Genomic DNA, 57,671 nt, shown 5'->3' on the forward strand with positions numbered 1-57,671 from the left:
GATCTTGGTGTAGAACGCCTCGCCGACGCCGGTGCCGATCAGCAGCAGCTTGCCATGGGCGACCTCGCGCAGCGGCAGCGTCAGCCAGGCGAAGAGTTGATCGGCAAAGACGTACGCCAGTGCGCATCCGACCGCGATCGCAAGCGCGGCGCGCACGAGCCGTATGCGTAGCTCGCGCAGATGCTCGAGCAACGGCATCCGGGTCTCGTCGATGCTGCCGGCTGGGCGGGCGGGCGGCTCGTGGCTGGCCACGGGGAACGGCGCGGGCTATGGTTTAGTAGCGGCCGCGTGCGTGGACGGTTCGGCAGACGCCGCATGCGGCTGCGCGGAGACGTTTGCCGCGGGCACGGAGTTGGACGCAATGGCGTCCGGCTCCGGCGAGGTTACGATTGAATCGGACGTCGGCACCTGGGGCGCGGCAGTGTGCGACGAGGCGGGCGCCAGATCGATGGCCGACGCGGGAGAGCCGGCCGGGCTCGGCGGAGCCGGCGGGATCTCGTCGTCAAAGCGCGGCGGCAAGAGGTTAAAGGGCTGTTCATCGCCGATGGCGCTCGACAGCTCGCGCATCACAGTGTTGCTGGCAAGGCGCAGCTCGCGCATCACCCTGCCCGCGGCACGCAGCACCTGCGGCAGATCGTCGGGTGGAATCACGATCAGGGCGATTGCGAGGAGCAGCAGTATTTCGAAAATGCCCAAGGATTCCCGGTCCGCTGAATCGATTCGGATGGCGCGTGCACGATGGGGGCGCCAGTCCAATGATGGTTATCCAAGTTCGGGGTGTCAACGATGCTCAGGACCGCGCTGGTAAGCGACCGCCGCTATCTCAGGCATTTCGCCGGCCGCAGCCATCCCGAGCGCCCGCAGCGCGTCGAGGCGATGATCGAAATGATCGAGCATCTCGGCCGCTCCGCGCTGCTGTCGCTTGCCCCGCGCGAAGCAACTCCTGAGGAGCTCGCACTCTGTCACGACCCCGCCTACATCGCCGCCGTCGAGCGCACCGCGGCGGTCGCGCGCTACGACTTCGACCCCGACACCCATACCTGTCCCGATTCCTACCGCACCGCCGTGCTCGCCGCAGGCGGCGTTTTGACCGCGGTCGAGGCGGTGATGGACGGTGCGGCGGATAACGCCTTCGCGATTGTGCGTCCGCCGGGCCATCACGCGCTCGCCCGGCGCGCGATGGGCTTTTGCCTGTTCAACAACGTCGCGATCGCGGCACGCTGGCTCCTCCAGCGACGCGGTCTTGGGCGCGTGGCCGTGGTCGATTGGGACGTCCATCACGGCAACGGCATCCAGGACATTTTCTACGATTCGCGAGCGGTCCTCTATTTCTCGACCCATCAATTTCCCTTCTATCCGGGCACCGGGTCGCTCGACGAGGTAGGCGTGGGCGAAGGGGCAGGCTTCACGGTCAACGTGCCGATGCCCGCGACGTTTGGCGACGAAGAATACCTGCGCATCTTTGATGCGGTACTCGCGCCGATCCTGCGCCAGTACCGCCCCGAGTTCATCCTGATCTCATCGGGCTTCGATGCGCACCATCGCGATCCGCTGGGCGGGATGCGGGTGACGGAGGCGGGGTTTGCCGCGATGGCGCGACGGGTCAAACGCTTGGCGGCCGAGTGCTGTAAGGGCCGGATGGTCGCGGCGCTGGAGGGCGGCTACGATCTCCAGGCGCTCGCGGATTCGGGACGCATGGTGATCGAGGAGCTGGGCCGTGAAGCCGACGAGCCAGACAAGCCCACAGCCGACGGCGAGCGCGTGATCCCGATAGTCGAACGCTCGCACTATTTCCTGGCGCCGTACTGGAAGTTCTGACCGGCGCTTCCGGTCGCATAGGGTCGCTTGTCGCAATCTCGCGGGAGGGGCAAAACTCACCAGCGTGTCGGGTGGGAATTCCGAGGAGTCAAGTAGCGGGCTGCGCCTGGTCGCGCTGGGCGTGTCCAAACCGCAGGCATTTGCGCTGCGTGCGCGGCGAATCGCGATCGGCACCGCGCCGGAGAACGACCTGCGGCCCGACGATGCCACAGTGTCGCGCCGCCACGCCGTGCTGAAGCGCCGATGGGGCCGATGGCGCGTCGTCGATCTTGGCTCAAGCAACGGAACCTGGATCAACGGACGGCGCACCGATGCGTCGTCGCCGACGCCTGTAAAGCGCGGCGACGAGCTGCGCTTTGGCAACGCGCGCTTCGGGTTTGTCGCGGCAGGCGACGACCCGGCAAAGGTGGGCGTAAGCGCAGGGCGGCGCGCCGCGGCGCCCCCGCGCCGGCCGTCGCGGCGAGCGATCGCTGTCGGCGTAGTGATGCTGTTTGCCACCGGCTTTGGCGTAACCCAGTACCTTGTGAACTTCGACCGCCTCGAGCAGGCGGCTGGGGTGGGCGCGCCGGGCTCGCCCGTCGCGCCCGCCGCACCTACCAGTGCGCGCGCGACTCCGGCGGTGGCCGCCGCCGGCCCCGCGCTGGGCCCAGCGGCTGGCGACGGACGAGCCACGGGGGCGGCACACGGCCGCGCAACGCCTGCGCCGACCAGCGGCGCGCACAGCGCGCCCGCAGCCGCCGCGGACGGCGTCGAAGGTGCGGGCCTCGCATGGCTTGCGCGCATCAACCAGTACCGCGCGATGGTGAAGCTCGGCCCGGTCCGCGACGATCCCGCGCTCAGCGAGGGCGAACGCAACCATACGCGCTACCTGGTCGAGAATTACGGCGCGCTTATCCGAAAGGGTGTCGGCATGGGCGCCGCGATGCATAGCGAGGATGCCTTCAAGCCTGGCTATACGCCTGTGGGGATGCGTGCCGCGCAGGACAGCGATATCGACGAATGGGCGGGACCGCAGCCGCCGCCCTCGACGTACTGGGCGATCGACGATTGGATGACCGGTGCATTTCACCGCCTGAACATCCTCAACCCCAGGCTGCGCCAAGTGGCCTACGGCCAGTCATGCGAAGGCGGTACGTGTGCGGCCGCGCTCAATGTCATCAGCGGCGCGGAGATGCCGACCCTTGCAGGCCTGCCGCTGGCGACGCCGATCATGTTTCCGCCGCCCCACTCGACGGTCGGTCTCGGCCCGTTATGGGGCGAATGGCCCGACCCGAAGGGTCCGTGCAGCGGCTACCGAGCGCCCGTCGGGTTGCCGATAACCCTTTCCCTGGGACTGATGGTCGATGCGCATCTGACCGAGTACAAACTCACCCGCGCGGGCGAGGCCCCAATCGACCTCGAAGCGTGCGGCTTCGATGCAGCTAGCTACGCGAATTCCGATCCATCGGCTCAGGAGCGCGGGCGCGGTGTGCTGCACGATTTCGGCGCCGTCGCCGTCATTCCGCGCGTGCCGCTAGAGAAGCGCTCCAGCTACACGGTTTCTATGACAGTCAACGGACGCAATTACACCTGGACGTTCTCAACCGCGCCCTAACGACGCCGTTCAAGACGGCTGACGGCACGCCGCGTTGATAAAACCGTCGGCAGACGACGCGCTCGTGTCCGCAAGGGGCGGACAGGGCTTCAGCCGGCTTGCCTTGCCAACCCCAAGCGACTAAAGGAAGGCGACGCCGGCGCGGTTGCGTCCGGCGCATAGACCAACTAGAAGTCAGGATGCAGGCTAACGGCGGAGAGCCACGGGGAGACTTCGGCGTTCCCGCCGCCCAAGGAGGCCAACATTAGATGAAGATCTCGATGTTCCACCTGATGCCGTATCGCGATCTGCCGGCGGATTTCGAGAAGCGCTATCACTCGGTCTGGGTTGACCCTCCGTACTCCGAGCTCGCCGACACCGAGAAGATCGCGCGCTACTACAACTGGACTCTCGACGAGCTGATCCACGGCGCGAAGGTCGGGATGGACGGTATCTGCGTCAACGAACACCATCAGAACGCCTACGGCTTCATGCCGTCGCCCAACCTGATGGGCTCGGCGCTGGCTCGCGCGACCAACGGGATGAACGTTGCGGTGGTGCAGATGGGTGCGACGCTGCCGACCACGATTCCGCCGATTCGAGTGGCCGAGGAGTACGGCATGCTCGACTGTATCAGCGGTGGCAGACTGGTCGCCGGGATGCCGCTGGGCACCCCGATGGACGCCAACCTCTGCTACGGCATCACCCCGGTCGAGCATCGCGAGCGCTACTATGAGGCTCACGACCTGATCATGAAGGCGTGGCAGTCCAAGGAGATCTTCGCCTGGAACGGCAAGTATTTCAAATTGCCGATGGTCAACCTGTGGCCGCGTCCGCTCCAGAAACCGTATCCGCCGGTGTGGATCCCGGGCAGCGGGAGCCTCAGCACCTGGGACTTCACTGCCAAGCACAACCACTGCTACTGCTTCCTGAGCTACTTCGGCAACAAGCTCGGCAAGAAGGTGATGGATGGCTTTTGGGAGTTCGTCGGCAAGACCGGGCTCGACGCCAATCCATACCGTGCCGGTTTCCTTCAGTTGGTCGTGGTTTCCGAGACCGATGCCAAGGCGGAGCAGGAGTATTACCAGCACATCCGTTATTTCTACGACAAATGCTTGCACATCCTGTGGGAGTATCAGCTCATCCCGGGCAACCAGGACTACCGCAGCCTCGCCAACAGCGTCAGGAACCTCAATCCGCTGCAGCTAGAGTTGATGGCGCAGGTGCCGAACTGGAAATACAAAGACTTCCTCGACAACGGCTTCGTGATCGGGGGCAGCCCCAAGACGGTTGCTGACCAGTTGCGCGAGGCGGTCAAGAAGCTGCGCGTGGGCAACCTGATGGTGCTGCTCCACATCGGCTCGATGCCGCATGAGCTGACCCTGAAAAACATCGAGATGTTCGCGCGCGAGGTCAAGCCGCACCTGAGCGATATGTGGGATGACCAGTGGGAGAACCACTGGTGGCCGGAGCGGCTGAAGGAAAAGGAACCGGCGGGCGCGCGCCGCGGCGTCGCGCAGCCGGTGATGGAACGGGCGGCCAAGTAGCCCCGCGCCACGGTCACAGTTCGCATCCCAAGCCCGGCGTCGGCCGCAAGGTCGGCGCCGGACTTTAAATTGCACCCAAGAGAGGGCAGACGCACGAAAATGGCTGCAGTTCAGGAACGTACCGTCAACGTCTGGGACGACAAGATAAAAGTGCGGGTCAAGGTTGCCGGCTCCGGCCCCGCGCTCGTCTTCTTCCATAGCGGCTACGGCCTGCAATGGGGCGAGTTTCTCGACGCGCTGGCGCGCGAGTTCACGGTCTACGCCCCCGAGCATCCGGGAACCAGCGAGGGCGACCCCGAAGCGCATCGCGCGCTCGAGGAGCTCTGGGACCTCGTGCTCTGCTACGACGAGCTGTTCGATAAGCTCGGACTGTCCGCGCCGGCCGTGGTCGGCCATTCCTTCGGCGGAATGATCGCGGGCGAGCTCGCGGCCAATTTCCCGAAGCGGCCAGGCAAGCTGGTTCTGATCGATTCCCTGGGGCTGTGGCGCGACGACACGCCGGTGCGCAACTACATGGTCACCCCGGCGGCCGAGTTGCTCCCGTTGTACTTCGCCAATCCGAGCCACCCGGCGGTCGCGAGTCTCGTGCCTGACCCCACCGACGCCGACGCGTTGATTCGGGTCACGTGGGCACTCGGATGTACGGGCAAATTCTGCTGGCCGTTGCCCGACAAGGGCCTCAAAAAGCGCATCCATCGGATCGCTGCGCCGACGCTCATTGTGTGGGGCAAGCAGGACGGGCTGACTCCGCCAGTTTACGCGCAGGAGTTCGCCAAGCTCATCAAGGGCGCGAAGGTTGAACTGGTCGATAACGCGGCGCATATGCTGCCGGTCGAGCAGCCGCAGACGGCGGCGAAACTGATCGCTGATTTCGTCAAGCGCTGAGGCTGGGCGCGCTCGCCGAAGCGCGGCGCGCTCGTCAAGCGACTTGCAGCAACGGTGAGGCGAGGGGCGGGATGGCAGGACGGCTGATTAAATCAACGGGCCTCGTGCTCGCGGCGGTGCTTGTGGCCGGCGCGACATGCCTGGCTGCAAAACTGGACGGAGTACCCGTGCGCAACACTGGCCACTACGCGATCCTCGATACCGACCGCGGAAACATCGTGATCGAGCTCTATCCCGCCGTCGCGCCCAAGACGGTGGAGAATTTCGAAACGCTGATCAGGAAGGGCTTTTACAACGGCTTGACCTTCCATCGGGTGGTCCCCGACTTCGTCGTCCAGGGCGGCGATCCCAAGGGCAACGGCAGCGGCGGTCCGGGCTACGACCTGCCGGCCGAAATCAGCCCGGTCGAGAAGCATCTACGCGGCACGGTCGCGACGGCGCGGCTGGGCGACGAGGTCAATCCGCAGCGCAAATCGAGCGGCAGCCAGTTCTACATCTGCCTTGAGCCGCAGCCGTTCCTCGACGGCCAGTACACCATCTTCGGCGGCGTGGTCGAGGGGATGGACGTGGTGGACAAGATCCAGAAGGGCGACCACATCAAGAAAGCCACGCTCGCCGCGGAGCCGCCAAAATAGGTTCATGAGCGCGGGCGCAAGCGGGCACCCCGGCGGGCCCTACTTCACCGTCGATATCCATCTCCATACCAACCGCGGCAGCGCCGATTCCAACCTTGCGCCGCGCGACCTGATCGAGCGCGCCCGCGCCATCGGGATCGGTGCCGTCTGTATCACAGAGCACGACACGATGTGGGATCTTGCCGAGGTGGGCGAGATGGCGCGGGCGGCGGGCGTGCTATGCCTGCGCGGAATGGAAGTGACGACCGATATGGGGCACATCGGCGTCTTCGGCTTCGACGGCTACCAGGGTGGAATCTACAAGTTGAGCGAGCTGCGCCGGGTGGCCGACGAAAAGGGCGCCATCCTGATTGCCAACCATCCCTTTCGCTACAAGCTCGACGCGCGTTTTTCCTTCATCAACAACGACCATGAGCCGATCGACCCGGCCCATCCCGACCGCGCCGCCAGACTCGGTTTGTTCAAGATGGTTGACGCGATCGAGGCGCTCAACGGCGCCTGCTCGGAAGAGGAAAACCTGTTTGCGCTCGAGGTCGCCGAGCTGCTGGGCCTGGCGGTGGTGGCCGGCAGCGACTCCCACTCCGCAAGCTCGGTCGGATGCGTGACCACGCTGCTGCCGGCGCCGGTCCGCAGCGAGCGCGAGCTTATCGAGGCGATTCGCGCGCGGCGCACCCGCGCCGGCCGCGGGCTGCTCAAGCACGCGGTCGAGCCGTTCGAGTTGCGCGGGCAGCACTCACGGGCGCCGCATCCTCAACCCCGCTAATCCCCGGGCAACGCGCCCCTACCCTCGGATCCAACATCGCCGCGGCGCGCGCCGCCTTCACCCACGGTGGTTGTGGATCAAACGGGCCGTGGGATAAAATTTTTACGCTTCCCATTATCATGGCAGTTAATCGCGACCGTCTCGCGCTCATCGAGCACATCTCCGCCATCGGCGGCGAGCCCGCAGGCAGCTTGCGCGAGACCCTCGACCGGATCGTCGGCACCATCGCTGCCGGCATGGAAGTCGAGGTCTGCTCGCTCTACCTCTTCGACCCGCAGCGCGAGCGGCTGGTGTTGCGCGCGACCGTGGGCCTGGAGCCGGAGTCGGTGGGCAAGGTCTCGATGCGGGTCAACGAGGGATTGGTTGGGCTCGTAGTCGAAAGCGGCCAGCCGGTGACGGTGGCCGACGCGATCAGCCATCCGCGCTACAAGTACTTTCCCGAAACCGGCGAGGAGCGCTACCACGCCTTTCTGGGCGTGCCGGTGCAGGAGGGGCGGCAGAAGCCGATCGGCGTGATGGTGGTGCAGACCCTGCGCAGCCGCAAGTTCGGTCCGGGCGAGGTGCGCCTGCTGCGCACGGCCGCCAACCAGGTCGCGCAGATCCTCAGCCATTTTCGCCTGCGCGAGACGCTTGCGACCAAGGAGAAGGAGCGCGACGAATACCGCCGGCGGATGATCGAGGCCAACCGCCAGCTCAAGGGCTACGAAAAGGTCGGCGGCGAGACCCGCGTGGCGTCCCCGGTCAAAATGCGCCGCCCGCGGCTGGTCGGGCTGGCGGCCGCCCCGGGCTTCGCCCACGGCGTCGCCCACGTGGTCGGCACCTTTCTGAGCACAATCGACCGCAACCTGCGCGCGCGCGACACCCGCGCCGAACTCAAGCGGCTGGAAGAGGCGCTCACCCGCTCGCGCGCCGAGCTCGACGCCGTGCGCCATCGGATGGCGCCGCTGATGCCGGAGGCCGACCTCCAGATCTTTGATGCGCACAAAATGATCCTGGAGGACGACGAGTTCGTCGGTCGCATCCGCGACACCATCGTCGCCGGCTACGCTGCCGAGAGCGCGCTGTTCCGCGTGATCGACGAGCTGTGCGCGCAGATGCTGGCGGTCGCCGATGGCTACCTGCGCGAGCGCGCCACCGACTTCCGCGACGTCGGGCATCGTCTGCTCCGCCATCTGCGCCAGGACGACCGCCACGCGCACTTCCCCAAGTCCACCATCCTGGTCGCCGAGGAGCTGACGCTGTCACAGCTCGCCGTGGTCTCTCACGACAACCTGGCGGGCATCGCGTTGGAGTCGGGCGGCGTGACCTCGCACGCTGCGATCCTCGCGCGCGCCTTCGAAATCCCCACCGTGGTCGGCGTCGAGCACCTGATGGAGTCGGTGGTGGAGGGCGATAACCTGGTCCTCGACGGTAACTCGGGTATCGTGTACGTCAATCCAGCGCCCGAGGTCGAGCGCGAATACCAGGTCCTGCTGCGGCGCTACGACGCCTTCAGGCGCGAGCTGCTGTCGGACGACGGCAAGCCCGCCGCCACCCACGATGGCAACCGGGTCGAGCTCCTGGCCAACATCGCGCTCTACCACGACATCCCGCTTGCGCTGAAATACGGCGCCGAGGGGATCGGGCTGCTGCGCTCGGAATTTTCGTTTCTGACCTACGAGGATTTCCCCGACGAGAACCAGCAGATTGCGCTGTACACGCGGATGCTGGAGGCGGTCGGGCGCCGCCCGGTGACCATCCGCACCCTGGACATCGGTGCCGACAAGTATCCGCCCTATTTGCGGGTGCCGCGCGAGGACAACCCGTTTCTGGGCTGGCGCTCGATCCGGATTTCGCTTGAGATGGCGGGGCTGTTCAAGGTCCAGCTGCGGGCGATCCTGCGAGCGGCCGCGCGCCACGACCTCAAGCTGCTCTTCCCGATGATCTCGAGCCTCGAGGAGCTGCGCCGCGCGCGCGAGCTACTCGCCGAAGCGCAGGCCGAGCTTTATCGCGAGGGACTCGAACATAATCCCAACATCAAGGTCGGGATCATGGTCGAGGTTCCGTCGGCGGTGTGGCTGGGGCCGCGGCTGGTGCGCGAGGTGGACTTCTTTTCCATCGGAACCAACGACCTCATCCAGTACCTGCTCGCCGCCGACCGCAACAATCCCAAGGTCGCCCACCTGTACGAGCCGCTCCATCCGGCGGTGCTCTCGGCGATCTCCGAGGTCGTCAACGTGGCGCGCGCGGCGGGCAAGGAGGTCTGCATCTGCGGCGAGATGGCTTCCGACCCGCTGGCGACGCTGCTGCTGGTCGGGATGGGGTTGGATCAGCTAAGCTTGAGTCCGTTGTTCATCCCGGTCATTCGCAAGATCGTGCGACAGACCGACTATCGTACCGCCCGGCTCATCGCCCACGACACCCTTGAGATGGCCAGCGTGCAGGAGATAAAGGGCTACCTCATCGAGCGCTACCGAGATTTGGGATTGATCAAGCTGGTTGAAATGTTCCGTTAAAGGGCGCGGTTGTGGAGAGGCGGCGCGGTTAATGTTGACTTTACCGGTCGGGATTAGTTTACTCTGACCGTTCGGTTAGAGCTTTTGACCCGACTGCCTCGGACCAGACTTCGGGTGCGGGAAGAGGATTTTTGACGATGGTGCTATTGGTCTGCCTGGCGTGCGTCGTCCTGGTCGGCGCCATTAGCGGCTACCTCGTGATTGGACGCAACCGTTACGGGGACAAGGGGGCTGGCCGCCCGCTGGAAATTGGCGCTTCGCAAAGCGCCCTTCAGCAAGGTGCGATGCGGCCCGAGCCGTGCCGCACTGTCCGTGTCTATTTCATCAAGCCGTCGCGCTACGACGAGGACGGCTACGTGCAGTTTTTCCGCTACGGTGTGCAGCCCAACAACACTCTCACCGTGCTCGCCGCTCTGAACGAGGCCTTCAACAGGCGCTATTCGGCCGAGCGCAACGTCTATCTCCAGACCATTATCTGGGACGAGATCTGCGACGGCGTGATCTCGCTCGAAGTGATCAAGGCGATCAAAGAGAAGGCGCGCGAGGACGGAGTCGAACTGCTCATCGGCATTGCCGGAGTGCAGTCCAACCAGTACCCGCGCGGGCGCGACCTTGCGCTGCAATTCGTCGCCCAGGGGCTGCCCACGATGATGGGTGGCTTCCATGTCAGCGGCTACCCCGAATCGTGCAAGTTTCTCAACGAATGCGGCGTTGCCACGGTGGTCGGCGAGGCCGAGAACCTGTGGGGCGAAATTATCGAAGACTTCCTGCGCGGCGAGCTCAAGCTCAACTACTCGGTGCGCCAGGGGATCCGGGCCAAGACCGGCCGCGACGATATCCTCGTTCCGATCATCACCGAGGCCCAGCTGCCGGTGATCGACGACCGCTACCTGACACGCTTCTTTAACGAGGCGATGACCACGCTGGACACCTCGCGCGGCTGTCCCTTCACCTGCTCGTATTGCAGCGTGAAGAATGTGATGGGGCGCACGATGCGCTCGCGCGAGCCCGATGCGGTGGTCCAGTGGGTGCGAGACGCCATCCGTTTTCACGGCATTCGGTCTCTCTTCCTGGTGGACGACGACTTCTTCCGCAGCCCGCGATGGGAGGAAATCCTCACCGGCCTGGTCGAGGTCAAAAAGGAGTTTCCCGCGCTCAGCTTCATGATGCAGGTGGACGTTGACGCCTCGTGCTACGCCAACGTCGCGCCGGGTGAAACCGAGGGCGCCAAGCATCGCCGCAGCCGGCGGTTCGTCGAGCTGGCCGCGCGCGCCGGATGTTATCAGGCCTTCGTCGGCATCGAGTCGCTCAACCCTGACAATCTCAATTTCGCCACCAAGTACCAGAACACCGACGACCGCCAGCATCGGCTCAACCTCGATCAGGCCCGGGCGCGCGTGCTCGAGAAGTACCGGCGGGTGGTTGATAACTGGCACCGCGTGGGCGTGGCCGTGCACGCGGGCTACATGCTCGGCTTCCCCTTCGACGGCCCCGACTGCGGGCGGATCGCGGCCCAGACCCTGCGCAAGCTCGGCTTCGACATCGTGTCGTTCTTTATCATGACTCCGCTGCCCGGCACCGAGGATCAGGTGCGCTACGCCAAGGAAGGGCAGATCATCGATTGGGATTTCAACAACCTCGACTCGCAGCACGTCACGCTCAAGCACGAGCGGCTGGACCGCGACTCCTGGATGCGTGCCTATCGCGACGCCTTCACGCGCTTCTATTCGCTGCCGCGCCTGCTCGGCATGATTTTCACCGTGGTCGGCGGCCGCGGCCTAAGCGCCGAGGCGCGCCGCTCCACTTTGGTCCAGTTTCTCTACTACTTTTTCAGCTACCGCCAAGGGCGCCATCCGATGGTCGGCGGAGTATGGCCGATCCGCCGACGCGACGTGCGCCGGGCGGCGGTCACCGATGAAGAGGCGCGCCGCCACTACCTGGGCGGGATGCGCTTCGACGCCATCCTGCGCGGCGACGGCGGTGACTTTGCCGCGGCGGCTACGGCCTGAGGCTGACCGCGCCCGCATCACACTGATTTCTCCGGGCTGCGCGGAACCCTCGCGCGCGCTATAGTTAAGCGCCGCGGCCGGCGGCTGCGTCGGCACGCGGCGTCATTTGCATGCGCCGGCGAACGACGTGGGGCGCCGTGCGCACAAGGGGGAAGTCCTCCCGGGATGGATGCGGAAGTAAACCAGATCCTGGCTCATCCTCAGCGCGCGGTAGAAATCGCTATCCTTGCCATCGTGGCCGCCGTTTTCGCCGCGGTATTCATGCGGCGCGCGCTGCGCATTTTCTGCGGTATCGCGATCTTCGCGCTGTCGTTCGCCGTCATCATCGGCGGCGTCGCGATCCTGATGAACGACGTTTCGCTCTCCGGGCCGCCGGGCCCCCTGATGCGTCTGCACCGGTTTCTCACCGCCGATTGGGCGGCGACCAGCGATCGCGGAGATGGCGCCGCGCCCTGCGAAGACGTAAGCCGATTGCTGGCGCGCGCGCCTGAGGCTGAGCCGCGACGCGAGGCGCGCCGCGTCAGACACGCCGCCGAGCACAGTGCGGCCGAGCCAAGGCCGGGACCGTCGGCGGTTCCGGGTGCCGGTGCCGCGGCCAACGCGGGTGCAAATAACGAATATCCCGAACTGATCCGGCGCTCGTACCCGGGGATCCCGCCCGAGCGCCTGTTCCAGGTCGCGGCCTCCACCGTCGCCGGACTTCCCGGATGGCAGGTAGTCAGGAGCGACCCCAAGACCTTTACGCTCGACGCGGTTTACAGCACGCGTGTGTTCGGCTTCATCGACGACGTGCGGATCGTGGTGACGCCGCGCGACGAGATTGACGTCTGTGCGCGCTCGCGGGTGGGTGAGCCCGGCGACCATTTGCCGCTGGGGTTCTTCCGCGGCGACTTCGGCGCCAACATCGGCCATGTCAAGGAGGTCTACGCCGCGATGGGGCCGGCGACGGACGAGGCCTACCGCCAGGTGGAGCTCGAACGCGCGGCCAAAGCGCATGGCGTCCGTGTTCGCCCCTGACGCGCCGCGGCGCATCGTCTCCTTGTCAGGCAAGCATTTCTTGGCGAAGCGTTGTGGGCGCGGCCAGTTGCGCCGCGCCCGTCACGCAATCACGCCAACCGGGGCAATCGATGGATTTCGAATTTTCAAACGGCCAAAGAGAAATTCGCGACGCGGTCGCAAGCCTGTGCGCCCGCTTCGGCGACGAGTACTGGCGTCAGTGCGATGAGCGCGGCGCCTACCCCGAGGAGTTCGTAAGGGCGCTGGCCGAGGCCGGATGGCTCGCCGCGCTTATCCCGCAGCAATATGGGGGCGCCGGGCTGTCGTTGCTCGAAGGCTCGATAATCCTCGAAGAGATAAACCATTCCGGCGGCAACGCCGCCGCCTGCCATGCCCAGATGTACACGATGGCCGCCCTGCTCAAGCACGGCAGCGAGGAGCACAAGCGCCGCTATCTTCCGCGGATCGCCTCGGGCGAGCTGCGGCTGCAGGCCTTCGGCGTGACTGAGCCCGACGCCGGCTCCGAGACGCCCAGGATCAAGACCTTCGCCCGGCGCTCGGGCGACCGCTACGTTATCAACGGCGGCAAGATCTTCACCTCGCGCTACCAGCACTCCGACATGTTGCTGCTGCTCACGCGCACCACCCCATTTGACGAGGTGAAGAAGAAGACCGACGGGATGAGCCTGTTCCTGGTGGACCTGCGCGAGCACGGCGAGGCGATCCGCGCGGTCCCGATCCCGACCATGATCAACCACGGCACCAACCAGCTCTTCATCGACAACCTCATCGTGCCGCGCGAAGCGCTGGTGGGCGAGGAAGGCAAGGGCTTCTACTATCTGCTGAGCTCGCTTAACGCCGAGCGGATCCTGGTCGCGAGCGAATCGATCGGCGACGGCCGCTGGTTCGTCGAGCATGCCGTGCGCTACGCCAACGAGCGGCGCGTTTTCGATCGCGCGATCGGGATGAACCAGGGCGTGCAATTCCCTATCGCCAGGGCGCATATGGCGGTCGAGGCGGCCTCGCTGATGCGGCTCAAGGCGGCGGCGCTGTTCGACGCCGGCCGGCCATGCGGTGGCGAAGCCAACATGGCAAAGTACCTGGCGACCGAAGCCGCATGGGAAGCCGGCGAGGCGGCGATGAGCACGCTGGGCGGCTACGGCTTCACCAAGGAGTATCACGTCGAGCGCAAGTGGCGGGAGGCGCGGCTTTACCGAACCGCGCCGATTTCCAACAATCTCGTCCTGAGCTACGTTGCCGAGCACCTCCTCGGATTGCCCCGGTCATATTGAGCGCCGGGGCTTGACCCGCAACCTGCGCCTGCCGGAACATCACGATCGAGGACGGCCGATCCACGATGCTGAGCGACGCTCAGATTGACTCCCTGGCGACCCATCTTGTGAACGGGCTGATCGCGCGCGGCGCGATCAAGCCGCGCGCTGACGTGAAGGACCTAGTCGCCTGCGCGGTCGAACTGCTTTCGGAGAACTTCGAGACTGAGGCTAGGATCGACGACGAAGCCGACCGGATGGCTGAGCAGCAGGCGCGGCTCAACCCAGCCGTTGACGTGACCCGCCTGCGCGCAATGATCCGCCAGCGCCTGGCCGCCAAGCAGGGGTTTATCCTCTAGACGCGCGCGTGCGGACACGGAGCTGCGATGAGGCTCAGCGAGGAAAGGGTGCTCTACTTGGCGCGCGAGACGCTGGTGCGCCTGCGCGACGAGAAGCTGGCGGAGATTCCCAACTTCAGCCTCGCGCTGCGCCAAGCTCGCGACCTAATCGCCGAATGGGAGGAGCGCGGCGAGGGCGCGGTGGACGCCGCGGTCAGGCGCAAGATCGCCTCGCTCAGGCGCGGGGTGGTCGAAGGCAGCCCCGAATGGAACATTCTCTATCGCCGCTACCGCGACGAGGAGCTGCGCAAAAAGGGTCCGCGCTAAGTCTCCTCCAGGCCCTTATCTGTTAACCATTTGATTTTAATTAGCTTTTTCGGCTCCGAGCTGCTGCGCCTGCCTTCCTGACGGCCACGCCGCGCGGCTTCGGCCGACCTTCGGCTTTGCTTTACGCTTGGTCCTTGGCTAGAGTGATGCGTTGGCACTCGCGGCCCGCGAGTGCCAATTGACAAGCTACGATCCGTGATTAACTTGGGGCACGGAAAATCTTTTCCGTAAACCCGGAAAACAGCTGAGGTAAGGAGGCGTCTGAGGCCCATGAAAATCAGACCGTTGGGCGATCGGATTCTGGTCAAGCGTATCAAGGAGGAAGAGAAGACCAAGGGCGGGATCATCATCCCGGATACCGCCAAGGAGAAGCCCCAGGAGGGCAAGGTGGTCGCCGTCGGCAAGGGCAAGGTGACCGAGGAGGGCAAACTCATCGCACCCGACGTCAAGGTCGGCGACAAGATCCTCTTCGGCAAGTACTCCGGCAGCGAGGTCAAGCTCGATGGCGAGGAGCACCTCATCCTTCGCGAGGACGATATCCTGGGCGTGCTCGAGTAGCCGCGCGGCCACCGTCGGCCGTGGCGCGCAAATCGCCCGTCGCGAAAATCCGAAACCCATAGCTTTGAGGAGAAACGGACAACCATGCCAGCCAAAGTAGTGCGCTTTTCGCAGGAGGCGCGCGAGAAGATCCTGCGCGGCGTCAACATTCTGGCCGATGCGGTCACGGTGACGCTGGGCCCCAAGGGGCGCAACGTCGTGCTCGAGAAAAGCTTCGGCGCTCCCACTGTGACCAAGGACGGCGTCACGGTCGCCAAGGAGATCGAGCTCGAGGACAAGTTCGAAAACATGGGTGCGCAGATGGTCAAGGAGGTCGCCTCCAAGACCTCTGACGTCGCCGGCGACGGTACCACCACCGCCACCGTGCTCGCCCGCTCGATTTATACTGAGGGCATGAAGATGGTGGCCGCCGGGCACGACCCGATGTCGCTCAAGCGCGGCATCGATCGCGCCGTCGAAGCGGTGGTCGGCGAGCTCAAGAGCCTTTCCAAGCCGACCAAGGACCGCCGCGAAATCGCCCAGGTCGGCACCATCTCCGCCAACAACGACTCCACCATCGGCGACATTATCGCCGAGGCGATGGAGAAGGTCGGCAAGGAAGGCGTGATCACGGTCGAGGAGGCCAAGGGCCTGGAGACCACGCTCGAGGTGGTCGAAGGGATGCAGTTCGACCGCGGCTACCTTTCGCCCTATTTCGTGACCGATCCGGAACGGATGGAGGTGCGGCTCGATGACGCCTACATCCTGATCCACGAGAAGAAGATCTCCTCGATGAAGGATCTGCTGCCGATCCTCGAAGCGATCGCCAAGACCGGCAAGCCCTTCCTGCTGATCGCCGAAGAGGTCGAGGGTGAGGCGCTCGCGACCCTGGTGGTCAATAAGATCCGCGGCACGCTGAGCTGCGTGGCGGTCAAGGCGCCGGGATTCGGCGATCGCCGCAAGGCGATGCTCGAGGACATCGCGATCCTCAGCGGTGGGCGCGTGATCGCCGAGGAACTCGGCATCAAGCTGGAGAGCGTGACGCTCCAGGACCTCGGCCGCGCCAAGCGGATCGTGGTGGACAAGGACAACACGACGATCATCGACGGCGCCGGCAAGAAGGCCGACATCGAGGGCCGCATCAAACAGATCCGCGCGCAGATCGAGGAGACCACCTCGGACTACGACCGCGAGAAGCTCCAGGAGCGGCTGGCCAAGCTGGTCGGCGGCGTGGCCGTCATTCGGGTCGGCGCGGCCACCGAGGTCGAGATGAAGGAGAAGAAGGCGCGCGTCGAAGACGCCCTGCATGCGACCCGCGCCGCGGTCGAGGAAGGCGTGGTACCGGGCGGCGGCGTGGCGCTCATCCGCGCGCTCTCGGCGCTGGAGAGCCTGCGCGCCAGCGACGACGAGAAAATCGGCGTCAACATTATCCGCAAGGCGCTCGAGGATCCCGCGCGCTGGATCGCGACCAATGCCGGATGGGAAGGCTCGGTCGTGGTTGACAAGATCAAGAACAACAAGGGGCCGTTCGGCTTCAACGCGGCCACCGAAGAGTTCGAGGACCTGATGAAGGCCGGGATCATCGACCCCACCAAGGTCGTGCGCAGCGCGTTGCAGAACGCGGCCTCGGTGGCGAGCCTGCTGCTGACCACCGAGTGCATGGTGGCCGAGAAGCCCGAAGAGAAGCCGGCGGCGCCGCCGATGCCTCCGGGCGGGATGATGTAAGCCGCGCGCGCAAGGCGCGAGCAGAGTGAAACGAGAGGGCGGCGCTCCCCGCGGGGACGCCGCCCTCGTCGTTTGTGCGCCGCAGCCAGCCGTGCCGCGGCTCGCCGCGGACTCCTACGCCCGCGCCGCGTGCCGCGCGCGCTCCAGGCGCCAGCAGCGCGCGACGTACCCGCAGCCCAGCGCATGGCAGGCGGCCGGCGCCGCCGGACCCATCGGATAGGCGGCCGGCACGCCGGCCGCTGCCGCCGCGGCCATCCGGCGGCCGAGCGCGAGCAGATGCTCGCGCATCGCCGCCGCGGGCTCGAGCTCCAGCATCCGCCGCTCAGCCCGCTCACGCAGGTAGATTATCTCGGCCTCCACTTTCCGCTCCGGGTACGCCTCCCGTGCGGCCAGCGCGTAGCACTCCATCTGTACGCGATAGTCATGCTCGCCCGCGCGCGCGTATTTGTAGTCGCCGACCACGATTCGCGCGCCGTCGTCGGCGAGCAAGTCGATCCGGCCGCGCACAAACAGCGTGAAGCCGCCATCTTCGAGCCGCAGGAAAAAGGGCGCCTCGCGCCGCGCTCCTGGCGCGCCGGCGCGCTGCACGAATTCGGCGCTCGCTACGTAGCGAGACAGGTCGCGCACCAAAGCGCGCCGCTCGCCCGCTCCTACCCCGCTGCCGGCCGAGTGGAGATCGACGAGGCGTGCAATCTCTGCTTCGCGCTCGCGCGACGTAACCCGCGCCGGGAATTGCTCCAGGACGGCGTGCGCGATCGTGCCAAGCGCACTCGCGTTGCCGCCATCGCCCGTCGCGCCGGCCAGGTCCCCCTCCGGCAGCGCCAGCTCGTGGCGCAGGAAATACTGGCGGGGACAGCGTTCGAAATCCTCCAGCGCGCTCGGGCTGGTCACCAGCTCACGCGCGGCCGGCGCGGCGAATCCCAGGCGCGCGCGCGCCGAGGCGGCGAGCTCTTCGATCGACACCCGAGGCGCCGCCTGCTCAACCCCGGCAACCGGCGCTTTCGCCAGCACGTCCGCCCGCCGCAACGTCACTTTGCCCGCGGGTGTTTCGACCACACGCTCCGCTTCCTGCCCGCCCTCAAAGTCGGCGATCGCCGCCTCGCCGACCACGGCGCGGATCTGCGTTTGCCAGTCGGCGCCCCGGGGCCCTTCGCTCAGGATCAGCCGGTCGCGGGCGCGGGTTATCGCAACGTACAGAATTCGTGCGGCCTCCGCCTGCTCCTGGTCTTTGGACACCTCGCGCCACTGCGCGAGCAACGGGTTGGGGAGCGCCTCGTCGCCTGCGCCCACGGTGTCGCATGCGAGCAGGCCGTATTCCGGCGACATCACCACGTTTTCGCTATTGGATCGCGGCCTGCGGCCGAGGTCGGCGAGGATCACCACCGGGAACTCGAGGCCCTTGGCCTGATGGATCGTCATCAGGCGCACGACGTCCTCGCTTTCGGCGGCGGTCGGCGCCTGCGGTTCGAGCGGCTGCTCGTCGACCAGGCGGCGCAGATGGCGTGCGAAGTCGGCGAAGCCGAAGAAGCGATGGGATTCGAAGTCGCGCGCGAGCTCGGCCAGCTTGCGCGCGTTGGCGGCGCGCCGGCGGCCGTTTTCGAGCCCCAGCATCACGGCCTCGAAGCGCGTCAGTTCGAGCGCGCGCTCGACGATCACGCTGAGCCGCTCCCGCTCGCGCATCGCACGCAATTCGGCGAGCACGTTGCGCGCCCGGCGCGCCGCCTCGACGTCGCGGCGATCGCCGAGCCATGCGAAGTCCTCGTGCGGCTCGTCGAATAGCTTCCAGAACGGACGTCGCGGTCCGTCCGCCGCGCGCTGCTCCTCCAGATGGAGCGCCATCTCGAGCAGGCACTGGTCGGAGATGCCGAACAGCGGCGAGCGCAGCGCGGCGGCAAGCTCGACCGAGCTGCGCGGGTCGTCGATCGCACCGAGCAGCGCGGCGAGGTCGCGCACCTCCTTGCATTCGAAGAAGCCGCGCCCCTTGACCGTGTAGTAGGGAACGCGTGCGCGCGCGAAACCGGCCTCGTATACGGCGACGTCGGTGAACGAGCGCATCAGCACGGCGATATCGGAGAAGCGCACCGGTCTCCATTTTTCGGTCGACCGGTCGAAAACCTCTACCTTCTCCGCCACCATCTGCGCGCAGCGGCGCGCGATCGCGTCGGCTTCGACGCGGCGCCCCTCGCGAGAGCCGGCGCCGTTGCCCCCGCCCGGCTTGACGATAAGCTCGACGGCGGCAGCGCCGAGCGCCGGGCGCACCGCGATCAGACGATGCGCGTCGCGCCATTCGACACGATACGGCGGTTTACCGTCGGCTCTGGGCGCCATCACGCTCGCGCCGACCGCGTTGACGAATTCGACGATCTCCGGCAGCGAGCGGCGGTTCTCGCGCAGCGGCAGCTCGGCGGGCGCAACGAGCGCGCGCGGGCGATTGAAGACCGTCACATCGGCGCCGCGAAAGCGATAGATCGATTGTTTCTCGTCGCCGACGATGAACAGTTCGGGCGCGGGCGCGCCGCCCTCGGTGAGCAGGCGCACGACGGCGTCCTGTACCGGGTCGGTATCCTGGTACTCGTCCACCAGCAGCGCGGCGATCGTGCGCCGGTAGTGCGTGGCGACCTCGGGATGCCTTTCGAGAAGGCGGCGGGCGAGCGTCAGGAGGTCGTCGAAGGTCACGACGCGCTCGCCGCGTTTGCGTGCAACGAGCCTGTCCCCCGCCTCCGCGACAAAGCCCGCGATCTCCTTGATCGCCGTCGCTGCCCGGCACGCGCCGTAAGCCTCGTCTATTTCCTGGATTATCCGGCGAATCTCGCGGACGCCGTCCCTCAGCGTTGTGTTGCGCGCGTCGGGGATGCTGCCGTGGAGTTCGACGAGCACGTCGAGCTGCGGAGGGTCCGAATCGGCGCTCAGCGCTGCGATCTCGGCTCGCAGGCGCGGCCACTCGCCGCGCGCCTGGTCCAGCTTTTTCCGTGCGGTGCCGTCGATTCCCTTGATGCGGAGCAGCTTCTCGACCTGGGCCACCAGCTCGGCGCGCAGCTCGACCAGCCGCAGCGCCCGCGAGCGCAGCTCCTGTGCGGTCGCGGCGGCTCTCTCGATTATCCATGACGGCTGCTTGCCCATCCGCGCTGCGTCGCCCGTCAGACGCAGCAGCAGATCGATCGCGCCCGCGCGATGCTTGGTGCCGTGCAGGCCGCGCGCGCCCGCCAGGCGTATTGCGCCGCGGTCACGGCGGCGCACCGCGTCGGCAAGCAGCTCGCGGCACACCCGTTGCAGAAAAGTGGCGCTCTGGTATTCGTCGAGCACGTCGAAGCCGGGATCGACACCGGCCTCCAGCGGGTGCTCGCGGAGCAGGTGCGCGCAGAAGGCGTGAATCGTGGAGATGCGGGCGAGGCCGAGCGCGCGGCGCGCGCGCGCGAGCATCCGGCGGCGTTCTTCGGCCGGCTCCTGCGCGATTCGCTCGTCGAGCACCTCGGCAATCCGCCCACGCATGTCAGCGGTCGCCTTTTCGGTGAACGTGATCGCCGCTATCTGCTGGGGCACAAGCGGCGCGCGCCCCTCGATATCGCCGGCCACCAGCGCGACAAAGCGCCGGGCGAGCACCTCGGTCTTGCCCGAGCCGGCGCCGGCGCGCACCAGCACGCCGCCCGCGGCGTAGATCGCTGCGCGCTGCTCGCCGGTTAGCTCGACCCGGGCCATCGGACCGCTAGCCTCCCTGCTCGGTCCCCTTGTGGTAGCGGCAGACCGAGCGGTAGCGACACCAGTCGTCGCATCGGCGCGGATCGACGTCGAAGCGCCCGCCGAGGGCGTCGTCGATCAGCCTCCAAATGCGCTCGGCGACCGGAACGGTGCCCGCGGCGAGCGCCTGCGCGCGCCGAAACGGATCAAGCTCGACGAGATCGCGCTCGACCTGACGCGCCTGAAGCTTTTTGTCGGCGCGCAGGACGACGTATCCTGCGGTGAGCGTCGTTTCCGACGCGAGCCGTTCGTTAAACGCCTTCCGCGCACCCATGAGGTAGAGCGGCAACTGGAACGCGGTCCAGCCAAATTCCGCCCCTTCGGGGTCCGCCATCTTGCGATAAGTGTCGGCGCGGCGGGCATTTTTATAGTCGAGCACGCACAGTCCGCTTAGCCGACCGCGCGCCGGATGGAGCTCGAGGCGATCGATGCGACCCTCCAACTGGAGCGGCGCGCGCGCGCCGTCGCGCGAATCGGCGAGCGCGAAGCTGATCTCATATTCGGTTTCGACCCCGAAGTCGGGATGCGCCGCGCTGTACCTGGCCTGGAACGCGATGAACTCCTCGACCGTGCGTTCGACCGACTCCCATCGCAGGTCGAAGAACCCCGGATCGCGGGCGAGCGGCCGGCGTTCGGCGCGCACCGCGTCGAGCACGCGCGCGGCCTGAGTGCGCGCGCGCGCGGCGTCGGCGAAATCGACCTTAGCCTCGACCAGCCGGCGCAGCACGTCGTGGATCAGGTCGCCAGTTTCCATCGCGCTGAGCTCGTAGTCCGGTTCGTCCTCCTCGCGCAGGATGAGGATGCGGCCGGCAAAAAATTTGAAGCCGCACGCCGCCAGTTCATCGAGCCTGCTCGCGCTCCACGCCCGCGGCGCATCGGCGGTTCCAACCAGCATCTGCGCAAGCCGCGCATGCGGTGCGACGCGTCCGTCGAACGGCCCGGCGGCGTCTGACTTGTCCTTATCCGCCGCATAGCGCATCCCGGCTTCGTCGGGCTCGGGGTTTTCCTCGCGCGTAGGCAGCGCAAGATATTTTTCGCGGGCGCGCTCGATTGCGGCGCGCTGGGCGATCGAGTCGAGTTCGACACGCGGCGCAATGACCTCGGCCGCCGCCGCGTCCAGCGTGTGGTCGGCGGCCGCGCGCGCAAGGAACTCCTCTGCCGAGAAACAATCCTCCGCCGCCGGAGGAATACTGGCCGCCGGGATGCGTCTTGCGATCGACGAGCCCGACGGATCGCCGAGCAGGCGCAGGACCTCGTCGATAAACGGCGAGCGGACCAGCGGGTTCCCGCCGGCGTCGGCCGCCGCGTAGCTCAGCACCACGCGCCGCGACGGCATCGAGAGCGCCAGATGGAAGAGCAGGAAGTCCTCGCCGTTGCGGTCGTAGCGCGTGCGCAAAATGCGGCCGGCATGGCTCGGCGCGTCGGCGCCGAAACGGCGGCGCAGCGCATCGCCGAGCGGGCGATTGAGCGCGAGCTTCAAATCGTCGGGAAGCAGCGGGTCGTCGGGACGGTAGATCGGGAAGAGGCCGTCATTGAGACCAACGACGAAGACCAGGTCGAAATCGAGACCGCGCGCTTCGAGCACCGGCAGCGCGCGCACCGCATCCGGCGCGCCCGCGCCCGCCTCCGATGCGGCGGCGCCGTCAAACGCCGCCTCGACCATCGCGGCAAACTCGGCCGCATCGAGTGCGCGCCCGCTGTCGGCCAGCGCCGCGTAACGCGCCAGACCCGCGAGCGCCCCCTGCACCGGCCCGCAAGCGCGGACGGCGTCGTCGGCGCGCTCGCCGTCGCCGGCGGGATCGAAGCCGAGCGCGTCAAGCGCGCGCCTCAGGCGGTCGAGATGCTCGGTAAGCCGGCCCGGCGCGCCCAGCGGCTCCAGTGCTCCGAGAACCCGCTCGAAATGGGCGAGCGCATCTTCAACGCGTCTGACGCGCGTCCGGAGCTTTGTCCGCTCGCTCTCGTCCGCCGCGCCGGCCAGCGCACCGCGCAGGTCATCCAGATGGCTTTTGACGCACTCCGCGAGCCGCTTCGCACCGCGGTCGATATAGCCGACCTCGTTGAGCATCGGCGCAAGCTCGGGCGCGGCGGCCCGCAGATGGGGCGAGCGGAGCAACGCGGCGAGCGTCTCGCGCTCGAAATTCTCGCGCGCGGCGCGCAGGATGGTCTCGACCAGCCGGGCGGGCGCGGTCGCGCGCACGCCGGGTGTCTCGGAGAGATCGAGCGGGATGCGGTAGCGGCGGAAAACCGCCCGCAGGTCGTCCGCGTACGGAGCAAGGTCGCGTGCGACGACCGCAACTCGCGCCGGTGCAAGCGGCTCCGCCGCCTCCAGCGCGCGGCGGATCGCGCGACCGACCTCCTCGATCTCGGCCAGCGGCGTCGGCGCCTCGACGATCTCAAGCGTGGCGTCCGCCGGCGGCGGCGCGGCCGCGGTTTGCGTGAACAGATGTTCGAGGAGGTAGCCGAGGCGGCCTGGGCGGCCATCGCGGCGGACGAAGTCGGGCAGCACCTTGTCGGCGATCGATTCCTCGGCGACGAAGCGGTTCCAGGTGAGATTGGCAAAGCGAGTCGCGTCGGTCGGATGTTCGGCGGCCTGGATGGTCAGCCGCGCGTCGCCGGTCGTCCGGATCAGCGCGGTCGCGATCATGAACTGGAGCAGGCTGAAGTCATAGATCTCGGCGATCTGGAGCTGGCGGATGCCGTCGAGCAGAGCCGGGCGCTCGCCGCGACGCTCAAGCGCGTGCAGCCCTTCGAGCACGGCGCGCTCGCGGTCGTGCCGATCGCACATTGCGTGGCGCGCGAGCACCTCTTCGTAGCGCTCGAAGAGCGCGGCGAGCTCGTCGAGCCGCGCGGCGCCCGCGACATCGCCGAGCGCCGAGGCGGCGCGGCGAAGGTCGGCGGGCGCAAGCGCCGCGCTCTTGAACTGGCGAATCAGTCCGAGCACATGTTCGGCGCCCGCGCGGCTGGAGCGCATCGCGCCGCCCGCCGCTGCGATCGCTTCGCACACCGCGATCCGTTCGCCGAGATCGTCGAGTAGCGCGCCGCGCGGCCCGAACTCGCGCCACAGCCGGTCGATCAGTTGCGGAAAGGTCATCACCGAGTGGCCGAGCAGGCATCGCCGGCTCAGACTCTGCCGCCTCAGCCAGTCCTCGACCTTTCTCGCGGTGGGATAAAGCGCGAGTACGCCGTCCATCGGAGCGCCACAAAAAAATATACTCCGATAACTCGCCGCGCGTCGGCAGCGGACGGCGGCTCAGGGCGCATTTATGAACAGCGCGCGCAAGACGAACGCACCCGCGCGCGATCGCTGGGCACGGCGGCTCCCTTGCACCGCCTGTTTATCGGCCGGTCGGGGGAATTAGAACTTGACCGGCAGGCGTTCGAGACGCACCGGCTCGCCCGGGACGCAGCTTATCCAGGCGACCCATCCGGCGTTGTCGCTGGCGTACAGCGGCGCCGGCGTGCCGCAGTAGGCCGCGCGCGTCGGCCCTTGCGAGACGTCGCCGAAGACGTGGATGTGGCCGAGCGCGATGTAGTCGTAGGCGCTGGCCTCGATCTCGGCGGGCGTGATCGGCGAGGAGCGCATCCCGTCGGCCTCCTCGGTGAAGAAGCCATGCGCCAGCGCGATATTCCAGCGTCCCGCAGCCGGCGCCGGCATTCCGCTAAGCGGCCTGTAGTCGGGCGAATGCTCGACCAGCGCGCGGCCCCAGACGCGGGTTTCCAGGTCGGGGAAGTCGAGCACGCGCCCGTCGGGCTCGAGAATCAGGTGGAGATTGCGGGGCAGCAGGTGGGGCGCGAGGCTCGCATAGATCGACGCCTCGTCGTGCGCGTCGTGATTGCCCGGGATCATCACGACCGGCATCAGGGCGCGTCTGATCTCGCCCAGCGCGAAGTCGAGCGCCGCGTCGCTGACCCGCGCCGAGTCGAACAGGTCGCCGACGATCAGCAGCAGGTCGGCGCGCTGCGCGTTGGCGATATCGATGACCCGGCTGAACGAGCGGCGCACGCGCTCACGCAACATCTCGCCGCTCGGACCGCTGCCGAAGCTGTCGGTGTCGAGATGGACGTCCGAAGTATGAACGATATTAACCGGTCGCCGCGGTCTGGGGCTCAAGCCCTGCTCTCCGAGCCGGTAGGCGCGCCTGCGGCGTCGCCCCGGCGCCAGGACCCTGCTTGATGGGTCTATCTTCGCAATACTAGACTCGCAGAGGCGACTTTTTCAACTTTGCCGCCGCCTCATCCGGCGGCGCGCGGATTCGCCAGTCTTTGCAGGGGCTTGCAGCGTGATCGTCGTAATGAAGGCGGGTGCCACCGAGGCCGAGATCGAAAATGTCGTCCGGATGGTCGAAGAGCTCGACTACCGCGCGCACGTGATCCGCGGCGTCGAGCGCACGGTGGTCGCCTGCGTGGGCGAAGAGCGCGGCGAACAGCATCAGCTCACTCATCTCGAAGCGGTCGGCGGCGTCGATCGGGTGATGCCGGTGCTGCGCAGCTTCAAGCTCGCCGCGCGCGAGGTCCGTCCCGAGGGCTCGCGAATCAAGGTCGGCGCTCTCGAGATCGGCGGGCGGCGACTGGCCGTGATGGCGGGGCCGTGCGCGGTCGAGAGCCGCCAGCAGGTCGAGGCGGCGGCCGCCGCGGTCAAGCGCGCGGGCGCCAATATGCTGCGCGGCGGCGCCTACAAGCCGCGCACCTCGCCCTACGCCTTCCAGGGGATGGAAGACGCCGGGCTGCGGCTGCTCGAAGACGCCGGGCGCACGCAGGGACTGCCAGTGGTGACCGAGATCATGGACCCGCACGACATCGACCTCGTCGCCCGGCACGCCGACATGCTCCAGGTCGGCGCGCGCAACGCGCAGAACTTCTCGCTGCTCCGCCGCCTGGGGCGGATCAAGAAGCCCGTGCTGCTCAAGCGCGGGATGTCCACCCGCCTTGAAGAGTTCCTGATGGCGGCCGAATACATCCTGTCCGAGGGCAATCCCAACGTCGTGCTGTGCGAGCGCGGCATCCGCACCTTCGAGACTGCGACGCGCAATACGCTCGACCTGAACGCGGTGCCGCTGCTCAAGCAGTGGACGCATCTGCCGGTGATCGTTGATCCCAGCCACGGCACCGGCATCTGGTCGCTGGTCAAGCCGATGGCGCTGGCGGCGATTGCGGCAGGCGCCGACGGCCTGATGATCGAGGTCCATCCGCAACCCGAGCACGCGCTCAGCGACGGCCCGCAGCAGCTTCGGCCCGACCGCTTCGCCGAGTTGATGGCGGCGCTGGCGCCGGTGGCCGAGGCGGTCGGGCGTATGCTGTGAGGGGGCCGCGCGTGGAGGTGGGGATGAGGTTGAGGGTAAGGGGCGGATGAAGCGGCAGCGCACAAGGCCGCGCGCGCTTAAGCCGGGCGACACGATCGGCGTGGTCTCGCCGGCCTCGGCGATCGACCGCGAGCATCTCGACCGCGGCGTCGCGGTGCTCGAAAGTCTCGGCTTTCGGGTCAAGGTCTCGCGCCACGCGCTCGACCGCGCCGGCATCCTCGCCGGCGCCGACGAGGTGCGCGCGCGCGAGCTTGCCGCCTTCTTCGCCGATCCGGCGGTCGATGCGATCTTCGCCGCGCGCGGCGGCTATGGAAGCGGCCGGCTGCTGCCGCTGCTTGACTTCGACGCGATCGCGCGCACGCCCAAGGCGTTCGTGGGCTTCTCCGATGCGACTTTCATTCTCAACGCGCTGGTTGCGCGCGCCTCGATGGTCGCCTTTCACGGCCCGATGGTGGCGATGGATTTCGCGCGCGGGCTGACCGGCGCCTCGCTTGGCCATCTGCGCCGCTTGCTCGCCGGCGAGGTGTCGGGCTTCACGCTGGCGGCGCGCGCGGCGCTGCGCGCGGGCAGTGCCGAGGGCGAAGTAGTCGGTGGATGCCTGTCGATGATCGCGGCGACGATGGGTACGCCGTACGCGCCGCCGCTCGACGGTGCGGTCCTGTTTTTGGAAGATACCGGAGAGAAGGCGTATAGGATCGATCGCATGCTGGTGCATCTGGAACAGGCGGGCGTATTCGAGCGGGTGGCGGCGGTGGTCTTCGGCGCGCTGCGTCCGCCCGCCGGCAGCGAGGCGGAGCATCGGATGATCGAGGAGTGCGTCGCCGAACGGGCCGCGAGGCTCAAGTGCCCGGTGCTGGCCGGGATCGAGGCCGGGCACGGCAGCGCCAATTTCACGATTCCCTTCGGCGTGCGGGCGCGCGTGGACGCGCGGGCGCGCACGTTGAGTTTTCTCGAGCCCGCGGTGAACGGGTAGGGGCGGCCGGCGTGGGATGGCGTGAGGTCGAGCAGGCGTTTGCCGAGGCGGTCGAGCGCGGCGTGATTCCCGGCGCGACGCTGGTCGTGCGCCGCGGCGCCGACGTCGTGTTCGAGGGCGCCTTCGGCCATCGCGCGCTGGTGCCCGAACGCTCGCCGATGCGGCTGGAGACGGTCTTCGACCTCTCTTCGCTGACCAAGCCCCTGGCGACGACGATCGCGGTGATGCTGCTGGTGTGCGAGAACAAGCTGCGCCTGGGCGACCGGGTGACGCGCTTCTTCCACAACTTCGGCGTCCACGACAAGGGCCACGTCACCTTCCGCCAGGTGCTCGCGCATTGCTCGGGGCTCGCGCCGTGGCGGCCGTTCTTTCAGCAGGTTGCGCAGATCGAGAAAAGTGGCAAGGTCAACTTCATGGCCAGCCACGGGGCCAAGGAGTGGGTGTACGAGGAGATCCATCGCGAGAAGCCCGAGGCGCCGCCGGCGAGCAAAGCGCTCTACTCCGACCTCAACTTCATGCTGCTCGGCGAGACCGTCGAGCGCATCGCCACCGTCGCGCTCAACCGCTTCTGCCGCGAGCGCATCTACCGCCCGCTCGGCCTGCGCGCGACCGATTTCATCGACATCTCGCTGGTGCGCTCGCGCCGGCTGGAGCCGGTGCCGGAGATGTTCGCGCCGACCTCGTTCTGCCCCTTCCGCAAGCGGATGCTGGTGGGCGAGGTGGACGATGAGAACGCCTACGCGATGGGGGGCGTGGCGGGGCACGCGGGGCTGTTCGCGCCGGTCAAGGAGGTCGATCGTATCGCGCAGGAGCTCATCGCCTGCTGGGCCGGACGCTCCGAACTGGTGCCGCAGAAAATCATCCGCGAGTTCTGGACCCGCGACACCACTGTCCGCGGCTCGACCTGGGCCCTCGGATGGGACACGCCGTCGCCGCAGTTCTCCAGCTCGGGGCGCCATTTTTCGCCCAACGCGGTCGGCCACCTGGGCTTCACCGGCACCTCGCTCTGGATCGAGCCCGCGCGCGAGATCGCGGTCTCGTTGCTCACCAATCGGGTCCATCCGCGGCGCGACAACCAGGCGATCCGTGATTTCCGCCCGAAGATTCACGACCTCATCATGGAGGCGATCGACGCCGACTAGGCCCGCATCCGTTGCGGCTTCGGCCGTGGCGGGCTTACTGCTAGCGTGACGGGGGAGCGGAGGCGAGGTGAGCAGCGGCGTTTCGATGTCCCAGGCGGCGGGCCGCGGTGCATCAGCGACGGTCGCCGCCGAGTCGGCCGCGCGGCTTGCGCGCGTGCCCGATAACGTCCGCCACGTCCATCTGATCGGCGTGGCGGGGACCGCGATGGCGGCGCTGGCCGGGATGCTGGCCGAGCGCGGCCTGCGCGTTAGCGGCTCCGACAGCCAAATCTACGAGCCGACCGCCTCGCTGCTCAAGCGCCTGCGCGTGGAGGTGCGCCCGAGCTTCGGCCCGCACAATCTCGTGCCGCCGCCCGACCTCGTCGTGGTCGGCAATGTGGTCACGCGCGCCAACCCCGAGGCGCAGGCGCTGCTCCAGAGCACGGTCGCGTACCTCTCGATGCCCGAGGCGCTGTGGCACTTCTTTCTGCGTGAGCGGCGCGTCCTAATGGTGGCCGGGACGCACGGCAAGACGACCTCGACCGCGATGATGGCGCACGTGCTGAAGGCGGCGGGGCGGGACCCCTCGATGCTGGTGGGCGGGGTGGCCAAGGACTTTGGCTCCAACTACCGCCTCGGCGCCGGCGGCGACTTCGTAATCGAGGGCGACGAGTACGACACCGCGTTCTTCGACAAGCGGCCGAAGTTTATCCACTACCGGCCGCGCGGCGCGATTATCACCGCAGTCGAATTCGACCACGCCGACATCTACCGCGACCTCGCACACGTCAAGTCCGCCTTCCGTGCGCTGGCGGACTCGATGGAGGGCGAGGGCGCACTCGTCGTATGCGCGGATTCGCCCGCCGCGCTCGAAGTGACCGCGGGCGTCCGCGCCCGCAGGATCACCTACGGCCTCGGCGCCGGCGAGTTCCGCGCCGCGGACATCAGTGCCGGCGCCGACGGTGCGCAGTTCTCGATCGTGCGCGAGGGCAGGGCGGTGGCGCGCGATTTGCGACTGCCGATCGGCGGCCGGATGAACGTTGCCAACGCGCTCGGCGTCGCCACGCTGCTCGCCCACTTCGGCGTGGGTACGGACGAAATCGCGCGCGGACTAGGATCGTTTCGCGGCGTGATGCGCCGCCAGGAGGTGGTCGGCGAGGCGCGCGGCGTTACCGTGATCGACGACTTCGCGCACCATCCGACCGCGATTCGCGCGACGCTGGCGGCGGTCGCCGAGCGCTTTGCCGGCCGGCGCATCCTGGCCGCCTTCGAGCCGCGCTCCAACACCGCGCGGCGCAACGTCTTCCAGCACGACTTCGCCGCCGCCTTCGACGCCGCCGCACGGGTTTACCTTGCGCCGGTCTATTTCAAGGAGAACGACCCGATTCCGGCCGACGGCCGCCTCTCGGTGGATGCGCTGGCGGCGGCGATTGGCGCGCGCGGCCCCGCGGCTCTCGCCTGCGCCTCCACCGAGGAGATCGTGGAGCGGATGGCCGCCGATGCACGCGCGGGCGACGTCGCGCTCATCATGTCCAACGGGCCGTTCGACAATCTGAAGCAGCGGCTGCTCGCCGCGCTCGCCAAGGGCGGACTCTGATTTGCCCGCGACCCGCGCCGCGCGCGAATCATGCGCGGGCGGAGGCTAGCTGATTTCGACGCGGATGCCGCCGATCCGGCGCGCAGCGAAGTTGTACAGCATGCATCCCAGGCCGATCAGGAAGTAGGTTGCCAGCGCGTAGAAGAAGGGGACGAACAGCAGCACCGCATAGTCGTGATGTGGGATGTTGACGTGGAAGACGAAGGCCGCCGCGGCCAGCGGGTAGGTCAGGATCAGAAAGCCGATCAGCGACATCACCGCGGCCACCTTGGCCGCCTGCTTAACCTCAATCGATTTGACCTGCATCCTTACATCTCTGGGTCTCGATGCTCGCCGCCGCGGACCTGCGCCCAAACCGGCGGCGGCAATGGCAGTTTATCGACCGGCCCGTGCGATGCAAGGGGCTATGGCCGCTTATTAGTCTCCAAGAGGGGAAAATGTTGCCCAACTCGTGTGGACGTGCCGCTAGCGCGCCAGGCGGCGCAGGACCGCGTCGAGTTCGATTCCTGCGATCGACGGAAAAACAACGTCGGCTGCCCGGAGGTCGTCCGCGCTGGCGTCGTGGCATACCGCCAGCACTCGCATCCCCGCGCGATGGGCCGCCTCGACGCCGGCCGGCGTGTCCTCGATCACCAGGCATTCGGCGGCTTCCAGTGGCGGGCGCAGGCGGAGCAGAAAGCCGAGCCGGCCGCGCGCTTTCTCAAAACATTCCGGCGCCGGCTTGCCGTGCTCGACGTCTTCGGCGGCGACGATGTCGGCGAACAATTCGCGCACGCCGGCGCACCTAAGGATCGTCTCGGCCTCGACGCGCAGCGTGCCAGTGGCGACGGCGAGCGGAAAGCGCTCGGCGCATCGGCGCACGAAGTCCACCGCGCCGGGGAAGGTCACGTCGCGCCCGGCGATCATCTCCTGGTAAAGCGCCGCCTTGCGCGCGGCGAGATCGGCTATCGCGGCCTCGTCCGCCCGCCGGCCGTGGTCTTTGAGCATGACGGCGAAGACGTCGTGGTCGTCGAAGCCGATCAGGCGGTGGAAATAATCGTCGCGGTCGAGTTCGATTCGTTCGGCGCGCAGGATGCGCGCGAAGGCTTCGTAGTGGAGCGGCTCGGTGTTGGCGAGCGTGCCGTCGAGGTCGAAGATGACTGCGCGGATCATTACGTTCAAAGTTGTGCGGTATCCAGAGTCTGCCGGGTTCGTATCTGGAGCGAGGCGGGGGTCTCGAAGTGAGACGAGCGTTTCGGGGTAGGGCGGGCGTCCCTGGCCGCCCAAGCGGACGGCTGGCAGACAGGCTCGCCCCACAGCGGAAAAGGGCGGGTTTCCTCGCGCGCGCCGGACACGCGCGGAACAATGACATAAGCAAAGCCGGCGGCGGCAGTTTCAGCGAGCTTTTTCCGCCCCTTCAACGATCGGTTCCCGCGGTGAACGTATGCAGGAGGGGTGTGCAACGATCAATCCCGTCAGGCGAGCAGCGCGGCGATCTGACGCTGCGCCGGCGCGGCGCTGACCTCGGCGCGGCCGTTCTCGATCGTCATGTTGAGTTCGCTGCGCACGCCGAAGCGGCCAGGGAGGTAAATTCCCGGCTCGACCGAGAAGCAGGTGCGATCGATCAGCGTGCGATGGTCGCGGGTTTCCAGGGAGTCGAGATTGGCGCCGGCGCCGTGGACCTCGCGGCCGATCGAATGGCCCGTGCGATGGAGAAAATGGGCGGCGAAGCCGGCGCGCTCGATCACGCCGCGCGCGACCCGGTCGGCCTCCTCGCCGCGCACCGGCGCGCCCGTGTGCACGCGCTTGCAGATGAAATCGACGGCGGCGTCGCGCGCCTCGGCGACGATCGCAAAGACCCGCGCCTGTTCCTCGGGCACGCGCTCGCCCGCATACGCCATCCAGGTCAGGTCGGCGTAGATGCTCTCCTCGCCGGGCTCCTTCGCCCACAGGTCGAGCAGCACGAGGTCGCCGTGGCGCACCGGCGTGTCGCGCGCCGCCGACGGCGCGAAATGCGGCAGCGCGGCGTTGGCGTTGAGCGCCACGATCGGCGGGTCATCGGCGACCACGCCGAGGGCGGCGAAGCGCGCGAGCACGAACTGCTGCGCGGTGTATTCGCTTACCGGCTCGGCGCTGCGGAGTCGGCGCGCGATTTCGGCGAAGGTCTCCTCCACCACCCTGCGCACGACCGCGGCGGCGCGGCGATGGCTCGCAAGCTGCGCCGCGGTCAGCCGCGCCTCGAAGCGCTGGATCAGATCGGCGGCGGAGACGACCTCGACGCCCAGCGAGCTGACGAGCTCGACCGTGCCGGCATCGACACGTGCGACGTAGGGGATCGCGCATTGCGGGGAGTAATCCATCGCGACCCGCCGCGCCCCGGCGAGGATCGCGCCGAGCGCCGCGGCCATCTCGTCGGCCGAACGATAGATGGTCGTCTCCACTCCCAGCGCGGCCAGCCGCTCGGCCTCGACCGCCGACACCAACGCGCGCGGCATGCCCGTGGCGGGCACGTAGCAGAACCATCGGCGAGTCGTTATCCCTCCGCTCGGCAGGCCGAGCACGCGGTAGGCGAGCGGGTCGCTGTGGCGGAAGTCGTAGAACAGCCATCCGTCGAGCGACGCCTCGGCAAGCGCGGCGGCGATTTCGTCGAGCCGTCCCATGGGTTGCTTCGTCATTGCCGTGCGCGTGTCAGCCGCGCGCGAGGCATCTGCCGCTTTGGGCTTCGCGGTGAATCGTTCATCGGGTTGTCGGCGGGCGGGGCGCCCCGGCAGGCGGCGACTTGAAGCGCTCGCCCCAGACGTGAACACGCTCGGGCTCGATTCTCACGACCGGATTGCGTTCGATGCTCAGCGCCATCGCGCGATACTGCGGATACTTGTCGCGCAGGCTGCGCAGCGCGAGCAGATACTCCTCGGGATCGTCCACCACGCTGGCGCGCCCGTGGACGAGCACGTAGCCGAGGTTGTCCCAGTGCTCCTCGTAATGGTCGATCACCAGGGCGACACGCGGGTTGGCCGCGATATTGCGCATCCGCCTCAGCCCCAGCCCGCGCTCGCGCTTGGGCTTCTCGTCGATCGCGAAGTAGAAGTGCGCGCCGTCGAACCAGAAGCAGACCGGGACGTTGTGTGGTGCGCCGCTGGCGTCGGCGGTGGCCAGATGGCCCAGACGGGCGAAGGTGAGAAACTCGCGCACCGGGCCCGCGTTGAGAGCCTGCGTCGGATCGGCCGCCATCAGCGTTCCTCGCCGAACAGAAAGAGCGACGCCGCCAGTACGGCGAACGTCGCGTTGGGAAACCACGCCGCCAGCCACGCCGGTAGCATCCCCGAGCGTCCCAGCGATGACGTAAGCCCGAACATCAGCCAGTAGGCGAAGCCGATTCCGATCGCGAGGGTGAAGCTGCGGCCGACGCTGAGGTTGCGCGGCAGCGGGTCGAGGCTCAGCGCGAGCCCAAGCGCCGCCATGATCAGGCACGCCAGCGGCATCGCGTACTTCAGGTCGCGGTCGACGTAGTAGCCGCCGGGGTCGAGCCCCTTGCGCCGCAGCCCTTCGATATAGGCGTTGAGCTGCCACAGACTGAACTCGTCGGGGTCCATCCGCAACAGATTGAAGTCGGAAGGCTTGGTGTCGATACGCAAGGGGCCAGGCGCAGTCGGCTCAACCTTGCCGCCCGGCAGCAGTTTGAAGGCGCTGAGCTCGACCGGCCGCCATTGATCGCCGGTCCATTGCGCGCCCGCCGCGTGCTCGACGCTGTTCAGCGAGTAGTCGTCGTGGCCGACGCGGTAGAGGGTTACGCCATGGAGCATCTTCTTGTGGCCGTCGTAATAGTCGGCGCTCAGAAAGCCGTCGGGCACACGGACCCAGATGCGGCGGTTGAAGAAGATACCGTAGATTTTCCGGTGCTGGAGTTCGACCTGGTAGAGATGCTTGGCCGCGCGGGTCGCGGTCGGCACCACCGTCTCGCTCAGCGCGAAGTTGAACGCCGAGATGAGTGCCGCCAGCAGCAGCACCGGCGCCGCCATCTCGAGCCGGCTTATCCCGAGCTGTTGGCAGGCGAGCACCTCGCCGGTGCGGTTGAGCAGCGCGAAGCCGAGCAGCACGCCGGCCAGCGAAGCCACCGGCAGCAGCTGCGAGACGATGAGCGGGAGCTTGAGCGCGAAGTACTCAAGCCCGATAAGCCCCAAGCCGCCGTAGCGCATCAGGTCGTCGATGCGGTCGAACAGGTCGCCCAGCAGATAGGCGGCGGTGAAGGCGGCCAGGCAGACCACGAAGGGGCCGAGAAAATGTCCGCCGAGGAAACGATCCATCGTCGGCGACAGCCGCGGGCGCAGTTTCATGCCGCCTCCCTACGCCCGTAGTGCTCGATCAGATCCCAGATAAGATCGCCGGGGCCGCGCCCCTGGTCGGCGCGGTCGGTCGCGCTGCGATAGAACATCCAGACCGCAAGTGCTGCAAACACCACGTCCGGAATCGCCATCGCGGCCAACGCGTTGAGCGAGCCGCGCTCGGCCAGCGTCCGCCCCATCCGCATCAGCATGTAATACAGAAAGAACAGCGCGATCGCGACGCCGAAGCGCTCGGATTGGCCGCCGCGCGCGGGCTTGAGCCCCAGCGGCACGCCGATCATTGCGAACAGCAGCGTCGCCAGCGGCACCGTGTACTTGCCCGCCAGCTCCGCCTCGGCCTCGTGATCGGGTTTGCCCGCGGCGCGCGCCCTGGCGATCGCCGCGCGCAGCTCCGCGTAGCCCATCTCCTCGGGTTCGCGGTTGTTCATGCCGAAGCTGTCCTGCGGCTCGATACTGAGATCGTAGATGCGAAAGCTGGTGACGTGGCTGCCGCGCGGCGAGGAGTCCAACCCGAAGATCGAGCCGTCGAACAGGCGCAGCGTGATGGTGTGCTGCTGGCGGTCGGGCAGGATGATCCCGCGGCGCGCGATGATGGTGTTCTGCTGGTCGCGGTTGCGCGCGTCCGAGATCAGCACGCCATGCAGGGTGTCGTTGCCCGAGACGTGGTCAACGTAGAGCACCAGCCCCGGAAAGGTGCTGTCGAAGATCTTTTCTTTAAGCCCGGCGGTCGAGCGGGTGCGGCTGAGGCGGTAGAGCTCGGACTGGAGCTGCGAGTTTGCCCACGGCCGGACCGAGAACGCAAACCAGCTTGCGAGCGCGTACACCGCGACCGCGACGACCATCACCGGCACGGCCAACCGATAGAGGCTGATGCCACAGGCGCGCGCGGCGATGAGCTCGCGATCGCCCGACATTCGCCCGAAGCCCAGCAGCACGCCGAGCAGCACCGCCATTGGGAATGTCAGCTCGAGGAAGGCGGGCATGATGTAGCCGATGAGGCTCAGCACCTGGCCGACCCCGACCCCGTGATTGACCACCATCTCGGTGAGCTTGAGCAGCTTGCCGGTGACCAGCGCGAAGGTGAGCAGGAAGACGCCCATCGCGAACGGACCGACGACCTCGCGCGCCACGTAGCGGTCGATGGTTTGAAATCCGCGCATCGCTGAGGATGGGCGCGTCGGCCGTCGCGTGCGCGGCGGCCGACGCGCCTGCCGACAAGTCTAGACCGATGAGCCGCAGGATGAAACGCGCGCCGCCGCCAGCGAGGATCTGTCGGGCGCGCCGCTGTCGCACGGCGGGCCGGGCGGTTATATGATTGCGCAGATGAGAGGGGGGCGCGATGGAGATAAGGGCCGCGGCGGGGGCCCGCGCCCACCGGGCGCGGGCCCCCGCCGCGGCAGGCAGACCCGGGGCTGGCCGTACGCGCCGCATGCGCCGCGCGCCCACGGCGCCGGCGCGGCCGCGTATGGCGGCGCGCCCGGGCAGGGGCGCGGCCGCCGCCGGCATCCGCCGCGGACGCCTGGCCCCGCGACCACGACAGGGGCGGCCGGCGGCGCGCCGAGTTCGACGCGCCGCCCGCCGCCTCATCCCGCGCTCGCGGGCCCGCCTGCGGCAAGCGCTGCGCCAATTGCGGGTGCCTCATCGCGCGAGCTGGTATTCGGCGCGGAGCCCGTCCACGAGCTCGCCGCCGCCGCGCCTGAGGCCGTGCGCGCCCTGTATGTACGCGACGATCTGCGCGAGCGCTTTGCCGCCGATATCGAGCGTGTCCGAGCGGCGGGCGGACAAATCGTGCCGGCCGCCGCGGCTGCGCTTGCGCGAATGGCGGGCGCCGAGGCGCGCCATCAGGGCATCGTCGCGCTCATCCGCGAATACAACTACGCCGGCTTCGATGAGGTAGTCGCCGAAAAGCCCGACCCGCTGTTGCTGGTGGACGGAGTCAGCGATCCGCGCAACCTCGGCGCGCTGCTGCGCTCGGCCGAGTGCGCCGGCGTGCGCGCCGTGGTCCTCGCGCGCGACCGCACGGTGGGACTTACGCCGGCCGCGATCAAGTCGTCCGCCGGCGCGTGGGTGCATCTGAAGATCGCGCGATGCGGCAACGTCGCGCGCGCGCTGGAAGATCTCAAGGAGGCCGGCTATTGGGTCGCGGCGCTCGCACCCGACGGGCCGGTCGAGCTTTACGATCTCGATACCACGCGTCGGCTCGTGCTGGTCGTCGGCTCCGAGGAGCACGGCGTGCGCGGCATCGTGAGGAAGACCGCGGATTTCGTCGTGCGCATTCCGATGCGCGGGCGGATCGAGTCACTCAACGTGTCGGTGGCGGCGGCAGTGGCGCTGTTCGAGGTCGCGCGCCGGCGCGCCGCGGCGACGCCACGCGCCGCGGAAGCCGCGGACGTTGCGCAGAGCGGGGAGGGGACATGCTGATTCTCAAGCCCGGATGCGAGTGCTGCGACCGCGACCTTGCGCCGCAGTCGCTCGACGCCATGATCTGCTCGTTCGAGTGCACGTTTTGCCGCGAGTGCGCGGAAACGAAGCTGAATGGCCGCTGTCCGAACTGCGGCGGCGAGCTGGTGCGCCGCCCGGTGCGCCCGGCCGACAAATTGGCGGCGTTTCCAGCTTCCACGCAGCGGGTGTTCAAGCCGGCCGGATGCGCCAAGGTCGCTTGAGCGGCCGCGCCGGCTTCGACGCGCACACGAAACGGTTGCCGGTGGGCGGTCGCGGGCGTTTGCGCGCCTGCCCCGAGCGTGCGAGGCTTTGCCGCGGGAGAGGCGATGATGAAGGGCGATCTTGCAAACCTTGACGCGACTGAGCAGGCGCAACTGGTCCGCAAAAAGAAGGTGTCACCGCTCGAGCTGGTTGACGCCGCCATCGCGCGGATCGAGCGGGTGAACCCCCAGCTAAATGCCGTGATCACGCCGCTGTTCGACAAGGCGCGCGAGCAGGCCAAAAGCGACGCTCTGCCCCAGGGGCCGTTTCGCGGCGTGCCGTTCCTGCTCAAGGACCTGATCTGCGCCTCGGCCGGTGACCCGTTGTACAACGGGATGCGCCTGATGCGCGACGCCGGTATCGTCGCGCCCTACGACACCTACCTTGCGGCAAAGTTCAGGGCTGCTGGATTCATCTGCCTGGGCAAGACCAACACGCCCGAGCTCGGCCTCAACGCGACGACCGAGCCCGAGGCCTTCGGCCCTTCGCGCAACCCGTGGCATACGGAGCATTCAACCGGCGGCTCCAGCGGCGGGTCGGCCGCCGCTGTCGCGGCGCGGATGGTCGCAGTTGCACACGCCAATGACGGCGGCGGCTCGATCCGTATCCCCGCCAGCGAATGCGGCCTGGTCGGACTCAAACCATCGCGCGGGCGTGTCTCGTGGGGCCCCGACATGGGCGACGCGTGGCACGGGCTGGCCATCGAGGGCGTGGTGACACGCTCGGTGCGCGATGTCGCCGCCGTGCTCGATGCAATCGCCGGCAACATGCCGGGCGATCCTTATGCCGCGCCGCCGCAACGCCGACCGTTCGCCAAGGAACTCAGCGCCAAGGTCGGGCGCATGCGTGTGGGCGTGATGAAGCGCACGCCGCTCGGCGGCGGCGAGCTCCATCCTGACTGCCTCGCGGCGGTCGAGGACGCCGCGCGCCTTATCGAGTCGCTGGGACACGCGGTCGAGGAGTCCCATCCGGCGGCGCTCGACGAGCCCGACGTCTCCCGATGCTTCAACGACGTCGTCTGCGGCCATGCCGTGTTCGCGCTGGAGCAGATCGGCGCGCTGCTCGGCAGAAGGCTCAACGCCGAGGACGTCGAGCTGTGGACGTGGTCGGTGGCCGAGCGCGGATTTTCGATGCCGGTCGGACAGTATCTGGCGGCGATCCAGTGGCTTCAGGTATGGAGCCGGCGGGTGGCGCAATGGTGGAGCGACGGCTTCGACCTGCTGTTGACCCCGACCATCGCAGCGCCGCCGCCGCCGCTGGGAACGCTGGTAGCGAAGCCTGAGGATCCGGCGGCTGGGTGGGCGCGGCTGATGGCGCTGATCCAGTTCACACCCCAGTACAATGCGACGGGCCAGCCTGCGATCTCGCTGCCGCTGAGTTGGAACGCGCAGGGGCTGCCGATAGGAATCCAGTTGGTGGCTGGCTTCGGGCGCGAAGATCTGCTGATACAGGTCGCGGCGCAGCTTGAGCAGGCGCGGCCGTGGAAGGACCGGCGCCCGCCGATTTGCGCCTGAGTGCGACCCGAACCGAGCCTCGCACGCGCCGGGATATCCGGCGGCCGCGCGACGTAGCGGCGCGATCAACATGTCCATCGCGGCGTTCGACGCGGCAAGCGAGGCTTCGCAGCGTGACGAGGGGGCTCCAGGTCGTCCCGCGCTTGACACTCTTTTGGGGCGGGCATAAAAGCGTTAGTTTACGATCCGTGGGCCGATGTAGCTCAACGGTAGAGCAACTGACTTGTAATCAGTAGGTTGGCGGTTCGATTCCGCCCATCGGCTTTGATTACAAGCGTGCGTTGGAGCGGAGAGGTTCCCGAGCGGCCAAAGGGAGCAGACTGTAAATCTGCCGGCTTATGCCTTCGGAGGTTCGAATCCTCCCCTCTCCACCAATCAATGTTGCGCGGGCGGGAATAGCTCAGTTGGTAGAGCGCGAGCCTTCCAAGCTCGGGGTCGCGGGTTCGAATCCCGTTTCCCGCTCCATGCCTCGCTCACGGCCCGGCGGCGAGACCGGCAATGGACGCGGGCCCATGTAGCTCAGTCGGCAGAGCACTTCCTTGGTAAGGAAGAGGTCACGGGTTCGATTCCCGTCGTGGGCTTTCAGATTCTGGCGGCCGCAAGGCGCGCCGTAAGGACAGGTTTAAGGGGCGATGCGAGACTTGATAGGTCTGGCGTGCGATAGCTGCAAAAGGCGCAATTACACGACGACCAAGAATAAGAAGCGACAGACCGAAAAATTCGTGATCAAGAAGTTCTGCCCGAGTTGCCGCTCGCATACCGCTCATCGCGAGGTCAAGGTCTGAACACCGCTGGTTCAACGCGGGCCGCCGGCGCGGCTATCGCGTCCGGGCGGCGGGCGCTATTATTCTGAGCGGGGCTGTTACGGAGGGTCAGTAGCTCTAATTGGATAGAGCATCGGACTCCAAATCCGAGGGTTGCAGGTTCGAATCCTGCCTGGCCCGCCAACCTCCCGCTTGGTCGACCGGCACGAGACTTGAATCCGGCTATCATTATGGATAGGCTGAAAAGTTACCTCGATCAGGCGGTCAGCTTTGTCAAGGAAGCGTGGGCGGAACTTCTGAAGGTCCACTTTCCTTCGCCCCGGGAGACGGCACAGGCGACCTTCGTGGTGGTGATTCTGACGCTGGTGATGGCGATGTGGCTGGGGCTGGCGGACTTCGCGGCCACCCGCGTGGTGCGCAGCCTTCTGGGCTAGGCCCGGATCGCGCTGCGGATGGGATGCTCGGCGCGCGTCGGCGACGCTGATCAACTGACGCGAATCGGGCCGAGGCGGCTCAGCATTGTGAGATGGCAGACGTAGCATCAACCACGGCAGCGGGCGAAGCCAAGGCGGCCGGCACTGCGGCCAAGAAATGGTACGTGGTGCATACCTACTCGGGCTACGAGCAGAAGGCCAAGGCCGCGCTCGAGGAGCGGGTGCGCGCACTCAAGTTGGAGGACAAGATCGGCGAGATCCTCGTACCGGTGGAGCGGGTGCAGGAGTTGGGCAAAGGCGGCCAGCGCAAGATCTCAAGCCGCAAGTTCTTCCCCGGCTACATCTTCGTCAACATGGAGCTGACCGACGAGACCTGGCACGTGGTCAAGAACACGCCCAAGATCACGGGCTTCGTCGGCCACTCGACCCAGCCGCCGGAAGTGCCCGAGTCCGAAGTGCGCGAGATCACGCAGCAGATGGAAGAGGGCGCGCTGCGGCCCAAACCCAAGGTGCTGTTCGAGGTGGGCGAGGCGGTCAAGGTTATCGACGGCCCCTTCCAGGACTTCAACGGGACCGTCGAGGAAGTGCGCCCGGAAAAAGGGAAGGTGCGAGTGCTGATCTCGATCTTCGGCCGCGCCACGCCGGTCGAGCTCGACTTCGTGCAGGTGGAGAAATCTTAAGGCTCAAGGCGGCAGGCGCCGCCCCATCCCCCATCGCAGGCCGACGCGGGGCGTCGGCGGCGGTGCGCGGGTGGGACGATGCGGCCGGGGCCGCGTGGGACGCGGCGGATCGGGAAGCAACGGTCAGATGGCGAAGAAAGTCGTCGGTCAAATAAAGCTGCAAATTCCGGCGGGGGCGGCCAACCCTTCGCCGCCGGTCGGCCCTGCGCTCGGCCAGCGCGGCGTCAATATCATGGAGTTTTGCAAGGCCTTCAATGCGCAGACCCAGGCCATGGCGGGACTGGTCATCCCGGTGATCGTCACGGTGTACGCCGACCGTTCGTTTACCTTCGTGACCAAGAGCCCGCCGGCCTCGATCCTGTTGCTCAAAGCGGCCGGCGTCGAGAAGGGTTCGGCAACTCCCAACAAGAACAAGGTAGGCAAGGTAACCCGCAAGCAGGTCGAGGAGATCGCGAAGACCAAGTTGAAGGATCTGACCGCCGCTGATCTCGAGGCGGCGGTGCGTACGGTCGCGGGCACCGCGCGCTCGATGGGTATCGAAGTCGTCGAGTAGGACAACCGCGGCGCGCGTTGCCGCGGCGGCAAGGCGGGCAACGCGAAGCGGGCAGGAAAGATGGCAGGCAAGAAATATCGCGAGGCGGCCAAACAGATCGATCCCGAAAAGCGCTACTCACTGGAGGAGGCGCTGCGGCTGGTCGTCGCCAACAAGGTGGCCAAGTTCGACGAGACGGTCGAGATGGCGGTGCGGCTCAACGTCGATCCGCGCCAGGCCGACCAGAACGTGCGAGGCACCGTCGTGCTCCCCAACGGCACCGGCAAGGTGGCGCGCGTGCTGGTGCTGGCCAAGGGCGAGAAGGAGCGCGAGGCGCGCGAGGCCGGCGCAGACTACGTCGGCAGCGACGACCTCATCAAGCGCATCCAGGAGGAAAACTGGCTCGAGTTCGACCGTGTAATCGCCACGCCCGACGTGATGGGCGCGGTCGGGCGGATCGGCAAGATCCTCGGTCCGCGCGGCCTCATGCCCAATCCACGCGTCGGCACCGTGACCTTCGACGTCGCCAAGGCGGTCGCCGAAGTCAAGGCGGGCAAGGTTGACTACCGGGTCGATAAGGCCGGCGTGATCCATGCGCGCATCGGCAAGGTGAGCTTCGGCGAGGCCAAGCTGGTGCAGAACGCACGCGCGCTGCTCGAGGCGATCGTGCGCTCCAAGCCGTCCACCGCCAAGGGCAATTACGTCAAGAGCGTGACGGTGAGCTCGACGATGGGGCCCGGCGTGAAGGTTGACACGGGCGAGGCGCGCACGGTGGCCGCGGCGGCCTAGGGGGAATCGCAGGATGCGCAAGGAACAGAAGAGCGCGGTGGTGAGCGAACTGGCCGAGAAGATGGGCCGCGCCAGTATCGCGCTGGTTTCGGAATATCGCGGGATGAGCGCGGGCGAGGCCACCGAGGTGCGCCGCCGCCTGCGCGCCGTGCGCGGCGAACTGCGCATGGCCAAGAACACGTTGGTGCGCCGCGCGATCAAAGGGACGCCGTTCGCACCGCTCGAGGACAAGCTGGGCGGCCCGGTCGGAATCATCCTGAGCTACGCCGACCCGATCGAGCTGGCGAAGACCGTCACCGGGATGCGTGAGCTGGGCGATAAATTCAAGCTGCGCGGCGGGGTGCTCGAGGGCAAGGCGCTCGCGGCCGAGGAGGTCCAGGCGCTGGCCGCGATGCCGCCGCGCGAAGTTATCCTCGCTCAGCTGCTCGGGCTTATCGCGGCGCCGGCGACCCGCCTGGTGCGCCTGCTCAACGAGCCAGGGTCGGCCCTGGCGCGCCTGATCGACGCGGCAGGCAAGACCAAGAACGAGGCGACGCCGGCCGAGGCTTAAACCGCCGGACTCAGCCATCGCACGGAGCGAAAGACTCGGCGCAAGGCGCATCCAAATTATCAGAAATCGAACAGGGCTTTCGGGGGCGCTCCCACATACCTTCCCCGGACGCCGGCTGCGATGAAGCAAAGAGAGGAACCCTCAGATGTCGGAAGGAACACAGATCAGCCGCGATCAGGTCAAGGACTTCCTGAAGAACATGAGCCTGATGGAAGCGGCGGCCTTGGTCAAAGAGCTCGAGCAGGAGCTCGGCGTTTCGGCGGCGGCGCCCGTGGCGGTGGCGGCGGCGGCACCGGCGGCCGGGGGCGCGGCTGCGGCGCCGGCACCGGAGAAGGATGAATTCACCGTGATGCTGACTGGGGCGGGCGACAAGAAGATCCAGGTGATCAAGGTCGTGCGCGAGCTGACCGGCCTGGGACTGAAGGAGGCCAAGGACTTGGTTGACGGCGCGCCCAAGCCGGTCAAGGAAGGCGTGAGCAAGGCCGAGGCGGAGGAGATTCAGAAGAAGCTGGTGGAGGCGGGAGCGACGGTCGAGCTGAAGTAAGCAGGGCCGACGGATTCGACACGGATTGGACATCGCGGAATCGGGCTGGGCGGCGCGGCGGCAAAGCTGCGCGGCACGGCCCGCTTTTGCCGTTTTGACGGCGCATCGCGCGGCGGGCGTACGGCCCGCCGCCCGCGCGCCGATGCGACGTTTGGCGTAGGGCGCGCGCGCGGCGGCGTCCAGCGAGGTGGCAATGGCTCAGCAGTCAACGGTGACGAGTAATCTTCGGCTGCGCCGCTCGTTCGGCAAGATCAAGAAGATTATCGACATCCCCAACCTCATCGAGATCCAGAAGCGCTCGTACGAAGAGTTTCTGCAAGCCGGAGTGCCGTCGGAGAGCCGCACCGACACCGGGCTGCAGGCGGTGTTCAAGTCGGTCTTTCCGATCAAGGACTTCAACGAAACCGCCTCGCTCGAGTTCGTCAGCTACGAGTTGGGCGAGCCCAAGTACGACGTCGAGGAATGCCATCAGCGCGGGATGACCTATGCGGCGCCGCTGAAGGTCAAGATCCAGCTCGTCATCTGGGACGTCGAGGGCGGTCGCCGCTCGATCAAGAACGTCAAGGAGCAGGAGGTTTACTTCGGCGAAATCCCGCTGATGACCGCCAATGGAACCTTCATGATCAACGGCACCGAGCGGGTCATCGTCTCGCAGCTCCATCGCTCGCCCGGCGTGTTTTTTGAGCATGACAAGGGACGCACGCACTCCACCGGCAAGTTGCTCTACTCGGCGCGCGTGATTCCCTATCGCGGAAGCTGGATCGACTTCGAGTTCGACCCGCGCGACGTGCTCTACGTGCGCATCGACCGCCGGCGCAAGTTCCCGGCCACGGTGCTGCTGCGCGCGCTCGGGATGACCACCGAGGATCTGCTCAACTACTTCTACCGCAAGGACGTGCTGATCCTCGACGGCAAGCAGCTGGCCAAGCAGTTCAAACCCGACCAGCTGCTCGGCGCCCGGATCAGCCGCGACGTAAAGGATCCCAAGAGCGGCGACGTGCTCGCGCGCGAGGGACGCAAGTTCAACAAGGCCATCGTGCGCGCGCTCGAGCAGGCGCGGGTGAGCGAGATCCCGATCGCGCTCGACGAGGCGGTCGGCCGCATCTCGGCCCACGATGTGGTCGACCCCGACACCGGCGAAGTCCTGCTCCAGACCAACGAGGAGCTGAGCGAGGAGGCGCTGGAGAAGCTGCGCGCACACGGGGTCAAACGGCTGGAAGTCCTGTACACGGAAGACCAGCCCGGCGGCGGCCCGCTGCGCCTGACCCTGGCGCTCGACAAGCTGAGCTCGCCCGAGGAGGCGATCCTCGACATCTACAAGAAGCTGCGCCCGGGCGATCCGCCGACCCAGGAAACCGCGACCACCTTCTTCAACAACCTCTTCTTTAACCCCGAGCGCTACGATCTTTCCAAGGTCGGGCGGCTCAAGCTCAACCACAAGCTCAAACTCGATGTGCCGCTGGAGCAGGGCACGCTGCGGCGCGAGGACATCCTCGAGGTCGTACGCTACTTGATCGATCTGAAAAACGGCGTGGGTCAGGTCGACGACATCGACCATCTCGGCAACCGCCGCGTGCGCGCGGTCGGCGAGCTGGTGGAGAACCAGTTCCGCATCGGGCTGGTGCGCATGGAGCGTGCGATCAAGGAGCGGATGAGCCTGCAGGACATCGAGACTCTGATGCCGCAGGAGCTGGTCAACTACAAGCCGGCCTCGGCGGTGATCAAGGAGTTCTTTGGCTCCTCGCAGCTCTCGCAGTTCATGGATCAGACCAACCCGCTCTCCGAGATCGCGCACAAGCGCCGGCTGTCGGCGCTCGGGCCGGGCGGGCTTACGCGCGAGCGCGCGGGTTTCGAGGTTCGCGACGTCCATCCGACCCACTACGGGCGAGTGTGCCCGATCGAAACCCCCGAGGGGCCGAACATCGGGCTCATCGCGGCGCTCTCGACCTACGCCCGGGTCAACGACTTCGGCTTCATCGAGACGCCCTACCGGGTGGTCGAGAATGGGCGGGTGACCGAACGGATCGTTTACCTCTCGGCGCTCGACGAGGAGGAAAAGGTCATCGCGCAGGCCAACGCGCCGCTCGACGCCCACGGCCGCTTCGTCAACGAGTTGGTCTCGGCGCGGATCGGCGGCGAGTTCACCGTGGTGCGCTCCGAGGACGTGCAGTACATGGACGTCTCGCCCAACCAGCTGGTGTCGGTGGCGGCCTCGCTGATCCCGTTCCTGGAGAACGACGACGCCAATCGCGCGCTGATGGGTTCCAACATGCAGCGCCAGGCGGTGCCGCTGCTCAAGACCGATGCGCCGCTGGTCGGCACGGGGCTGGAGCGCACGGTCGGACGCGACTCCGGAGTCACCGTGATCGCGCGGCGCGACGGCGTGGTCGAGAACGTCGATGCCGAGCGCATCGTGGTGCGCGCCGACAAGCCGAGCAAGGACCCGCGCGACGCCGGCGTCGATATCTACAATCTCATCAAGTACCAGCGCTCCAACCAGAACACCTGCATCAACCAGAAGCCGGTGGTGATGCGCGGCGAGCGGGTGCGCGCGGGTGACGTCCTCGCCGACGGCCCGTCAACCGACGCCGGCGAGCTCGCGCTGGGGCGCAACGTGCTGGTCGCCTTCATGCCGTGGGGCGGCTACAACTTCGAGGACTCCATCCTGATCTCCGAGCGCGTGGTCAAGGACGACTTCTTCACCTCGGTGCACATCGAGGAGTTCGAGTGCGTCGCGCGCGACACCAAGCTCGGCCCCGAGGAGATCACCCGCGACATCCCCAACGTCGGCGAGGAGGCGCTCAAGAATCTCGACGCCTCCGGCATCATCCGCATCGGCGCCGAGGTCCGTCCGGGCGACATCCTGGTCGGCAAGATCACGCCCAAGGGCGAGACCCAACTCAGCCCCGAGGAGAAGCTGCTGCGCGCGATCTTCGGCGAGAAGGCGGGCGAGGTGCGCGACACGTCGCTGCGCGTGCCGCCGGGAGTCGAGGGTGCGGTCATCGGCGCGCGGGTCTTCGCGCGCCGCGGCGCGACCCGCGACGACCGCAGCCAAGAGATCCACGCCGCCGAGATCGAGCGGCTCAAGCAGGACGAGACCGAGGAGATCCGCATCATCCGCCAGGAGACCCTGCGCAAGCTCAAGCGCGCGCTGGTCGGCAAGAAACTTGCCGGGCGCGTGCTCGCCGACGACCGCCGCGTGCTGCTGCAGAAGGGCGACGTGCTGAGCGCCGAGGCGCTCGACGAGCTGCCGGTGCCGGCGTGGGAGCAGCTGCGGGTCGAAAGCGAAGGCGCGAGCGCCGAGGCGGCGGCCGCGGTGGCCGCGATGCGCGCCAGTGTGGAGGCGGTTTCCGCCTACTACGGCGCCAAGCAGGAGCGGCTGCGCGGCGGCGACGAATTGGCGCCGGGCGTGATCAAGATGATCAAGGTGTTCGTCGCGATCAAGCGCCGGCTCCAGGTGGGCGACAAGATGGCCGGGCGCCATGGCAACAAGGGCGTGCTCTCGCGCATCCTGCCCGAGGAGGATATGCCGCGGCTGGCCGACGGAACACCGGTGGACGTGGTGCTTAACCCGCTGGGTGTGCCCTCGCGGATGAACGTCGGGCAGATCCTCGAGACCCACCTCGGATGGGCCTCGCGCGAGCTCGGGCGCAAGCTCGACGAAGATTTGCGCGGTGGAGCCAGCCCGGCACAGCTCCGCAAGCGCCTGCGCGAGTTCTACAGCGACCGCGAGAGTCAGGAGTTCATCGACGGTCTGCCCGAGGGCGAGGTGATGCGGCTGGCGGAGAAGTGCCGCGGCGGTATCCACATCGCCTCGCCGGTGTTTGACGGCGCGCGCGAGGAGGAGATCTTCGCGCTGCTCAAGCGTGCCGAGCTGCCCGAGACCGGCCAGTGCACGCTGTACGACGGGCGCACCGGGCTGCCGTTCGAGCAGCCGGTGACGGTGGGCGTGATGTACATGATGAAGCTGCATCACCTGGTCGAGGACAAGATTCACGCGCGCTCGACCGGCCCCTACAGCCTGGTGACTCAGCAGCCGCTGGGCGGCAAGGCGCAGTTCGGTGGCCAGCGCCTGGGCGAGATGGAGGTGTGGGCGCTGGAGGCCTACGGCGCGGCCTACACGCTGCAGGAGATGCTGACGGTGAAGTCGGACGACGTCGCCGGGCGGACCCGGATGTACGAGGCGATCGTCAAAGGCGAGAACACGCTGGAGCCGGGCTTGCCGGAGTCGTTCAACGTGATGGTCAAGGAGCTGCAGTCGCTCTGCCTCAACGTCGAACTGCTCGAGCAGCAGCCGCGCGCATAGCCTAGGGAGCAAACGGGGATGGAAGACCTTTTCGGAATTTTTGAAAAGCCCAAGAACCCGCTGTCGTTCAACGCTATCCGGATCTCGATTGCGTCGCCCGAGATGATCCGCTCGTGGTCGCACGGCGAGGTCAAGAAGCCCGAGACCATCAACTACCGCACCTTCAAGCCCGAGCGCGACGGCCTGTTCTGCGCCAAGATCTTCGGCCCGACTAAGGACTACGAGTGCAACTGCGGCAAGTACAAGCGCATGCGCCATCGCGGCGTGGTGTGCGAGAAGTGCGGCGTGGAGGTCATCCAGTCCAAGGTTCGCCGCGAGCGGATGGGCCATATCGACCTCGCCGCGCCGGTCGCCCACATCTGGTTTTTGCGCTCGCTGCCCTCGCGCATCGGCACGCTGCTCGACATGACGCTCAAGGAGCTCGAGAAGGTACTCTACTTCGAGAGCTACGTCGTCACCGACTCGGGCGAGACGCCGCTGGGGCACAAGGAGCTGCTCAACGAGCGCCGCTACCGCGAGGCGCGCGAGCAGTACCGCGACGGCTTCAAGGCCGAAATGGGCGCCGAGGCGATCCGCAGCCTGCTGGCCGCGCTCGATCTCGACAAGCTCGCCGAGGAGCTGCGCGCCGAGATGAAGGCGACGGCGAGCGAGGCGCGGCGCAAGAAGGTGGCCAAGCGGCTGAAGGTGGTCAATGCGTTTCGCGACTCGGGCAACCGTCCGGAGTGGATGATCCTGACCATCCTGCCGGTCATCCCGCCCGACCTGCGCCCGCTGGTTCCGCTCGACGGCGGGCGCTTCGCGACCTCCGACCTCAACGACCTCTACCGGCGGGTGATCAACCGCAACAACCGCCTCAAGCGCCTCATCGAGCTCAACGCGCCCGACATCATCGTGCGCAACGAGAAGCGGATGCTGCAGGAGGCGGTGGACGCGCTGTTCGACAACGGGCGGCGCGGGCGCGCGATCACGGGCCCGGCCAAGCGCCCGCTCAAGTCGCTCAGCGACATGCTCAAGGGCAAGTCGGGGCGCTTTCGCCAGAACCTGCTCGGCAAGCGGGTTGACTACTCGGGACGCTCAGTCATCGTGGTTGGTCCCGAGCTGCGCCTGCATCAGTGCGGCCTGCCCAAAAAGATGGCGCTCGAACTGTTCAAGCCCTTCATCTACTCCAAGCTCGAGGAGAAGGGCTACGTCACGACCATCAAGAGCGCCAAAAAGATGGTCGAGAAGGAAGGCAAGGATGTCTGGGACATCCTCGACGACGTCATCCGCGAGCATCCGGTGCTGCTCAACCGCGCGCCCACGCTCCATCGCCTCGGCATCCAGGCCTTCGAGCCGGTGCTGATCGAGGGCAAGGCGATCCAGCTCCATCCGCTGGTCTGCGTCGCCTACAACGCCGACTTCGACGGCGACCAGATGGCGGTGCACGTGCCGCTGTCGATCGAGGCGCAGGTCGAGTCGCGCGCGCTGATGATGTCCACCAACAACATCCTCTCGCCGGCCAGTGGCAAGCCCATCATCGTGCCCACCCAGGACATGGTGCTCGGGTTGTACTACATGACGCGCGAGCGGCCGCTGGCGCGCGGTGAGGGCAAGTTCTTCGCAAGCCCGGCCGAGGTGCGCATCGCCTATGACCATGGCGAGGTCGAGCTCCACGCGCGAGTCACGGTGAGGATGCCCAGGGTGCGGGCGGTCGCGCCTGCGCACGCCGACGAGGAGGAAGAGCATCACCGGCTCAGCGTGGGGCCGGCGATGGCCTCGGGCGACGGCGCGGCCGCGTACGAGCGGGTCGAGACCACGGTGGGGCGCGTGCTGCTGTACGAGATCGTACCGCCGGTGGTGCCGTTCGACGAAGTCAACCGCACCATGAAGAAGAAAGAGCTCGGCAACCTGATCGATCTCGTTTACCGCCGCGCCGGCAACAAGGCGACCGTCATTTTCGCCGATCGCCTCAAGGATGTCGGCTTCGACTTCGCCACCCGCGCCGGGATTTCGATCTCGATCAAGGACATGACCATCCCGCCGCAGAAGGCGCAGCTTTTGGAGAAGGCGCAGAAGGAAGTCAGCGAAATCCAGCGACAGTACAACAACGGCGTCATCACCGACGGCGAGCGCTACAACAAGGTGGTCGACATCTGGGCCGAGGTTCAGGACCAGATCGGCTCGGCGGTGCTCAAGGGGCTCTCGACTCAGGCTTACGGCAAGGACAAGCAGGGCAAAGAGGTCGTGGGCGCGTCGTTCAACCCCATCTTCATCATGGCCGACTCCGGCGCGCGCGGCTCCGAGCAGCAGATCCGCCAGCTCGCAGGCTTGCGCGGCCTGATGGCGAAGCCGTCGGGCGAGATCATCGAGACCCCGATCACGGCCAACTTCCGCGAGGGGCTGACCGTGCTCCAGTACTTCATCTCGACCCACGGCGCGCGCAAGGGCCTTGCCGACACGGCGCTCAAGACCGCCAACTCGGGCTATCTGACTCGCCGCCTGGTCGACGTCGCCCAGGACTCGATCATCACCGAGGAGGATTGCGGCACGCTCGACGGGATCGAGATGACCCCGCTGGTCGAGGGCGGCGAGATCATCGAAGGGCTGGGCGATCGCGTGCTGGGACGGGTCGCGCTTGAGGACATCCGCGACCCCTTCACCAACCAGGTGCTGGTCCACGCCAACGAGATGATCGACGAGGACAAGGTGGCCGCGATCGAGGATGCGGGTCTGGAGCGGGTCAAAATCCGCTCGGTGCTGACCTGCCAGTCGCGCCAGGGCGTGTGCGTCAAGTGCTACGGGCGCGACCTCGGCCGCGGACACCTGGTCAACATGGGCGAGGCGATCGGCATCATGGCCGCGCAGTCGATCGGCGAGCCTGGCACGCAGCTGACGATGCGCACGTTTCACATCGGCGGCACCGCCAGTCGGCGCGCCGAGCAGACCACGCTGGAGGCGCGCAACGAGGGCGTAGTGCGGCTGCACGGGGTCAAGACCGTGCCCGCGCCCGACGGCACGCTGATCGTGATGTCGCGCCACGGCGAAGTGGCAATCGTCACCCCGGTGGCGGCCGAGGGCGGCGACCGCGCAGTGCGCGAGCGCGAGCGCGAACGCTACCCGCTGGTCTATGGGGCCAAGCTGCGCAAGGCCGACGGCGCCGCGGTCAAGGCGGGCGAGCTGATCGCCGAGTGGGATCCCTACACCACCCCGATCATCACCGAGGTCGACGGCACGGTTAAGTACGGCGACATCATTGAAGGCAAGACGATGGAGGAGCGGGTGGACGAGCGCACCGGTGCGCGCTCCAACGTCATCGTCGAGTTCAAGGAGCTCGACGTGCGCCCGCGCATCTCGATCAAAGACGACAGCGGCAAGACCGCGCGGCTGCCCGGCAGCGAGCAGTACGCGCGCTACTTCCTGCCGGTCGGCGCCTACATCAACGTGCCCGAGGGCGCGACGGTCCACGCCGGCGACGTGATCGCCAAGATTCCACGCGAGACCACCAAGACCAAGGACATCACCGGCGGCCTGCCGCGGGTAGCCGAGCTGTTCGAGGCGCGCAAGCCCAAGGAGTTCGCCGTGATCTCCGAGATCGACGGCCAGGTCTCCTTCGGCAAGGACACCAAGGGCAAGCGCAAGGTGGTGGTGACGCCCGAGGTCGGCGAGCCGCGCGAGTACCTGATCCCCAAGGGCAAGCACATCGGGGTGCACGAGGGCGACATGATCCGCGCGGGCGAACCGCTGATGGAGGGCTCGTCCAACCCGCACGATATTCTCACCATCCTTGGCGAAAAGGCGCTGGCCAAGTACCTAGTGGACGAGATCCAGGAGATCTATCGGCTCCAAGGCGTGCGCATCAACGACAAGCATATCGAGGTAATAGTGCGCCAGATGCTGCGGCGGGTGCGGATCAAGGAGGTTGGCGACACTGACTTCCTGGTCGGGGACCAGACCGAGAAATGGCGCTTCGACGAGGAGAACGCCCGCGTGCTGACCAAGGGCGGCGAGCCGGCGATCGCCGAGCCGCTGCTGCTGGGGATCACCAAAGCCTCGCTTTCGACCGAGAGCTTCATCTCGGCGGCCTCCTTCCAGGAGACGACCCGGGTGCTAACCGAGGCCGCGATCAACGGCAAGGTGGACCGCCTGGTGGGGCTCAAGGAAAACGTGATTATGGGCCGGTTGATCCCGGCCGGGACCGGCCTGCCGGCTTACAACCGCGTCGAGGTGCTGGCCGAGACGCCGGCAGGCGGCGAGGAGATAGTCGAGGCGACCGAGGAAGCGGCGCCAGCAGCGGCTGGAGATTGACTTGACGGCTTCGATACTTTAAATAGTTATGTTCACCCCAAGGGCCACTCCGCCCTTGGGGGGTTTATTTGAGCAGACGGTTCCCGCCCGCTGCGGCGGGTTAGGCCGGCTCGGAGGGAACGCTCCGGGCCGGGTTTTTTCGACCGGCATTGCCAGCTGCGGCGGAGAGGGACACCGCCCAGCCAAGGACGCAGTCCCGATAGAGACGACGTGCCGACCATCAACCAGCTCATCCGCCAGGCGCGCATCAAGAAGCGCTACAAGATAAGCGCGCCGGCCCTGCAAGGCTCGCCGCAAAAGCGCGGCGTATGCACGCAGGTCAAAACCACCACGCCCAAGAAGCCCAACTCGGCATTGCGCAAGGTCGCACGGGTGCGCTTGTCCAATGGCTACGAGGTCAACACCTACATTCCGGGCGTCGGGCACAATCTGCAGGAGCACTCGGTGGTCCTGATTCGCGGTGGCCGCGTCAAGGACCTGCCCGGGGTGCGCTACCACGTCATTCGCGGCACGCTGGACTCCATCGGCGTGCAGGAACGGCGCAAGGGCCGCTCCAAGTACGGCTCCAAGAAGCCCAAGTAAGCACTCCCATGGCACGCAAGGGTCAGGCCCGCGTCCGGGAAGTCACTCCGGACCCAAAGTTCCACGACCGCACGGTCGCCAAGTTCATCAACGTGGTGATGCTGCGGGGCAAGAAGTCGCTGGTCGAGCAGGTCTTCTATCGTGCGCTCGACAAGGTCGCCGAGCGCGCGAAGGAGGACGGGCTGACCGTCTTCAAGCGCGCGCTGGACAACATCCGGCCTGCGGTTGAAGTGCGCTCGCGGCGCGTCGGCGGCGCCAACTACCAGGTGCCGGTCGAAGTGCGGCCGGTGCGGCGCAACTCGCTCGCGATGCGCTGGCTGGTGACGGCGGCCCGCGCGCGCGGTGAGAAGTCGATGGAGGAGCGGCTGGCGGCGGAGATTCTGGAGGCGGCTGCCAACCGCGGCGGCGCGGTCAAGAAGCGCGAGGATACTCATCGGATGGCCGAGGCCAACAAGGCCTTTGCCCATTACCGCTGGTAAGTGAGGAATTTTTCTAGGCGGTTGCGTGGTTGAGCAAGCCGACCGACCGGAAGTTGCAGAAGTTGTAGATGGCTCGTCAGACCCCCATAGAACGTGTGCGCAACATCGGCATCATGGCGCACATCGACGCCGGCAAGACCACCACCACCGAGCGGGTGTTGTACTATACCGGGATCAACTACAAGATCGGCGAGGTTCACGAGGGGACCGCGACGATGGACTGGATGGTCCAGGAGCAGGAGCGCGGCATCACCATCACCTCTGCCGCCACCACCTGCTTCTGGCGTGACCATCGGATCAACATCATCGACACCCCGGGCCACGTCGATTTCACGATCGAGGTCGAGCGTAGCCTGCGCGTGCTCGACGGCGCGGTGGCCGTGTTCTGCGCAGTGGGCGGCGTCGAGCCGCAATCCGAGACGGTCTGGCGCCAGGCCGACAAGTATCGCGTGCCGCGCGTCGCGTTCATCAACAAGATGGACCGCGTCGGCGCTGACTTCGAACGCGTGGTGCAGGAGATCCGCGACAAGCTCAAGGCGACGCCGCTGGTGACCCAGCTGCCGATCGGCGCGGAGGACAAGTTTACCGGCGTAGTCGACCTCATCGGCCAGCGTGCGCTCATCTGGGACGAGGACCGGCTGGGCGCCAGCTTCCGCGTCGAGGAGATCCCGGCCGAGCTTAAGGAAAGCGCCGCGGGCTGGCGCGAAAAGATGATCGAGACGCTCGCCGATCACGACGAGCAGATCATGGAGATGTTTTTGGAGGGCAAGCAGCCCGAACCCGCGCGCATCCGCGCCGCGATCCGCACCGCCACGCTCAACATCGCGGTGGTGCCGGTGCTCATGGGCTCGGCGTTCCGCAACAAGGGCGTGCAGCCGATGCTCGACGCGGTGGTCGACTATCTGCCCTCGCCGCTCGACGTGCCGCCGGTGATGGGCAAGGTGGGCGACAAGCTCGAGGAGCGCTGGCCGCGCGACGACGCGCCGTTCAGCGCGCTCGCCTTCAAGATCATGACCGATCCCTATGTCGGCACGTTGACCTTCCTGCGCGTGTACTCGGGGCGGCTGGAGAGCGGCAGTTCGGTGCTCAACTCGACCAAGCAGAAGCGCGAGCGCATCGGGCGGCTGGTCAAGATGCACGCCAACAAGCGCGAGGAGATCTCCGAGGTCTTCGCCGGCGACATCTGCGCGGTCGGTCTGCGCGACACCACCACCGGCGACACCCTGTGTGACCCCGCGCATCCGATCGTGCTGGAGTCGATCGAGTTCCCCGAGCCGGTCATCCAAATCGCGATCGAGCCCAAGACCAAGGCCGACCAGGATCGCCTCGGCGATTCGCTCTCGAAGCTTGCGCGCGAGGACCCGTCCTTCCGGGTCAGCGTCAACCGCGAAACCGGGCAGACCCTGATTGCCGGGATGGGCGAGCTGCACCTGGAAATCATCGTCGACCGCCTGCTGCGCGAGTTCAAGGTTGACGCCAACGTCGGCAAGCCGCAGGTCGCCTACCGCGAAACCATCCGGCGCCCGGCCGAGGCCGAGGGCCGCTTCGTGCGCCAGAGCGGCGGCCACGGCCAGTTCGGCGTCGTCGACCTGCGCATCGAACCGCTCGAGAAGGGCGGCGGCTTCGAGTTCGTGGACGCCACCAAGGGCGGCGCGATCCCACGCAACTTCATCCCCTCGGTCGAGGAAGGAGTCAAAGAGGCGATGGAGACCGGCGTGCTGGCGGGCTACCCGATGGTGGACGTGCGGGCGACCCTGCTCGACGGCAAGTATCACGAGGTCGACTCCTCGGAGCTGGCCTTCAAGATCGCCGGCTCGCTGGCCTTCCGCGAGGCCGCCGAGAAGGCCGACGCGGTGCTGCTGGAGCCGGTGATGGAGGTCGAAGTGGTGACGCCGCAGGAGTTCATGGGCGACGTGATCGGCGACCTTAATGCGCGGCGGGGCAAGATCCTCGACATGGAAAGCCGCGCCGGGGCCCAGGTGATCGACGCGCGGGTGCCGCTGGCCACGATGTTCGGCTACGCCACCCGGCTGCGCTCGATGACCCAGGGGCGGGCGACCTACACGATGCAATTCGGTGCCTACGAACCGGTGCCGCAGCAGATTTACGCGGAATTGATGGAGCGCAGCGGCGAGAGCGCCGAGCGCGCGCGAGCCTAATCGGCAGCAGGAGGGTTAGAACCCGGAGGACGGATCATGGGCAAGGCTAAATTCGAACGGACCAAGCCGCATGCCAACGTGGGTACCATCGGCCACATCGACCACGGCAAGACCACGCTGACCGCGGCGATCACCAAGGTGCTGGCCGCGCGCAAACTGGCCCAGTTCGTCGCTTTCGACCAGATCGACAAGGCACCCGAAGAGCGCGAGCGCGGTATCACGATCGCCATCGCGCACGTCGAATACGAGACCGCCAACCGCCACTACGCCCACGTCGACTGCCCGGGGCACGCCGACTACATCAAGAACATGATCACCGGCGCGGCGCAGATGGACGGCGCCATTCTGGTGGTCGGGGCCAACGACGGGCCGATGCCGCAGACCCGCGAGCACATCCTGCTCGCGCGCCAGGTCGGCGTGCCCTCGATCGTGGTCTTCATGAACAAGGTGGACATGGTTGACGACCCCGAACTGCTAGACCTCGTCGAGCTCGAGGTGCGCGACCTGCTCAAGAAGTACGAGTTTCCGGGTGACGACATTCCGGTCATTCGCGGCAGCGCGCTCAAGGCGCTCGACTGCGGATGCGGGAAGGACGACTGCGCCAATTGCAAGCCGATCCTCCAGCTGATGGAGGCGGTGGACAGCTACGTACCGCAGCCCAAGCGCGAGCTCGACAAGCCTTTCCTGATGCCGATCGAGGACGTCTTCTCGATCTCAGGCCGCGGCACGGTGGTCACCGGACGCGTCGAACGCGGCAAGATCAGGGTCGGCGAGGAAGTAGAGATCGTGGGCTTCCGCGACACCACTAAGACCGTGGTCACCGGCGTCGAGATGTTTCGCAAGATCCTCGACGAAGGCCAGGCCGGCGACAACATCGGCGTTCTGCTTCGGGGGCTCAAGCGCGAGGAGGTCGAGCGCGGCCAGGTGTTGGCCCAGCCCGGCAGCATCACCCCGCACACCAAGTTCGAGGCTCAGGCCTATATCCTGACCAAGGAAGAGGGCGGACGGCACACCCCGTTCTTCAACGGCTACCGCCCACAGTTCTACTTCCGCACCACCGACGTGACCGGCGTGCTCAACCTACCCGAGGGCACCGAGATGGTGATGCCAGGCGACAACATCAAGATCATCGGCGAGCTGATCACGCCGGTGGCGATGGATGAGGGACTGCGCTTCGCGATCCGCGAGGGCGGCCGCACGGTCGGCGCCGGCGTCGTCTCCAAGGTTCTGAAGTAAGGCAGGGAGCGAGCGGGCGCGGGCGCGCGTGGGAGAGCCGGGACCGTGGCTGAGAGGATGAACGACAAGATCCGCATACGCTTGAAGGCGTATGACTACCGGCTGCTCGACCAGTCGGTGCGCGAGATCGTGGACACGATCCGGCGCACCGGCGGGCGCGTGGCGGGGCCGATCCCGCTGCCCACGCGGATTGAGCGCTTCACCGTCAATCGCTCGCCGCACGTGGACAAGAAATCGCGCGAGCACTTTGAAATCCGCACCCACAAGCGGCTGCTCGACGTGCTCGAACCAACCCAGCAGACCATCGACGCCCTCGGCAAGCTCGACCTTGCCGCCGGCGTCGATGTCGAGATCAAGCTCGAGTAGCGCGCCGTGCTGAGCGGACTTATCGGCAAGAAGCTGGGCATGACCCAGGTAACCGAGGCGAGCGGGCGGGTGCGCGCCGCAACCGTCATCGAGCTCGGCCCCTGCGCGGTGGCGCAGATCAAGACCGCCGCGACCGACGGCTACGACGCGGTGCAGATAAGCTACGGGCGCGCCAAGCCGTCGCGGGTTTCAGGCGCGCTGCGCGGCCATTTCGCCAAGGCCGAGATCGCCCCAGGCGTGAAGCTCGCCGAATTCAACCGCCAGGGCGAGGCCGAGCTCAAGGCAGGGCAGACGATCGCCGCCGCCGACGTGTTCAAGGCAGGCGACCTGGTGGACGTGAGCGGGACTTCCAAGGGCCACGGCTATGCGGGCGTGATCAAGCGTCATCACTTCGCCGGCTTCCCCAACTCGCGCGGCACCCACGAGTACTTCCGCCATGGCGGCTCGATCGGCAACCGCTCCTTTCCGGGGCGCGTGCGCAAGGGGCTGCGGATGGCGGGGCAGATGGGCAACGAGGGCGCGACGGTGCTCAATTTGCGCGTGCTCGAGATTCTGCGCGAGGACAACGCGATCGTGGTGGCGGGCGCGGTGCCCGGCGCCGACGGTGGGTTGGTCATCGTCCGCCATTCGGCCAAGGAGCGCCGGCGTGCGGCGGAGGCGGCCAATGTCTGAGCAGCAGCCACAGCATCCAGCCTCGGTCAAGGTGCCGCTGTTCTCGGCCGCGCGCGAGCGGGTCGGCGAACTCGAAGTGGCGGGCGCGGTGTTCGGACGCGCGGGCGACAATTCGATCTTGCATGAAGCGGTGCGGATGCAGCTCGCCAACCGGCGCGCAGGCACCGCGGCGACCAAGACCCGCGGCCTGATCTCCGGCGGTGGACGCAAGCCGTGGCGGCAGAAAGGCACCGGGCGCGCGCGCGCCGGCTCGATTCGCTCGCCGCTGTGGCGCCACGGTGGGACGATCTTCGGTCCGCAGCCGCGCGACTACTCCTACAAGATGCCCAAGCGGGCGTGGCGGCGGGCGCTGTGCCTGGCGCTTTCCGACCGCGCGGCGAATGGGAAGCTGGTTGTGATGCAATCGCTGGAGCTGCCCGAGGCCAAGACCAAGGCGGCCAAGGCGATGCTCGACGCGCTCGGGCTCAAGCATGCGCTGATCGTGCTGGGCGAGGGCGAGGAGACGTTCTTCCGCGCGGCGCGCAATCTGGCCGCGCACAAGGTGCTGCCGGCGGCCGGGCTCAACGTTTACGATGTGCTCAACTACGACGAGGTCCTGATGAGCGAGGCGGTGGCGCGCGCGATCGAGGCGCGGCTGGGAGGAGCGGTGCGATGACGCCGGAGAGCATGATCCTATCGCCGCTCATCACCGAGAAAGGCACCGCCGCCGGAGAGAAGGCCAACCAGGTCGTCTTTCGGGTGCGCCCGGGCGCAAGCAAGGACGCGATCCGCGACGCCGTCGAGAGCATGTTCAAGGTCACCGTGACCAAAGTGCGCACGCTCAAGATGCTGGGCAAGAAACGCCGGCGCGGGCGAATCGTGGGTGCGCGGCCGGACTGGAAGAAAGCTTACGTGACGCTCAAGGAAGGCGACCGCATCGAGTTCTTCGAGGGCGTCTAGGGGGCGGATGGTTTTGCGATGGCGCTAATTCAGCTCAAACCGCGCACGCCGGGGCAGCGCTTCATGCAGGTGGCGGACTTCTCCGAGCTCACGCCGAAGCCGCCCGAGAAGAGCCTGCTGATGCCGCTCAAGCATTCAGGCGGGCGCAACAATCTGGGCCGGATGACCGCG

The 57,671-nt window shown here is 67.1% G+C and carries 49 protein-coding genes, 5 tRNA genes and 1 pseudogene (2 of these 55 cut by a window edge); 43 read left to right on the top strand and 12 right to left on the bottom strand.

What is annotated here, in order from left to right; all coding sequences use genetic code 11:
* Together tatC and VFB33_09460 are read right to left on the bottom strand one after the other, a co-directional pair.
* A protein-coding gene (gene tatC, locus VFB33_09455; protein ID HZO81910.1) for a twin-arginine translocase subunit TatC crosses the window boundary here: on the bottom strand, positions 1–252 show its 5' end (the start). 549 nt of this gene lie to the left of the window's left edge; 252 of the gene's 801 nt are visible here — the first part of the coding sequence; it begins with the start codon at positions 250–252; its stop codon lies beyond the left edge, outside the window.
* A 15-nt stretch (positions 253–267) separates the two neighbouring features.
* Positions 268–696 (bottom strand): twin-arginine translocase TatA/TatE family subunit, encoded by a 429-nt coding sequence (locus VFB33_09460; GenBank protein HZO81911.1) that lies wholly within the window; start codon positions 694–696, stop codon positions 268–270.
* Positions 697–786: 90 nt separating this feature from the next.
* Between VFB33_09460 and VFB33_09465 the strand changes: the two genes are divergently transcribed.
* From VFB33_09465 to groL, 13 genes and pseudogenes are all read left to right on the top strand, one after another.
* Positions 787–1,818 carry a histone deacetylase gene (locus VFB33_09465; GenBank protein HZO81912.1) on the top strand — a complete coding sequence of 344 codons (1,032 nt, stop codon included), beginning with the start codon at positions 787–789 and terminating at the stop codon, positions 1,816–1,818.
* A 64-nt stretch (positions 1,819–1,882) separates the two neighbouring features.
* Positions 1,883–3,412 carry an FHA domain-containing protein gene (locus VFB33_09470; protein ID HZO81913.1) on the top strand — a complete coding sequence of 510 codons (1,530 nt, stop codon included), beginning with the start codon at positions 1,883–1,885 and terminating at the stop codon, positions 3,410–3,412.
* A 248-nt stretch (positions 3,413–3,660) separates the two neighbouring features.
* On the top strand, positions 3,661–4,938 hold the full coding sequence (locus VFB33_09475) for an LLM class flavin-dependent oxidoreductase (GenBank protein HZO81914.1): 1,278 nt from the start codon (positions 3,661–3,663) through the stop codon (positions 4,936–4,938).
* Positions 4,939–5,037: 99 nt separating this feature from the next.
* A complete protein-coding gene (locus VFB33_09480; GenBank protein HZO81915.1) occupies positions 5,038–5,823 on the top strand; it encodes an alpha/beta fold hydrolase in 786 nt (261 codons plus the stop codon).
* A gap of 71 nt (positions 5,824–5,894) precedes the next feature.
* A complete protein-coding gene (locus tag VFB33_09485; GenBank protein ID HZO81916.1) occupies positions 5,895–6,458 on the top strand; it encodes a peptidylprolyl isomerase in 564 nt (187 codons plus the stop codon).
* 4 nt (positions 6,459–6,462) lie between these two features.
* Positions 6,463–7,221, top strand: a complete 759-nt coding sequence (locus VFB33_09490; GenBank protein HZO81917.1) for a PHP domain-containing protein — start codon at positions 6,463–6,465, stop codon at positions 7,219–7,221.
* Positions 7,222–7,340: 119 nt separating this feature from the next.
* Positions 7,341–9,716: a phosphoenolpyruvate--protein phosphotransferase gene (gene ptsP / locus VFB33_09495; GenBank protein HZO81918.1), complete on the top strand. Its 2,376-nt coding sequence runs from the start codon at positions 7,341–7,343 to the stop codon at positions 9,714–9,716.
* A 137-nt stretch (positions 9,717–9,853) separates the two neighbouring features.
* Positions 9,854–11,725, top strand: a complete 1,872-nt coding sequence (locus tag VFB33_09500; protein ID HZO81919.1) for a radical SAM protein — start codon at positions 9,854–9,856, stop codon at positions 11,723–11,725.
* Between the two features lie 165 nt (positions 11,726–11,890).
* Entirely contained in the window at positions 11,891–12,742 is an 852-nt protein-coding gene (locus VFB33_09505) for a DUF1499 domain-containing protein (protein HZO81920.1), read from the top strand.
* 110 nt (positions 12,743–12,852) lie between these two features.
* A complete protein-coding gene (locus tag VFB33_09510) occupies positions 12,853–14,013 on the top strand; it encodes an acyl-CoA dehydrogenase family protein (GenBank protein ID HZO81921.1) in 1,161 nt (386 codons plus the stop codon).
* A 65-nt stretch (positions 14,014–14,078) separates the two neighbouring features.
* Positions 14,079–14,657, top strand: a pseudogene (locus VFB33_09515) (DUF507 family protein).
* 270 nt (positions 14,658–14,927) lie between these two features.
* The gene (gene groES, locus VFB33_09520) at positions 14,928–15,215 is read left to right on the top strand and encodes a co-chaperone GroES (GenBank protein HZO81922.1); all 288 of its coding nucleotides are present in this window, start codon (positions 14,928–14,930) and stop codon (positions 15,213–15,215) included.
* Positions 15,216–15,299: 84 nt separating this feature from the next.
* Positions 15,300–16,919 carry a chaperonin GroEL gene (groL, locus tag VFB33_09525; protein HZO81923.1) on the top strand — a complete coding sequence of 540 codons (1,620 nt, stop codon included), beginning with the start codon at positions 15,300–15,302 and terminating at the stop codon, positions 16,917–16,919.
* A gap of 114 nt (positions 16,920–17,033) precedes the next feature.
* On the opposite strand, the gene VFB33_09530 is transcribed toward groL, so the two are convergent.
* The 3 genes from VFB33_09530 to VFB33_09540 all read right to left on the bottom strand — a co-directional run bounded on the left by VFB33_09530 (position 17,034) and on the right by VFB33_09540 (position 24,765).
* A complete protein-coding gene (locus tag VFB33_09530; protein ID HZO81924.1) occupies positions 17,034–20,615 on the bottom strand; it encodes a UvrD-helicase domain-containing protein in 3,582 nt (1,193 codons plus the stop codon).
* 7 nt (positions 20,616–20,622) lie between these two features.
* The gene (locus VFB33_09535; protein HZO81925.1) at positions 20,623–23,844 is read right to left on the bottom strand and encodes a PD-(D/E)XK nuclease family protein; all 3,222 of its coding nucleotides are present in this window, start codon (positions 23,842–23,844) and stop codon (positions 20,623–20,625) included.
* Between the two features lie 165 nt (positions 23,845–24,009).
* Positions 24,010–24,765 carry a DNA repair exonuclease gene (locus VFB33_09540; protein HZO81926.1) on the bottom strand — a complete coding sequence of 252 codons (756 nt, stop codon included), beginning with the start codon at positions 24,763–24,765 and terminating at the stop codon, positions 24,010–24,012.
* A 169-nt stretch (positions 24,766–24,934) separates the two neighbouring features.
* Here VFB33_09540 and aroF point away from each other — a divergent pair, with 169 nt between their 5' ends.
* The 4 genes from aroF to VFB33_09560 all read left to right on the top strand — a co-directional run bounded on the left by aroF (position 24,935) and on the right by VFB33_09560 (position 29,645).
* The gene (aroF, locus tag VFB33_09545; GenBank protein HZO81927.1) at positions 24,935–25,954 is read left to right on the top strand and encodes a 3-deoxy-7-phosphoheptulonate synthase; all 1,020 of its coding nucleotides are present in this window, start codon (positions 24,935–24,937) and stop codon (positions 25,952–25,954) included.
* Positions 25,955–26,000: 46 nt separating this feature from the next.
* Positions 26,001–26,927, top strand: coding sequence for an LD-carboxypeptidase (locus VFB33_09550; protein ID HZO81928.1), 927 nt, complete (start codon positions 26,001–26,003; stop codon positions 26,925–26,927).
* Between the two features lie 11 nt (positions 26,928–26,938).
* Complete coding sequence (locus tag VFB33_09555) at positions 26,939–28,069, top strand: serine hydrolase (protein ID HZO81929.1); 1,131 nt, start codon at positions 26,939–26,941, stop codon at positions 28,067–28,069.
* Between the two features lie 67 nt (positions 28,070–28,136).
* Positions 28,137–29,645 carry a Mur ligase family protein gene (locus VFB33_09560; GenBank protein HZO81930.1) on the top strand — a complete coding sequence of 503 codons (1,509 nt, stop codon included), beginning with the start codon at positions 28,137–28,139 and terminating at the stop codon, positions 29,643–29,645.
* 45 nt (positions 29,646–29,690) lie between these two features.
* Here VFB33_09560 and VFB33_09565 read toward each other — a convergent pair whose 3' ends face one another.
* From VFB33_09565 to VFB33_09595, 7 genes are all read right to left on the bottom strand, one after another.
* The gene (locus VFB33_09565; protein ID HZO81931.1) at positions 29,691–29,951 is read right to left on the bottom strand and encodes a hypothetical protein; all 261 of its coding nucleotides are present in this window, start codon (positions 29,949–29,951) and stop codon (positions 29,691–29,693) included.
* Between the two features lie 159 nt (positions 29,952–30,110).
* Positions 30,111–30,797, bottom strand: a complete 687-nt coding sequence (locus VFB33_09570; GenBank protein ID HZO81932.1) for an HAD family phosphatase — start codon at positions 30,795–30,797, stop codon at positions 30,111–30,113.
* A 302-nt stretch (positions 30,798–31,099) separates the two neighbouring features.
* Positions 31,100–32,299, bottom strand: a complete 1,200-nt coding sequence (locus VFB33_09575) for a M24 family metallopeptidase (GenBank protein ID HZO81933.1) — start codon at positions 32,297–32,299, stop codon at positions 31,100–31,102.
* A 61-nt stretch (positions 32,300–32,360) separates the two neighbouring features.
* Positions 32,361–32,855 (bottom strand): TIGR03668 family PPOX class F420-dependent oxidoreductase, encoded by a 495-nt coding sequence (locus VFB33_09580; GenBank protein ID HZO81934.1) that lies wholly within the window; start codon positions 32,853–32,855, stop codon positions 32,361–32,363.
* Positions 32,855–33,958 carry an LptF/LptG family permease gene (locus tag VFB33_09585; GenBank protein HZO81935.1) on the bottom strand — a complete coding sequence of 368 codons (1,104 nt, stop codon included), beginning with the start codon at positions 33,956–33,958 and terminating at the stop codon, positions 32,855–32,857. The genes VFB33_09580 and VFB33_09585 overlap by 1 nt, the downstream gene beginning before the upstream one ends.
* Entirely contained in the window at positions 33,955–35,127 is a 1,173-nt protein-coding gene (lptF, locus tag VFB33_09590) for an LPS export ABC transporter permease LptF (protein ID HZO81936.1), read from the bottom strand. The genes VFB33_09585 and lptF overlap by 4 nt, the downstream gene beginning before the upstream one ends.
* Before the next feature lie 478 nt (positions 35,128–35,605).
* Positions 35,606–35,809, bottom strand: coding sequence for a hypothetical protein (locus VFB33_09595; GenBank protein ID HZO81937.1), 204 nt, complete (start codon positions 35,807–35,809; stop codon positions 35,606–35,608).
* Between VFB33_09595 and rlmB the strand changes: the two genes are divergently transcribed.
* The 26 genes from rlmB to rplB all read left to right on the top strand — a co-directional run.
* Positions 35,786–36,388, top strand: a complete 603-nt coding sequence (gene rlmB / locus VFB33_09600; GenBank protein HZO81938.1) for a 23S rRNA (guanosine(2251)-2'-O)-methyltransferase RlmB — start codon at positions 35,786–35,788, stop codon at positions 36,386–36,388. The genes VFB33_09595 and rlmB overlap by 24 nt on opposite strands.
* Complete coding sequence (locus tag VFB33_09605; protein HZO81939.1) at positions 36,382–36,630, top strand: DUF1272 domain-containing protein; 249 nt, start codon at positions 36,382–36,384, stop codon at positions 36,628–36,630. Before rlmB ends, VFB33_09605 begins: the two co-directional genes overlap by 7 nt.
* A gap of 105 nt (positions 36,631–36,735) precedes the next feature.
* Complete coding sequence (locus tag VFB33_09610; protein ID HZO81940.1) at positions 36,736–38,184, top strand: amidase; 1,449 nt, start codon at positions 36,736–36,738, stop codon at positions 38,182–38,184.
* Positions 38,185–38,376: 192 nt separating this feature from the next.
* Positions 38,377–38,448 (top strand) — tRNA-Thr (locus tag VFB33_09615).
* Between the two features lie 24 nt (positions 38,449–38,472).
* Positions 38,473–38,558 (top strand) — tRNA-Tyr (locus VFB33_09620).
* 15 nt (positions 38,559–38,573) lie between these two features.
* Positions 38,574–38,649: transfer RNA gene (locus VFB33_09625), tRNA-Gly, on the top strand.
* Between the two features lie 43 nt (positions 38,650–38,692).
* Positions 38,693–38,765, top strand: a tRNA-Thr gene (locus tag VFB33_09630).
* Between the two features lie 51 nt (positions 38,766–38,816).
* Positions 38,817–38,969 (top strand): 50S ribosomal protein L33, encoded by a 153-nt coding sequence (rpmG, locus tag VFB33_09635; protein ID HZO81941.1) that lies wholly within the window; start codon positions 38,817–38,819, stop codon positions 38,967–38,969.
* Between the two features lie 84 nt (positions 38,970–39,053).
* A tRNA-Trp gene (locus tag VFB33_09640) sits at positions 39,054–39,131 on the top strand.
* 47 nt (positions 39,132–39,178) lie between these two features.
* Positions 39,179–39,382, top strand: a complete 204-nt coding sequence (gene secE / locus VFB33_09645) for a preprotein translocase subunit SecE (GenBank protein ID HZO81942.1) — start codon at positions 39,179–39,181, stop codon at positions 39,380–39,382.
* A gap of 92 nt (positions 39,383–39,474) precedes the next feature.
* Positions 39,475–40,062 carry a transcription termination/antitermination protein NusG gene (nusG, locus tag VFB33_09650; protein HZO81943.1) on the top strand — a complete coding sequence of 196 codons (588 nt, stop codon included), beginning with the start codon at positions 39,475–39,477 and terminating at the stop codon, positions 40,060–40,062.
* 127 nt (positions 40,063–40,189) lie between these two features.
* A complete protein-coding gene (gene rplK / locus VFB33_09655; GenBank protein ID HZO81944.1) occupies positions 40,190–40,615 on the top strand; it encodes a 50S ribosomal protein L11 in 426 nt (141 codons plus the stop codon).
* Between the two features lie 60 nt (positions 40,616–40,675).
* Positions 40,676–41,383, top strand: a complete 708-nt coding sequence (rplA, locus tag VFB33_09660; GenBank protein ID HZO81945.1) for a 50S ribosomal protein L1 — start codon at positions 40,676–40,678, stop codon at positions 41,381–41,383.
* A 13-nt stretch (positions 41,384–41,396) separates the two neighbouring features.
* Positions 41,397–41,933, top strand: coding sequence for a 50S ribosomal protein L10 (rplJ, locus tag VFB33_09665; protein ID HZO81946.1), 537 nt, complete (start codon positions 41,397–41,399; stop codon positions 41,931–41,933).
* Positions 41,934–42,078: 145 nt separating this feature from the next.
* Positions 42,079–42,477 carry a 50S ribosomal protein L7/L12 gene (gene rplL, locus VFB33_09670; GenBank protein ID HZO81947.1) on the top strand — a complete coding sequence of 133 codons (399 nt, stop codon included), beginning with the start codon at positions 42,079–42,081 and terminating at the stop codon, positions 42,475–42,477.
* A gap of 211 nt (positions 42,478–42,688) precedes the next feature.
* Positions 42,689–46,783 (top strand): DNA-directed RNA polymerase subunit beta, encoded by a 4,095-nt coding sequence (gene rpoB, locus VFB33_09675; GenBank protein ID HZO81948.1) that lies wholly within the window; start codon positions 42,689–42,691, stop codon positions 46,781–46,783.
* 18 nt (positions 46,784–46,801) lie between these two features.
* Positions 46,802–51,067 carry a DNA-directed RNA polymerase subunit beta' gene (rpoC, locus tag VFB33_09680; protein HZO81949.1) on the top strand — a complete coding sequence of 1,422 codons (4,266 nt, stop codon included), beginning with the start codon at positions 46,802–46,804 and terminating at the stop codon, positions 51,065–51,067.
* 210 nt (positions 51,068–51,277) lie between these two features.
* A complete protein-coding gene (rpsL, locus tag VFB33_09685) occupies positions 51,278–51,649 on the top strand; it encodes a 30S ribosomal protein S12 (GenBank protein ID HZO81950.1) in 372 nt (123 codons plus the stop codon).
* A gap of 8 nt (positions 51,650–51,657) precedes the next feature.
* On the top strand, positions 51,658–52,128 hold the full coding sequence (gene rpsG / locus VFB33_09690; GenBank protein ID HZO81951.1) for a 30S ribosomal protein S7: 471 nt from the start codon (positions 51,658–51,660) through the stop codon (positions 52,126–52,128).
* A gap of 68 nt (positions 52,129–52,196) precedes the next feature.
* Positions 52,197–54,287 carry an elongation factor G gene (fusA, locus tag VFB33_09695; protein HZO81952.1) on the top strand — a complete coding sequence of 697 codons (2,091 nt, stop codon included), beginning with the start codon at positions 52,197–52,199 and terminating at the stop codon, positions 54,285–54,287.
* 36 nt (positions 54,288–54,323) lie between these two features.
* On the top strand, positions 54,324–55,523 hold the full coding sequence (gene tuf, locus VFB33_09700; GenBank protein ID HZO81953.1) for an elongation factor Tu: 1,200 nt from the start codon (positions 54,324–54,326) through the stop codon (positions 55,521–55,523).
* 57 nt (positions 55,524–55,580) lie between these two features.
* Complete coding sequence (gene rpsJ, locus VFB33_09705) at positions 55,581–55,889, top strand: 30S ribosomal protein S10 (protein ID HZO81954.1); 309 nt, start codon at positions 55,581–55,583, stop codon at positions 55,887–55,889.
* Positions 55,890–55,895: 6 nt separating this feature from the next.
* A complete protein-coding gene (gene rplC / locus VFB33_09710; protein ID HZO81955.1) occupies positions 55,896–56,561 on the top strand; it encodes a 50S ribosomal protein L3 in 666 nt (221 codons plus the stop codon).
* Positions 56,554–57,216, top strand: a complete 663-nt coding sequence (gene rplD, locus VFB33_09715) for a 50S ribosomal protein L4 (protein HZO81956.1) — start codon at positions 56,554–56,556, stop codon at positions 57,214–57,216. Before rplC ends, rplD begins: the two co-directional genes overlap by 8 nt.
* The gene (rplW, locus tag VFB33_09720; GenBank protein HZO81957.1) at positions 57,213–57,500 is read left to right on the top strand and encodes a 50S ribosomal protein L23; all 288 of its coding nucleotides are present in this window, start codon (positions 57,213–57,215) and stop codon (positions 57,498–57,500) included. The genes rplD and rplW overlap by 4 nt, the downstream gene beginning before the upstream one ends.
* Before the next feature lie 18 nt (positions 57,501–57,518).
* A protein-coding gene (gene rplB / locus VFB33_09725; protein ID HZO81958.1) for a 50S ribosomal protein L2 crosses the window boundary here: on the top strand, positions 57,519–57,671 show its start. Its footprint extends 678 nt past the window's final position; the window shows 153 of its 831 coding nt (coding positions 1–153); it begins with the start codon at positions 57,519–57,521; the stop codon falls past the right edge of the window.

The sequence above is a fragment of the Candidatus Binataceae bacterium genome (assembly GCA_035650475.1).
Taxonomy (GTDB): Bacteria; Desulfobacterota; Binatia; order Binatales; family Binataceae; genus JAKAVN01.

Coding starts and splice junctions, on each gene's coding strand:
- secE (HZO81942.1), top strand. CDS start 39,179: ATGGATAGGCTGAAAAGTTACCTCGATCAGGCGGTCAGCTTTGTCAAG.
- VFB33_09480 (HZO81915.1), top strand. CDS start 5,038: ATGGCTGCAGTTCAGGAACGTACCGTCAACGTCTGGGACGACAAGATA.
- rpsJ (HZO81954.1), top strand. CDS start 55,581: ATGAACGACAAGATCCGCATACGCTTGAAGGCGTATGACTACCGGCTG.
- fusA (HZO81952.1), top strand. CDS start 52,197: ATGGCTCGTCAGACCCCCATAGAACGTGTGCGCAACATCGGCATCATG.
- VFB33_09595 (HZO81937.1), bottom strand. CDS start 35,809: ATGGCGCGCCTCGGCGCCCGCCATTCGCGCAAGCGCAGCCGCGGCGGC.
- VFB33_09535 (HZO81925.1), bottom strand. CDS start 23,844: ATGGACGGCGTACTCGCGCTTTATCCCACCGCGAGAAAGGTCGAGGAC.
- VFB33_09610 (HZO81940.1), top strand. CDS start 36,736: ATGATGAAGGGCGATCTTGCAAACCTTGACGCGACTGAGCAGGCGCAA.
- groL (HZO81923.1), top strand. CDS start 15,300: ATGCCAGCCAAAGTAGTGCGCTTTTCGCAGGAGGCGCGCGAGAAGATC.
- VFB33_09570 (HZO81932.1), bottom strand. CDS start 30,797: ATGATCCGCGCAGTCATCTTCGACCTCGACGGCACGCTCGCCAACACC.
- ptsP (HZO81918.1), top strand. CDS start 7,341: ATGGCAGTTAATCGCGACCGTCTCGCGCTCATCGAGCACATCTCCGCC.
- VFB33_09490 (HZO81917.1), top strand. CDS start 6,463: ATGAGCGCGGGCGCAAGCGGGCACCCCGGCGGGCCCTACTTCACCGTC.
- rplW (HZO81957.1), top strand. CDS start 57,213: ATGACGCCGGAGAGCATGATCCTATCGCCGCTCATCACCGAGAAAGGC.
- VFB33_09500 (HZO81919.1), top strand. CDS start 9,854: ATGGTGCTATTGGTCTGCCTGGCGTGCGTCGTCCTGGTCGGCGCCATT.
- rplA (HZO81945.1), top strand. CDS start 40,676: ATGGCAGGCAAGAAATATCGCGAGGCGGCCAAACAGATCGATCCCGAA.
- rplK (HZO81944.1), top strand. CDS start 40,190: ATGGCGAAGAAAGTCGTCGGTCAAATAAAGCTGCAAATTCCGGCGGGG.
- VFB33_09605 (HZO81939.1), top strand. CDS start 36,382: ATGCTGATTCTCAAGCCCGGATGCGAGTGCTGCGACCGCGACCTTGCG.
- VFB33_09565 (HZO81931.1), bottom strand. CDS start 29,951: ATGCAGGTCAAATCGATTGAGGTTAAGCAGGCGGCCAAGGTGGCCGCG.
- nusG (HZO81943.1), top strand. CDS start 39,475: ATGGCAGACGTAGCATCAACCACGGCAGCGGGCGAAGCCAAGGCGGCC.
- VFB33_09475 (HZO81914.1), top strand. CDS start 3,661: ATGAAGATCTCGATGTTCCACCTGATGCCGTATCGCGATCTGCCGGCG.
- rplL (HZO81947.1), top strand. CDS start 42,079: ATGTCGGAAGGAACACAGATCAGCCGCGATCAGGTCAAGGACTTCCTG.
- groES (HZO81922.1), top strand. CDS start 14,928: ATGAAAATCAGACCGTTGGGCGATCGGATTCTGGTCAAGCGTATCAAG.
- VFB33_09485 (HZO81916.1), top strand. CDS start 5,895: ATGGCAGGACGGCTGATTAAATCAACGGGCCTCGTGCTCGCGGCGGTG.
- lptF (HZO81936.1), bottom strand. CDS start 35,127: ATGCGCGGATTTCAAACCATCGACCGCTACGTGGCGCGCGAGGTCGTC.
- rpmG (HZO81941.1), top strand. CDS start 38,817: ATGCGAGACTTGATAGGTCTGGCGTGCGATAGCTGCAAAAGGCGCAAT.
- rplD (HZO81956.1), top strand. CDS start 56,554: ATGTCTGAGCAGCAGCCACAGCATCCAGCCTCGGTCAAGGTGCCGCTG.
- VFB33_09465 (HZO81912.1), top strand. CDS start 787: ATGCTCAGGACCGCGCTGGTAAGCGACCGCCGCTATCTCAGGCATTTC.
- VFB33_09530 (HZO81924.1), bottom strand. CDS start 20,615: ATGGCCCGGGTCGAGCTAACCGGCGAGCAGCGCGCAGCGATCTACGCC.
- VFB33_09510 (HZO81921.1), top strand. CDS start 12,853: ATGGATTTCGAATTTTCAAACGGCCAAAGAGAAATTCGCGACGCGGTC.
- rpsG (HZO81951.1), top strand. CDS start 51,658: ATGGCACGCAAGGGTCAGGCCCGCGTCCGGGAAGTCACTCCGGACCCA.
- VFB33_09575 (HZO81933.1), bottom strand. CDS start 32,299: ATGACGAAGCAACCCATGGGACGGCTCGACGAAATCGCCGCCGCGCTT.
- tuf (HZO81953.1), top strand. CDS start 54,324: ATGGGCAAGGCTAAATTCGAACGGACCAAGCCGCATGCCAACGTGGGT.
- VFB33_09580 (HZO81934.1), bottom strand. CDS start 32,855: ATGGCGGCCGATCCGACGCAGGCTCTCAACGCGGGCCCGGTGCGCGAG.
- rlmB (HZO81938.1), top strand. CDS start 35,786: ATGGCGGGCGCCGAGGCGCGCCATCAGGGCATCGTCGCGCTCATCCGC.
- VFB33_09505 (HZO81920.1), top strand. CDS start 11,891: ATGGATGCGGAAGTAAACCAGATCCTGGCTCATCCTCAGCGCGCGGTA.
- VFB33_09585 (HZO81935.1), bottom strand. CDS start 33,958: ATGAAACTGCGCCCGCGGCTGTCGCCGACGATGGATCGTTTCCTCGGC.
- rplJ (HZO81946.1), top strand. CDS start 41,397: ATGCGCAAGGAACAGAAGAGCGCGGTGGTGAGCGAACTGGCCGAGAAG.
- rpoC (HZO81949.1), top strand. CDS start 46,802: ATGGAAGACCTTTTCGGAATTTTTGAAAAGCCCAAGAACCCGCTGTCG.
- VFB33_09550 (HZO81928.1), top strand. CDS start 26,001: ATGAAGCGGCAGCGCACAAGGCCGCGCGCGCTTAAGCCGGGCGACACG.